Origin of the sequence: Meiothermus sp., assembly GCF_037443965.1 — a bacterium.
Classification (GTDB): Bacteria; Deinococcota; Deinococci; order Deinococcales; family Thermaceae; genus Meiothermus.
In genome coordinates this window covers 1-54,805 of record NZ_JBBINI010000019.1, presented here as the reverse complement: position 1 = coordinate 54,805, position 54,805 = coordinate 1, and the positions used below count along the sequence as shown (strand labels likewise).

Here is a 54,805-nt window from a genome sequence, read left to right as displayed (position 1 = left end):
CGCTTTTGGCCTGCTCCTTACACAAACCCAGGTTCTAAGCTCAAAGCCCTCTTCCCTATCCCTTCTTTCCAGTTCCAATAGCTTGGATCGCTGTAAGCGCGATCGTATACACGATGTCATCCACCAGCGCACCCCGCGACAGATCGTTGACGGGCTTGCGCAAGCCTTGCAGCATGGGGCCAATGCTCAGCACTCTTGCGCTGCGCTGAACAGCTTTGTAGGTGGTGTTACCGGTGTTGAGGTCGGGAAAGATATAGACGGTAGCCCGACCGGCGACAGGGCTGCCAGGGGCTTTTTGTTGTCCTACGCTCTCAACGCTGGCCGCATCGTATTGGAGTGGGCCATCAATCAGCAGATCGGGGCGTTTTTCTTTGGCAATTTGGGTGGCCAACGCCACCTTCTCCACATCGGTTCCCTGGCCCGAAGTGCCGGTGGAGTAGGAAATCATGGCCACCCTGGGGGTGATTCCAAAGGCCATAGCCGACTCTGCCGACTGGATAGCGATGTCGGCGAGTTCTTCTGGTGTAGGGTCGGGGTTGATGGCGCAATCGCCATAGACCAGCACCTGCTCGGGCATCAACATGAAAAACACGCTGCTGACCAGCTTGACCCCTGGCGCCGTCTTGATGAGTTGCAAGGCTGGACGTACGGTATTGGCCGTGGTGTGAATAGCCCCGGAAACCAGCCCATCCACTTCATCCAGCGCCAGCATCATAGTTCCCAGCACCACATTATCTTCCAGCTCCTGCTCGGCCAGTTCTGTGGTGAGGCCCTTGTGCTTGCGCAGCTCCACCATCGGCTCGATGTAGCGTGCCCGCACCGAGGCCGGGTCTACGATCTCGATGCTGCGTGGGAGTAGGATGCCCTGCGCTTCGGCGACCGCCTGCACCGACTTGGGTTGTGCCAACAAGATGCACTGGGCAATTCCCTTTTCGTGGCAGATGGCAGCGGCCCTGACGGTTCGTGGTTCGTCGCCTTCTGGCAACACGATGCGCTTTTGGGCGGCCTTGGCCCGCCGGATAAGTTCGTAGCGGAAGGCGGAGGGGGTCATACGCCGCTCCTCAGGCTGGTGAATGCGGTTTAGCAGGGGCGTGAGCTCGAGTTTGTCGGCCACGTATTCCAGCATCCACTCGAAGCGCTCGAGGTCGTCGAGGGGGGTTTGGTTGTCCATCTGGCTGAGCCTGCCTGCGGTGGTATAAGTGTCCGACTCCACCATCAATACCGGCAGGCTCGAGGCCAGGGCCGTACGGCACAGGCGGGCAATGGACTCGTCTGGACGGGCATTCCAGGTTAGCAGCAGCCCAGCCAGTGGAATACCGCTCAGGTGGGCCAGGCTGACCGCCATTATCACATCGTCGCGGTCACCGGAAGCGATGACGAGGGTACCGGGGCGCAGCAAATCCACAATGTGAGGCACGCTGCGGGCCGAGATAATACTATTCACCACACGTCTATGGGCGATTTCGCCCTCGTTCAGAACCGTGGCCCCTAGATACTGGGCCACATCCAGGGTGCGCGGGGCGGCTAGCTCCGGGTCGAGTGGAATGACCCCCAACTGAGCCATGCGGGCCTCGGCAAGTATTTTTTTGCGGGTTCGCAGTTTGGAGGTATAGGTCTGCTCGGAGGGCGGGGCATAGTTGAGCACGTAGCCTGCAACCCCTTGTGCCTGCGAAAGCGCAAAGTAGGGCAAGGCCAGTTCCAACCCATCGGCTACCTCTTTGGGAGTGGAGCCTTGCAACGTGGTGACGAGCAGCGTGGTAGCGCCTATGTTGCAGGCCATATCGCCATTGAGCTGCATGGCATATGGGTTGGAACGCCCCAGCGAAAGCCCTTCGATCACCACCACATCTGCTCCCTCGGCGGCTTGCTGGTAGACCTGCATCACTTCCTCAAGCAGATCATCGGTCTGGTTTTCGCTCAGGAGGGCTTCGGCTTTTACCAGCGCAATGGGGTCAGGTGCGGCAATTCGGCAAACTTCTCGGGCAAAATGCACGCTACGGTCAGGGGTCGAATGGTCTTGCGCCACCGGTTTGCAAAACCCTACCTGAAGACCTGCACGCTGCAAGGCCCGTACCACCCCCAGGGCCGTGGTGGTGAGGCCTACCGAAGGCCGGGTAGGGGCCACAAAAATCGCTTTCATGACAGCACTTCCTGCACTTCCAAAGCAATCATAAGCTCCTCGTTGGTCCTAACTACCAATGCAGGGGGACTTCCCGGTTGGGTGATTAAACCGCTGTTGCCTCGGATCATGACCCGGTTCAGATCGGCGTCCAACGCAAACCCCAACCAGGTCAGATAGCCCAAGGTTTTAGCCCGCACCAGAGTGCTGTTCTCACCGATACCACCAGTAAAGATGAGGGCATCCAGACGGCCCAGTGGTACGTACATGGCCGCCACATACTTGGCCAGTCGGTAGCAGAAGACCTCGATGGCCAACTGGGCTCCAGGATGGCCCCCGGCGGCAGCCTGTTCCAGCTCGCGCATATCGTTAGATAGGCTCGACAACCCCAGCAATCCGCTTTTCTTATTGAGTAGATCGGTTACTTCGGAAAGGCTCAAATTTAGGTTTTCGGCCAGAAAGGCATGGATTCCAGGGTCGAGGTCACCCGAGCGGGTTCCCATCACCAGCCCTTCCAGCGGGGTAAGTCCCATGCTGGTATCCAGGCTCCGCCCCCCCTTGACCGCTGCAATCGAGCAGCCATTCCCCAGGTGGGCACTCACAAAACAGGTGTTTTGTAGAGGGAGGTCCAGCATTTGTGCAGCTTCCTGGGTCACGTAGGCATGGCTGGTTCCGTGAAAGCCATAGCGCCGTACGCCATGCTGGGTGTACCAATTCTCAGGTACAGCATAGCGGTAAGCTCTGGGGGGCATGGACTGGTGAAACGAGGTATCGAAAACCGCTACCTGCGGTAGACCTGGAAAAGCCTCCAGTGCAGCCCGAATCCCCAGTAAGTTGGCGGGGTTGTGCAGCGGAGCCAGCGGCACACAAGCCTCGATTTGGGCTAGCACCTCTTCGTCAATACGGGTGGGCTGCTGGAAGCGCTCCCCCCCATGCACCACCCGGTGACCAATCTGCGCGACCTGTTCGCGCAAGCCCAGTTTATTGAGGATTTGCAAAATACCACCCATCGCCACTCTGTGGCCCTGGCCCGAGAGTTCCAGCTCTTCGGTGTGACCAGATTGGTTGACTGTTAGCCTGGGTTGGGCCTCGAACAGCCGTTCGGCCAGCCCAGAAAGCGCCTTGTGTTTGTCCTGAAGATTCAGTACAGCAAACTTGATGGAAGAACTGCCACAATTCAACACCAGGGTCAGGCTCACGGCTCTATGCTACCGTTTGAAGGTGGGGTAAAAGTCATCCAAACCGTGCCCTCGATGCCCTGGCCGGGCTCGAGTACCCGCACCCCTGTATCGCTCCAGCCCTGGCTCAACAGGTTGAAGCCATCGGTGGCGTGGGTGACGGGCTCGAGGGCCACGCTGCCGTCGGGCGCGGTGAAGACCACTAGGTGCGAGAAGATGGGGTCGGCCTCGAGCGCCATCTGCCAGCCCGAACCCGGCCAGTCCAGTTGCAGCCGCCCTTTCCAGCCAGCAAAAACATGGTCTAGCTGGGTAGCCCCCAGCGGCCTGGCACGCGAAAAATCGAACTCCGGCGGAATGGCCTGGGCGGGCCGGGTGGGGAGGCGGCTCGCATCGGTCAGGTAGACGCCCTGGGCCTCGAAGGACAGCCGGGCCTCGTCCGAAAGACCCAGACGACGCATAAAGTATGGGTGATGCCCAAACCCCGCTGGCATGGGCTCAGTTCCCACATTCACCAGCGTGGTTGAGATTTCCAGGCTTTCCCCCTGCAGCCGGTAGGCTACCTCCACCCTGAAGGGGAACGGGAAGTTCAGGTCTTGGAGGCCCGAAGCGTCGAAAGTGCAGTGCAGGTTGTGCCCGTCGAGGCGCTGTGCGCTCCAGGGTCGCCCATGCACCTCGCCGTGGATGGTCTGCCGGCCATCCACCCAGTTCGGGCGAAGTTGGTAGGTTTTGCCGGCAAAGCGAAAGCGCCCCTCCCGGATGCGGTTGGAGTAGGGGGCCAGGACGTAGCTCGAGGTCTCGGGGGAGCAGTTTTGCGCCAGGGCGGCGGGCGAGGTGGGGCGCAGAATGGGCAGCCAGAAACCCGCCTGGTGGAGCTCGAGGCCCACCACACTGGCCCCCAGCCCGGGGGCAACCGTAAGACGTAGACGCTCGTTTTGCAGGATCTCTAGTCTCATCGGCCCTAGTCTGACGGTTGGAAGCGGGAAATCCAAGCCCCACTAAAGGGCTTGTATCTGCCCGACCAGGGCCTCGAGGTACTGGAAAAACAGCGGGCCGTAGTGGGCCAGCTCGTCGCCCCCCGTAACCACCAGCGGGTACTTCCAGCCCCGCTCGGCCAGGAGGCGCTGGGCTTTTTCCAGGGGCCTCGAGCGGTGGGGTTTGGGCTCGTAGACGAACAGCTCCGGCCCCCGGCGCACCACCTCGGCCAGGTCGGGCGGGAAGTAGCTCTGGGGGTGCTCGGCGAAGATGTTCTGCAACCCTAGGTGCCGCAGCGCCTCATCCACGTAGCTGCCCCGGCCTGCCGTGATGGGGCCGCCCAGGTCGAACTCGAGGTAGACCCGCCGGGGGGGCAGCGCCTTGTGCAGGGCCTGGTAGCGCTCGGCCAGCCGGGCGCAAAGCTGGGTGGCCGCCTCGCTTACACCCAGCAGCGCCCCCAAGACCGCAAGGCTCTCCAGAATGCCATAGGGGCTTTGGGGCAGGGGTACCGGGAAGATGGGCAGTCCCCGCCGGTGCAGCTCAAGGAGCAATTCCCGCTGTACGCCGGTGCTGATGAGCAGCAGGTCGGGTTGCAGGTTTTCCAGCAGCTCCCAGCGCACCCGGGTGTAGCTCGAGACCACCGGTAGTGAGAGCGTGGCGGCGGGCCGGTAGCAGAAGGCGCTGCGCCCCACCACCCGCCCGCCCAGGCCCAGGGCAAAGAGACTCTCGGTCACGTTGGGGGCCAGCGATACGATGCGCTGGGCATTATCGGGCAGCTCGAGCGGCCCCAGCCAGTCGTGGGTGAGCTTCACCCGGCCACCTCCCGGTACCAGGCCTCCACCCGCTTCTGCAGGGTGTCCAGGTCGGCGTCGTTCCAGATCACCCAGGTGGCGCGGCGCACCTTTTCTTCCTGGGGTACCTGGCTCTGGTCGCGGGCCTCGAACTCGGCCTCGCTGAGGCCGCTGCGGGCCCTCACGCGCGCCTTGCGCAAAGCGGTGGGGGCGGCCACCACCAGCACCCCGGCAAAATCCGCTTCGCGCCCAGCCTCGAAGAGCAGGGGGATATCGTGCACCACCAGGCCATGCCCAGCCTGCCGGGCCTTTTCAGTTTCTTCCTGCATCCGCTGGCGCACATAGGGGTGGATGAGGGCCTCGAGCCGCCGACGGGCCGCAGGGTCGCTAAACACCAGCCGCCCCAGCGCAGCCCGGTCGAGCTCGCCCTCGAGGCAGGCCTCGGGGAAGGCCTGGCAGATTTCCGCCTTGAGAACCCGCGCCGCTTCGCGCGCGTATTCGTCGGCATCCAACACCGGCATGCCCAGCGCCCGCAAACGCTGGGCCACCGTGCTCTTGCCGCTGCCGATGCTGCCGGTAAGGCCAATAAGCCGCATCAGGGCCTAGCATACCGCGCTCTTCATGTAACGCCCCGTGGTGACTTCTTCACCGGCCAGGCCAACAAGGGTTGTCAAACTGGGGCTATGCGATGGGTTCTGGCTTCCTTGTTGACCGTACTGGCAGCCTGCACTGCTGGCTCTGAGGTCTCGTATACCCCGGAGGACCATCTGTCCTCCTTGAACGCCGTCAACCAGGCCCGCGCCCAGGCCCGCACCTGCAACTCCACCCCTTACGCTGCGGCCCCTGCACTAAGCTGGAATGGTTTGCTGGGAGAAGTGGCCCGCCAGCGGGCCGAGTACCTCCAGCAGAGCGGTGTGTTGAGCCATTACGAGGGCTCGAGCACCACCTACGCGGTTGCCATCCGCGGCCAACAGAACGGCTACCACTATGTGGAAATCCGCGAGAACCTGGCCGAGGGCTACGAACAGGCTACCGAAGCGGTAGCAGCCTGGCTGGCGAGCACCCAGGGTCACTGCGACACCCTGATGGCCCCCCACCTGCGCGAGATGGGCATGGTCAAGCGGGGGGACTACTGGGTGCTGGTGATGGCCCAGCCTCGTTAGGTGCTCGAGGCGGACTTGCCCTGCTTCCAGTGAGGTATTTAGCGGCGGCGGCGCTTTTTCTTGACGGACTTCTCCGCCTGGCCGGATGGAGCTTGCTCTTGGTCGCCACCCCACGAACCAAAGTAGATTTTCTGCGCCTTGACCTTGACCGGCTTCTGGAAACCCCCACGCTCGTCGGGGGGGCCCACCACCCGCCTCGAGCGGGCCCGGGCGTGCGGGGCCGGGCTTTTGGGTTCGGTTGCCACCACTTTGCGCGCCGGTTTGCTGGGCGTTGCAGTCTGGGGTTCGGCGGCTTTTCCGCGCTTACCCCTACGGCGCTTTTTTCTCTTGGACTGCTCGGCTTCGGGTTGGTTTTCGGTCTGATAAAACTTTTCGGTCGGCACCAGGTCAATCTGCCGGGCCGAAGGGTTGGCTCCTTCTATCTTTACTTCCATCTCGTCTCCTAGGCGAATGCGGCGCTTGGTGCGCAGGCCTTCCAAGGCCAGCAGTTCTTCGATGTGCTGGTAATGGTCGTCCTCGAGGGCCCCCAGCCGGATCATGCCCTCCACCCCGTTGTCCAGGCTCACGAACACCCCAAACCCGGTGACGCCCGAGACCGTGCCCCGGAAGGTTTCGCCTTGGTGCTTCTCTGCCCACAGGCACTGGTAGTACTTGGTCAGCTCGCGCTCGGCACTCTCGGCGGCCCGCTCCCGTTCCGAGGCATGCTCGGCAATTTTGGGGAAGCGCTGGGCCCAGTCTTCCTTGCGGGCCTGAGTTATCCGACGCTTGAGTAGCGCGCGCAGAACCCGGTGCACCACCAGGTCGGGGTAGCGCCGGATGGGGCTGGTGAAGTGCAGGTAGTGTTCGGCGGCCAGGCCGAAGTGCCCCAGGTTCTCGGCAGCATAGCGGGCCAGGCGCAAGGAGCGCAGCAGCAGGGTCGAGACCACCGCCTCCTCGGGGCGGCCCTCGGCTTTCTTCAGGATAGCCTGCAAGGCTTTGGGGGAGAGCTCACCGCCCGGCAGGCTATAACCCAGCCGGCCCAGCGCAGCCACCAGCTTGTTGTAGGCCTCCTCGCTGGGGTCTTCGTGGACGCGGAAAAGGGTGGGGATCTGTCGCTCGGCCAGGTGTTTGGCAACCACCCGGTTGGCCAGCAGCATCAGCTCTTCGATCAGGCTGCGGGCCCTGGGTTCTTTCTGGGGTATCAGGTGCAGGTTGCCATCTTCGTCCACCTCCACCTTGACCTCGGTGAAGCGAAAATCCAGCGCGCCCTGTTCCAGGCGGCGGGCTTTGAGGGTCTGGGTGAGGGTGAGGAGTTGCTGTAGGTCGTTCTGGAGCTCGAGGCTCCAGTCGGGCAGGACAGGGGCCGGGGCCTTTTCCGGGGCCTCGAGCGCCTCGGCGAAAGCCTCCACCTCGGTATAGGTCAGCCGGGCCACGCTGCGGATCACCCCCTCGGCGAAGCGGTAGTCCTTGACCCGGCCCTTGGGGGTCAGCTCCACCAGAACCGAGAGCACCAGCCGATCCTCGTGGGGCTTGAGCGAGCAGATGCCGTTGGAAAGCTGTTCGGGCAGCATGGGCAGCACCAGCCCTGGCAGGTAGACGCTGGTGGCGCGGGCATAGGCCTCGTGGTCGAGAGGGGAGAACTCCCGCACGTAATGCGAGACGTCGGCGATATGAATGCCCACGCGGTAGTTGCCGTTGGGGAGCAGCTCGAGGTGGATGGCGTCGTCGAAGTCCTTGGCGTCGGCCCCGTCAATGGTAAAAACCCGCAAGGCCCGGAAGTCCTCGCGGCGCGCAACTTCTTTGGGATCCAGATGGGCTACTTTTTCGGCCTCGGCCAGGGCTTCGGGCGGAAAAACGCTTCTCAGCTCGTACTTGGCGATGATGGCCTCGGTCTCGACCTCGGGGCTATCCCCCTGGCCTAAGTAGCCCGCAAACTCCCCATAGGGTTCCTGCGGCTTGCGCCCGCTGGGGAAGGTGACCCGCACCACCAGCCGCGCCCCGCTTTCCAGGCCCTCGAGGCCCTCCGGCTGGAGCTTGAGCGCGGGTAGCCGGGCATCGTCGGGCTTGAGCCAGGCAAACCCCTGCTTGAAGTACAGCCGCCCCACCACCTGATGGTGCGCCCGCTCGAGCACCTCCACCACCACCCCCCAGGGCTTGCCGTCGCGGCCCGGTGGGCGCGGCTCAGCCCGTACCAGGTCGCCGTGCCAGGCCCCGCCCAGGTGGCCTTTGGGGATGTACAGGTCGGGCAGGTCGGGGTGGGTGGGGATGACAAAAGCGAAACCCGCTGCATGGGCTTGCAGGCGGCCCTCGAGGCCCTTTTTCCCCAGCCCCTCGGGGAGCTGGTAGAGCTTGCGCCGTGGCTCGATCACCTTCCCCTCGGCCACCAGCAAGTCCAGGGCTTCTTTGGCCTCGTCCTTGTCGAGCCGCAGGCCCCGCACCAGCTCGCGCAGGCTAAAGCGCTTTTTGGGGTGCTTTTTGAGGTGCTCGTAGATCCGTTGCTCTAGCATGGTGTTTTCAGGACGAGGCGCTCCTCGCACCATCATAGAGCACCCGCGCGGGGTATTCGGCTACAGCACACCCTCGAAAGCCAACTGGGTGGCTTTCAAAGCCCCCTCCAGGGCCTCGAGGCACTCGTCAATGTGGGTCTTCTCCACAATCAGGGGGGGCTCCAGCCGCACCACCTTGGGGTTGTTGAGGCCAAAAGCGGTCAGCACCCCGCGCGTCGCCAGCTCGGCCACCACCACCGCCCCGATATCGGCGTCCGTGAACTCGAGGCCCACCAGCAGGCCCCGGCCCCGCACCTCCTGGATAAACTCGGGGTAGGCCCGTTGCAGGCTTGTGAGCTGCCCTATCAAGTAGCGGCCCATCTCGAGGGCCCGGGCCGGCATATCCTCTTCCAGTGTGACTTCGATGGCTGCCAGCGCCGCGGCGGCGGCCAGCGGGTTGCCCCCAAAGGTGGTGGAGTGAATCAGGGGCTCGGTTTTGTAGATGCCCAGGATTTCCGGGCGGCAGATGGTGGCCGAGATGGGCATCACCCCACCCCCCAAGGCCTTGGCACTCACCAGGATGTCGGGCTCTACCCCCTCCCAGTCCACCGCCCAGAGCCTGCCGGTGCGGCCCAGGCCGGTCTGCACCTCGTCGGCAATCATCAGCACGCCCTTCTCGCGGGTGATGCGCCGCACCTCCCGCAGATACCCCTCGGGCGGCACCCTGATGCCCCCCTCGCCCTGGATGGGCTCCACGATCACCGCGGCGGTGTCGGGGCCAATCGCCGCTTCAATGGCCTGGGCATCGCCATAGGGCACCACCGTCACGCCGGGCACCAGGGGCCGCGCTGGCAGCTGGTAGTGCTCGCGCGGGGTAACCGATAGGGCCCCCATGGTTTTCCCGTGATAACCCCCCTGGGTGGTGATAAAGCCGGGTTTGCCCGTGTAGAAGCGGGCAAATTTGAGCGCCGCCTCCACCCCCTCGGTGCCCGAGTTACCAAAATAGACCATCGAAAGGTCGCCGGGGGTGATCTCGGCCAGGCGGGCGGCCAGCCTGGTGGTGGGCTCGGAAACCATCACCCGCACCGACATGGGCATCTTGTCGAGCTGGGCCTTGACCGCAGCCACCACTTTGGGATGCCGGTGGCCCAGGGATAGGGTTCCGTAGAGGCCTAAAAAGTCCAGGTAGCGCTTGCCTTCGGTGTCCCAGACGTACACCCCTTCGGCGTGGGACTCCACCTTGTCCAGCCCGGTGAAGCGCAGCAGCCCGGCCAGACCGGGGTTGATGTGACGCTCGAACTGTTCGAAAAGGGTCATGGTCGGCCCTAAGTTTATCACGCCGGTGGACGCTGCTTGTTTGCTGTTAGCGTGGTTTGTTAGCGATGCAATACCGATCTCACTAAACCTTCAGGCACGCTTTTTACCTCTGGGTTTCTTGGTGGGCTTGGATGATTTGTCCTCCTCGTCCGGCAGCACCGCCGAGCCTCCAAGCAGCCGTCGCTTGCGCAGGATGGCCTCTTAGACGAGCTGCTCGTCCTCGGTGAGTTCAAACTCGAGGCCCCGCCGCTCGATAATGTGGTTGGCGGGAAGGTAGTTCTAGGGGCCTCTGATGTGCTCGGGCAAGCGTCCGTGCTTTTTCAGGTAATGGGCTGCCCCAGCAGGGTGTAGGCCACTTTGCTGATCCCTGCTTCCCGCACCTGAGCCATACTTCCAGGGTAGGGCCGGCCTATACTCAGTCCGACACCAGACGCTTATGGAGCGTTTCTGCAATTGCAGCGGGAATCCGCACCGCCTTGCCCCTGGGGTCCTGGCAGAGGTGGCGGGTGAAGCCCTCAGCCAGCAGGGTTTGGCCCTTCCAGACCCGGTAGCGGTACTGCAACGTGCGCGAGGTGGCCTCGCTGAGCCAGGTCTCGACCTCGACTGTACCGCCGAACCGGGCCGGACTGCGGTATGTTAGACCAATTTCCACCACCGCGAAAGCCAGACCCTGGGCTTCAATCTGGGTGTAGGGAAGCCCAATCTGGTTGAGCCACTCCACCCGTGCGGCCTCGAGCCAGACCACATAGCTGCTGTGGTGCACCACCCCCATGGCATCGGTCTCGGCGTAGCGGACGGTAATGGGCAGGCGTACCTTCATACTAGCTGGCACTTCCCAGGCGCTCGACCAGTGCCACCAGTTCCGCCGAAACCGGCTCGATGAGTTCGGCGGGGCCTTCCACCATCACCCGCACCAGCGGCTCGGTACCGGAAGGCCGCACGTTGACCCGCCCCTGGCCCGATAGCTTTTGTTCGGCCTCCTGGATGGCCTGGTGCAGCTCGGGCTGCTGCATGACCTTTTGCTTATCAGCGACCCGCACATTCTTCAGAATCTGCGGGTACATGGGCAGGGCCTCGTACCACTCGGAAAGGTCGCGCCCGGACTCGCGCATGGCTGCTAGGGTCAGGATGGCCGTGAGCATACCGTCGCCGGTGGGGGCGTGGTCGAGGAAGAGCACATGGCCGCTCTGCTCCCCGCCCAGGGTCAGGGCCGAGGCCTTGAGTTTCTCGTAGACGTAGCGGTCGCCCACGGCGGTGCGGTAGAAGCTGATGCCAGCCTCGCGCAGCTTGACCTCGAGGCCCATGTTGCTCATCAGGGTGCCCACCACCCCCGGCTCGCGCCGCACCAGGGCGTTTAGGTAGAGCACGTGGTCGCCGTGGAACTCGCGCCCCTGCCGGTCTACCAGGATGGCCCGGTCGCCGTCGCCGTCGAAGGCCACCCCCAGGTCAAAGCCCATCTCCACCACCTGCTGGCGCAAAAACTCGGGGTGGGTCGAACCGCACCCTTTGTTGATGTTGCGCCCATCGGGGGTGTTGAACATCACGAACACCTCGGCCCCCAGCCGCTGAAAAAGCCGGTGGGCCAGGCGGTAGGTAGCCCCGTTGGCGGTATCGAGGGCCACCTTGAGCCCTTCCAGACTGCCACCTTTGGAAGACAGGAAGTCCAGGTACATCCGCTCGGCCTCGCGGAAGTCGGAAACCGTGCCGATGCCATCGGTTTTGAACTCGCGCTCCAGCAGGCCCTCGATCTCGCTTTCTGCCTGGTCGGGCAGCTTGTCACCGGCAGCGCTAAAAAACTTGATGCCGTTGTCCTGGTAGGGGTTGTGGCTGGCGGAGATCATCACGCCGGCGGTGGCCTCCAGGGCCTTGGTCAGGTAGGCCACCCCAGGGGTGGGCAGCACCCCCAGGTGCTCGACCCGTACGCCCTGGGACATCAGGCCCGCGGCCAGGGCGGCCTCGAGCATATCGCAGGACTGACGGGTGTCCTTGCCCAGCAAAATTACCGGCCGCTTGACTGTGCTTTTGAAGAACGCCCCCGCGGCCTGGCCCAGCTTGAGCACAAACCCAGGCGTCAGCGGTGGCTCCCCGGCCACGCCCCGCACCCCGTCGGTTCCAAAGTATTTACGTTCCATCTTGCACAGTTTATACCTACTCCGAAAGGTATCCGGTTCCCTTGTGGAAAGTCGCCCCATCTGTCACTTTGAGGCCATGAAAAAGCTCGTGGCCCTGTTTCTCCTGGGGGGCTTTTCGCTGGCACAGCCTGCAGCGGGCACCTCGCCCTTTGTGGATGTGCCCCCTTGCCACTGGGCCAGGGCCGCCCTCGAGGCCATCGCCCGCCCCGACCCCAACCTGCGCCCCCAGCCTTCGGCCCTGCTGGCCGAAAACGCCCTGCGCCAGGTGTTCGAAGGCTTGAAATGCAACGATCCACTCTGGAGCCAGCGCTTCCTGCAGAACCCTTCGGTGGCGTTCGGCCGCAGCGGGGTTCGGCTGGATGGATTTAGCCTCGAGAACCTGCAAACCCGCCTATCGGGCAACCAGGCTACCCTGCGCTTCAGCCTGCTGGCCGTGCTGGACGGCAGTCCGGTGCGGCGTAGCGGCGAGGCCCAGTTGGTGTTTGGCGAGCAGGGCTGGCAGGTGGTGTACGCCAGCCTGGCCGCCCTCAACCTGCCAGTATTTCCTCGCTAACCAGGCCCACCGACCGGGCCAGCCAGGCCCGAAACCCGGCCAGCCCCCGCTGGAACATCCGGGCCCGTTTCTCGGACTTTTTGCCCCGTCCGCCTTCGGCGGGCACCAGCCCCCAGTTGGCGTTCATGGGCTGGAAGTTGTCGGGGTTGGCGCTGGCCAGGTACCGCACCAGGCCACCCAGCATCGTCGCTTCGGGTGGAACCAGGGCTTCCTGGCCCTGGGCCAGCCGGGCCACATTGAGGCCGGCCAGAAAACCGGTGGCTGCGGACTCGAGGTAACCCTCCACCCCGCATAGCACCCCGCTCACCAGCAGGTTGGGGTATGCCCGGAACCGCAGGGTGGGCTCGATCAGCCGGGGGGCGCACAGGTAGGTGTTGCGGTGCATCACCCCATAGCGCACGATCTCGGCGTTTTCCAGACCCGGTATGCTCTGCACCACCAGCTTCTGGTCGCCCCACTTCAACCCGGTCTGGAAGCCCACCAGGCTCCACATCTGGCCGCGCCGATCCTCGGCCCGCAACTGCACCACCGCGTAGGGCTCCTGACCGGTTCGGGGGTCGGGCAGGCCCACCGGTTTCATGGGGCCAAAGCGCGGGGTGTCGAAGCCGCGACGGGCAATTTCCTCGATGGGCATACAACCCTCGAAGAACTCGAGCTTCTCCCATTCGTGGGGGGTGTGCTTGCGGGCCTGGCTCAGCACCTCGTAAAACCGGCGGTACTGTGCCTCGTTCAGAGGGCAGTTTAAGTAGTCGGCGCTCTGGCCGTACCGCCCGGCCCGGTAGACCACCTCCATGTTAATGCTTTCGCCCAGCACCACCGGCGCGGCGGCGTCGTAGAACCCCAGGAATTCGTCGCCTAGCAGTCCACGCAGGTGCTCCGAGAGGCCGTCGGAGGTGAGGGGGCCGGTCGCCAGCACGGTAATGCCGTCCGGAGGGATCCTCGTTAACTCTTCCCGCACCACCTCGATGTTGGGGTGGGCCTCGAGCCGCCGGGTAATCTCCTGCGAAAATCCCTCCCGCTCCACCGCCAGCGCCCCGCCCGCCGGCACCCGGTTCCGGTCGGCGGCCTGCATCACCAGCGAGCCAGTGGCCCGCAACTCAGCCTGCAACAATCCTTTGGCGTTGGTCTCGCCCTCACCCCCCAGGCTATTGGAGCAGACCAGCTCGGCAAAGTGTCCGGTCTGATGGGCGGGGGTCATGCGCTGGGGCCGCATCTCATACAGCCGAACCTGCGCCCCCAGCCGGGCCGCTGTGAACGCTGCCTCCGCACCCGACAGGCCAGCTCCAATCACATGCACCTTGGTCTTCATCATCCCTGTAGTGTAATCCAGGCTTCACCACCCGTACACCTTTCTATGGCACCATACACTTACGCCAACTTGTATTCGTTCTCTTTCCACCGTGTGCGTAATCCGCCAAGGGAGGTAGCCATGCGTTTTAGGGAGGAGTTGGTGCTCAACATCCGGGCCCCACGCGAGGCGGTTTGGGCGGCTTTCCAGGACTTCTCGAACTGGTCGGTCTGGGCCAAGGCCATCAAGGAGGTAAGCCGCGAGGGCTCGGCCTGGCGCTTCCGGGCGCGGGGGCAGCCACCGGTGGATCTGGTCTGGGTGGCCGAGGCCACCCAGCGCCGCCCCCCCGAGTACCTCGAATTCCGTAGTGTGCCGGGGGTGCCGCACAACCTGGAAATTTCGGGCTGGTTGCGCTTGAGCGAAACCGTGGACGGGGGCACCCACCTCGAGCTCCTCTTCGAGGGCCAACCCCACTACGACAGCCCCCTGTTGGACAAGGCCGCCGAGTGGTACGCCACACTCTTTGGTGAACCCAACAAACTGCTCAAGGTAACCTTTGAACAGTTCAAGGAGCACCTCGAAAAAGCGCAGCATTCGCCGAAGCTTTCAGCTTCCACAGCTTGATACTATTTCAGTAGTATCGCTCACTTTGACAAGCCTAAACGATACTAGCGAAATGCTTTTCTACTCCCTACGGTCGGCTTGAATCCTTCACCTCCGACTGCGGCGGGCGGCGAAGGATTCAAGCGGAAACGGTATGGCACACGCCACGAACCCCAAAGGTGGGTTGTAGGAGGCCGGGGCGCTTACCTGGTTGCTTTTTGCGGCGTGCCGTAAGATAGGCGTATGGACAGAAGAATACGGGTGCTCATTGCCAAACCCGGCCTGGACGGCCACGATCGTGGGGCCAAGGTGGTGGCCAGGGCCTTGCGCGATGCCGGCATGGAGGTCATCTACACCGGCCTGCGACAAACCCCGGAGATGATCGTCTCGGCGGCCCTGCAAGAAGACGTGGACGCCATTGGCCTGTCGGTGCTGTCGGGGGCGCATATGCACTACTTTGGCGAGGTGCGCCGCCTGCTCAAGGAGCAGGGCGCCGACGACATTTTGCTCTTTGGTGGGGGCATCATCCCCGACGAGGATGTGCCCCATCTCAAAGCGATGGGTGTGGCCGCGGTGTTTGGTCCCGGTACCAGCACCCAGGACATTGTGGAATTCCTACGCCAGGCCACCCCGCAACGCTGGGCAGCCCAGGGCTGAGCTGCTTGGGAGATAGATCATGACAACCCCCCGAAAAACCTCCAAGGCCAGCGGCAAAAAAACCACCTCCAAGGTCAAGCCGCAGGTAAAGCCCACCGCATGGGTCAGGGTGCCCGAGGAAAGCGAAGTGTCCGAGGATGTCCGGGTTTTGTTTGGCAAGTTCAAGGAAAAAACCGGTTTCATCCCCAACGTGGCCCGCAACTTTGCCCTCACCCCTGAACACTTTCTGCGCTGGTTTCGCTACTACGACTTTTTGATGCGCAACGAAGACCAGAGCCACCTGACCCGCAAAGAACGCGAGATGATTGCGGTGGTGGTCTCTTCAGCCAATGAGTGCGAGTACTGCTTAGCCTCGCACTCGGCCTACCTGCGCGAGATTACCGGTGACCCGGTTTTACCAGATGTGCTCGCGGCCAACTACCGAAGGGCCCACCTGACCCCTCGAGAGCACGCGCTGCTGGAGTTCGCCCACCAGATCACCGTGGACTCTGCGGTGATGAGCTCCGCCGATGTGCAGATGCTACGCGCTACTGGGCTTTCCGACGAGGCCATTTTCGAAGCGGCCCAGGTTGCGGCCATGTTCAACTTCACCAACCGTATCGCCAACGCGATGGGTTGGGTGCCCAACGAGGAGTACTACTACCAGTATCGGGACAAAAAGTAGACTGATGCTATGGAAGGCTTGAAGCCGTTTGGACTGTGGGGACTAATTGCAGTTTTGGTGGGGGCCCTGATTTACCTCGCCCAGTGGCAAGGCTGGATTCCCAGCGCTTTCCCTTTCTGGGCATTGGGCATGGTGCTTGTTTTGGCCCTGGGATTCGCCAACCTGCTGGCTCGAGGGCCGAGGTAGTACACTCGTCCATGGCTATTTTTCAGGTTTGTAAACCAATCCCTTCCCTGCCGGGTTGGGCGGGATTGTCTTCTCGATGAAGACTGTCTACCCCGGTCATAGGGGTAAGTCAGGCTTCAAAAAGCCGCTCCGATGAACCAGCAAGTCCAGCCCCGTTGTGACGCCGTTGTTAACTGTGCTTTACAGGGCTACGCGAACGTCGGTTCGAAGTTATCCATCAAGCTGAAAAAGCTGAGCCGAAGGATAAAAACCTCTCATACCGTTTCCGCTTGAATCCTTCACCGCCCGCCGCAGTCAGAGGTGAAGGATTCAAGCCGACCGAAGTGAGTAGAAAAGCATTTCGGTAGTATCGTTTAGGCTTGCCGAAGTGAACGATACTGCCGAAATGCGTATCAGACGTGAATCGGCTTGTCCCAGGCGGCCAGAGCCGCTTCCTTGAGGGTTTCGGCCAGCGTGGGGTGGGCGTGGGAAGCCCGGGCCAGATCCTCTGCCGAGGCGTGGAAGGCCATCGCCACGGCAGCCTCAGCAATCAGGTCGCCGGCGCGGGGGCCGATGATGTGTACCCCCAGAATGCGGTCGGTTTCGGCATGGGACAGAATCTTCACAAAGCCATCGGTATCGTTCATGGCCCTGGCCCGGCCGTTGGCCGAGAAGGGAAACGAGCCTTTTTTATATGCAACACCCGCCGCCTTTAGCTCTTCCTCGGTTTTTCCCACCGAGGCGATCTCGGGATGGGTGTAAACCACATTGGGAATCGAGTTATAGTCCACGTGGCCATAGCCTGTCACCATGTACTCGACCGCCGCGTAGCCTTCTTCCTCGGCCTTGTGGGCCAGCATGGGACCCGCAATTACATCCCCAATGGCAAAAATGCTGGGCACAGCCGTCTGGTAGTGGGCATTGACCGGAATGCGGCCTCGCTCATCGGTGCTGAGGCCCACGTTCTCGAGGCCCAGTCCATCGGTGTTGGGAACCCGCCCAGTGGCCAGCAGCACCCGGTCGGCCACCAGGGGCTCACCCCCCTCGTACTCCACAACCCCTTTGCCGTCTTTGGCGTAAGCCGCCGTCACCCGCACGCCGGTACGAATGTCCAGGCCCTGCTTCTTGAAGATTTTCTCAGCGGCTCTGGCAATCTCGCCGTCCATACCCCCCAGGATGGTGGGCAGGTATTCCAGCACCGTGACCTTGGAACCCAGACGGTTCCAGACCGAACCGAGCTCGAGGCCAATGACCCCACCGCCAATCACCACCAACGACTCGGGTACTTTGGGATAGGCGATGGCCTGATCCGAGGTCGCCACCACGTCGTAATCGAGCGTGACCCCTTTGAGCATGGCCACCTTAGATCCGGTGGCAATCAGAATGCGCTCGGCCTCGAGTTCCTCGGTGCCCTCGGGCCCCTCCACCACTACCTTGTTGGGCGAAACGATCCTTCCGTGCCCCAGGTAGCGCTTGACCTTGTTCTTCTTGAATAGGTACTCCACGCCGCTGGTGTTGGCTTTGACCACCTTGTCTTTGTGGGCCATTAGCGCGGGCAGATCGAGCTCGGCCTGTCCGATCTTTACCCCAATAATCTGGTTGAGTTCGGCTGCGTGAATCTTCTCGCTGGCTTCCAGCAAGGCCTTAGAGGGGATGCACCCCACCCGCAGGCAAGTACCACCCAGCGCGGGTTCTTTCTCGATACAGGCCACATCCAGCCCCAATTGCGCAGCCCTGATGGCGGCGACATACCCCCCAGGCCCGGCTCCAATCACAATCAGTTGATGTTTGGTCATACGTCCTCGAGCAATTTGCTGCATCACCTAGACTTCCAGGGCTAGCCGCACCGGGTTCTCGATGAGTTCCTTGACGCGTTTGAGGAAGGTCACCGCCTCGCGGCCATCTACAATCCGGTGATCGTAGGAGAGGGCCAGGTTCATCATGGGTCGTATCACCACCGCCCCGTTTCGGGCCACCGGCCGCTCGACGATGGCGTGCATACCCAGGATGCCCACCTGCGGCGGGTTGAGGATGGGGGTGGAGTTGAGCGAGCCGTAGATGCCGCCGTTGGTGATGGTGAAAGTACCCCCCATCAGCTCTTCGGGCTTGATCTTCTTGGAGCGTACCCGCTCACCAAAATCTGCAATAGCGGCCTCGATCTGGGCCATGCTCAATAGGTCGGTGTTGCGCACCACCGGCACCACCAAACCCTCCCCGCCCCCTACCGCGATGCCGATATCGTAGTAGCGGTGATAGACGATCTCGTTACCGCGAATTTCGGCGTTGAGCTGGGGAATTTCTTGCAGGGCCTGGGTCACCGCCTTGACGAAGAAGCTCATGAAGCCCAGCTTGAGTCCGTATTTCTTCTGAAAGCTCTCGCCATACTCTTTGCGCAGATCCATAACCATACCCATGTCCGCCTCGTTGAAGGTGGTGAGCATGGCGGTGTTCTGTTTGGCGGAGAGCAGGCGCTCTGCAATGCGGCGGCGCAGGGGGGTCATGGGTACTACTTCATCGCGGCGCTCACCCCGCACCAGGTTCGCCGGCGGGCTAGGAGGCTGAGGTACGGGAGGGGTTGGGGTGCTAGGGGCAGCGGGGGCCGGCGCAGAAACTGCACGCTGCACATCTTCCTTTAGCACACGCCCCCCAGGGCCGGTTCCCGCCAGGGTTGCAGCCTGAACGCCGGTCTGGGCCGCGAGGCGTTCAGCCGCCGGCATGACCTTGGCTTCGGGAGCGGCAGGTGCAGGCGCGGAAGCAGGGGCGGGCTGGGTGGCGGGGGTGGTTGCCGCAACCCCCGCACCCTCCTCGAGCAGCGCCACTACATCCCCAACCTTGGCCTGTCCACTGGGGATCAGAATCTTGGCTATCCGCCCCCCCACCGGCGAGGGCAATTCCAGGGTCGCTTTGTCGGTAACAAGTTCGACCAGGGGCTCATCTACCCCCACCACATCGCCTTCTTTCTTGAGCCACTGGCCAATTTCAACTTCGGTGATGGATTCTCCCACTGCAGGAATTTTGAGTTCCAAGGCCATGTTGCCTCCCATAAAGGTGCGGTAGCACCTTTGCCTGTACAACTTTACTTCAAGTGAGGGCCTGGTTGGGTTCGGGGCTTCGCAGACGGCCTTGGAAGCCTGTTACCCTGCACAAGGCCCCATCGCCTACAAACCGAGGGCTGCCGACACAATCGCCCGCTGCTCCTTATCGTGCACCTTCTTAGATCCGACTGCAGGGCTGCTGGACTCCTCACGGGCCACCACGCTCAGGTGATGCCCGAACATCCGGTCGCCAAAGCGGGCCCGAATGAACCACCAGGCTCCCATGTTGGCGGGTTCCTCCTGCGTCCAGACCACTTCCGCCTTGGCCGAGTACAAAGCCAAAGCGGCCTCGAGCTCCTTTTGGGGGAAGGGATAAAGCTGTTCAAGGCGGATGATGGCCACATCCTCTTTGCCGGCTGCCCGACGGGCGGCCTCGAGGTCGTAGTAGACCTTGCCCGAGCAGAGCACGATGCGGCTAATTTTGGGGCTGGGGTTGCTGGAAAGCACCCGCTGAAACCGGCCATGGGCCAGCTCGTCGAGCCTCGAGACCGCGTCCGGGTTGCGCAAGAGGCTCTTGGGCGTCATGACGATCAGGGGTTTGCGCCAGGGGCGCACCACCTGGCGGCGCAGCAGGTGGAAATACTGGGCTGGGGTGGTGGGATAGACCACCTGCATATTGTCGTTGGAGCAAAGCTGGAGGAAGCGCTCGAGGCGGGCCGAGGAGTGCTCGGGGCCGCCACCTTCCATGCCGTGCGGCAACAGCAGCACAATACCCGACAAACGGCTCCACTTGGCCTCTGCCGAAGCGATGAACTGGTCAATGATCACCTGAGCGGTATTCACAAAGTCGCCGTACTGGGCCTCCCAGCCCACCAGCGCATCGGGCATGTCTAGGCTGTAACCGTATTCAAAACCCAGTACCCCTGCCTCGGAAAGGGCCGAGTTGTAGAGCTCGACTACGGCCTGCCCTTCTGCTAGATGGTTGGCAGGGATATATTTCGCACCCGAAAGGTAGTCGGTATAACCCCCGTGACGCTGGGTAAAGGTTCCACGCACCACGTCCTGACCGGATATGCGCACCCGGTAGCCCTCCACCGCCAGCGTCGCAAAGGCCAGCACTTCGGCCGAGGCCCAGTCCAGCGGTCGTTTACTGTGGCCCATCTCGCGGCGGCTCTCCACAAACTTGACCAGTTTAGGGTGCAGGTTGAAGCCCTCCGGCAGGCGGTTCAGGCCCTCCATCAGGGCCGAGAGCTTCTCCACGGGGACTCCGGTCTCGAGGTCGGGTACACCCTCCTCTGGGCCGCCCAGGTAACCCTTCCAGATCCCCCCACCCGCCGGCGGACGGGTGGGCGTGGGCTCCCGCCGGGCCCCCGAGAAAGCCGCTTCCATGGCCTCGAGGTACTCTTTGGACAGGGTCTCGCCCTCCTCACGGGTGTAAATGCCCTCGCCTTCAAGTTTGGTAAAGTAGCCCTGGTACAGCGGTTTTTTAGCTGCGATTCGCCGGTACATATCGGGCTGGGTAAAGCTGGGCTCGTCGGTCTCGTTGTGGCCTCGCTTGCGAAAGCCAATTAGGTCAATGAACACATCCCGCTTGAACTCCTTGCGGAATTCCATCGCCAGCTCCACCACCCCCACCAGCGCCTCGGGGTCTTCGGCGTTGACGTGGAAGATGGGCGACTCGAGCATCTTGGCAATTTCGGTGGAGTACCGCCCCGCGGTGTACTCGTGGGGCTCGGTGGTAAAGCCCACCTGGTTGTTGAGGATGATATGCACCGCCCCGCCCACGGTGTAAGCCTGCAGGCCGGAAATGTTCAGCGTTTCCTGCACGATGCCTTCCCCAATAAAAGCAGCATCCCCGTGAACCAGCAGCAACATGCCTTTCTCGCGCTTGTAGTCGCCAAAGCGGTCTTGCTTGGCCCGGGTGCGCCCCATGGCGACAGGCGCTACAAATTCCAGGTGCGAGGGGTTGAAGTTCAGGGAGAGGTGCACCTTGCCATTCGGGGTCGCCAGGTCGCCGGAGTAGCCCAGGTGGTACTTCACATCGCCGTGGTAGCCATCGGGAAAGTGCTCTTCGAACTCCAGAAAAATGTCCCGCATGGGCTTATTGACCACATTGGCCAACACGTTCAGACGACCCCGATGGGCCATCCCCATCACGATTTCCACCACCCCATGCTTGGCGGCATTCTCGATGGTCAGGTCGAGGAGGGGAATGAGGGATTCGGTACCCTCGAGGCTGAAGGTTTTGGCCCCCAGGTATTTCTTCTGTAGAAACTCCTCAAATAGTGTGGCCTGCATCAGGCGCTCGTAGATTTTCCTCTTTCGCTCCACGGTCGGGCGGGCAAACCCCGCCGCCAACCGAGCCTCGATCCAGTTGCGCACTGCGGGGTCGTCCAGATGGCCGTACTCGATACCTACCGTACCCCCGAAGCGGGCCTTGTACTGCTCCAGAACTGCCCGCAGGGTGGGCGCACCCAGCTCGATCGGAACCGGACGATCCAGGTCGGCCTCGCTCAGACCAAAAAAACTGGGGTCGAGTTCAGGTGGGGTTCGGCGCTCACGCTCCAGGGGATCAATCCGGGCCACCAAGTGGCCGCGTTCGCGGTAGGTACGCAAAAAGCGCACCGCCCGCAAGAAAAACGAGGCCAGTTCAGAAACCGAAGCCCCGTCCAGCGGTTCTCGCGGGGCCGCCGCGCCATTGCCGCTGGTTGGCTCAGCTTGTACGGCGTGGAAATAGCTCGACCACTCAGGGGGAATGGATGCCGGGTTTTGCTCGTACTCTTGGTACAGAGCCTCTAGAAAAGCCAGGTTCGAACTGTCTACTGCGCGTTCCATACTCACGGTTCTCTAGTCTACTAGGTTCTTCGGGGGCAAAAGGTGTCAGAACATAGTCAGAAGCCGTTGGAATCGCCATAAGAAGGCATTTTATCTTTGCAGCGATGCATCTCCTGGCTGAGCTAAAAATAGACGAAGACACCCTCGGTCTGGTCGTAGGTAAAAACGTTCAGGCGATTCCGCCAAAGCCGGAACCTAAAGGCAACGCAGTACAGAAGGCACTGCCCACTCGTGTAATACGCATTTCGGTAGTATCGTTCACTTTGACAAGCCTAAACGATACTACCGAAATGCTTTTCTACTCCCTTCGGTCGGCTTGAATCCTTCACCTCTGACTGCGTCCAACGCTGAAGGATTCAAGCGGAAGCGGTATCAGGGTACTCAAGCCAGGGTGTCCACTTGCGCAGCCGCCTCGAGGTCCAGCCGTGTCACGCCCCCCGCCGAGTGGGTCACGTAGGCTACTTTTACCCTGCCCCACATGATTTCAAGGCTATCAGGATGGTGGTTGGCTTTTTCGGCGTACAGAGCCACCTTAACCGCAAAAGCCACACATTCTGCATAGGTGTCGAAGGTAAAGGTCTTCTCTATCCGCCCCCCCACCAAGACCCACCCCGGAAGGTCTTGCAGGCCGTTCAAGATTTCGCCTTCATTTAGTTTGGTTGCCATAAAACCTTTCCTTTCTCCGTCTTGCGCTCGGCTTGCAATCTGAGGCCGAAGCCATGCCCCAGATCATTCTGGTTTGCAAGACCGCAAAAGAGTGTGCTATACTCCGCGATGGCGCTTTTTTTGGTTTGGTTCCCCGAGCCGCCCAAATAAAAGCAATTCACTATCTGCGACGGCGTTGGTAGGCGCTGGCGCACATCGGAGAAAGCAGTGTTCAAGACGTTTGTTCCTGAACCCAAAGAACCCGGTTGGGTACTGATTGATGCAGAGGGCCAGTCCATCGGACGGGTGGCCTCCAAGATCGCAGCGGTGCTGCGCGGCAAGCACAAGTCCGACTTCACCCCCAACATGGCTACCGGAGACTGCGTGGTGGTGATTAATGCCGACAAAGTGGTGCTCAAGGGTTCCAAGCCCCGCACCAAGGTATATACCCGCTACTCCGGCTACCCTGGCGGCCTCAAGCGCACTGTGGGGGCAGTCATGCTGGCCGAAAAGCCGGTTAAGGCCGTGGAGCACGCGGTCAAGGGGATGCTGCCCAAGGGCACCCTGGGCAACATTATGTTCCGCCGTCTTAAGGTCTACGCCGGAGCAAGCCATCCCCATGCGGCCCAAAAACCTGTCAAGATGGAGGTTGAATAATGGAGCAGTATTACGGCACGGGCCGTCGTAAAACCAGCGTAGCGCGGGTGTTCTTGCGCCCTGGCAGTGGCAAGGTCGAGATCAACGGCGTGGCTTTTGCCGACTATTTTGGTGGCCTGGTCAAGGCTGTATCGGCGCTCGAGCCTTTGCGCCGGGTGGATGTCAGCAACCGTTTTGATGCCTACATCACCGTAGAAGGCGGTGGCAAGGCCGGGCAGGTGGACGCTATCCAGCTCGGCATTGCCCGTGCGCTGGTCAACTATAACCCCGATTTGCGGGCCAAACTCAAACCCGCTGGGCTGCTTTCGCGCGACCCCCGCGAGGTCGAGCGCAAGAAGTACGGCAAGCACAAAGCCCGCCGGGCCCCTCAGTACAGCAAGCGCTAAGCCATCCGTATTATCAAATCCCCGCCCAGGTGGCGGGGATTGCTTATGCTTGGGCAAGAGAAAGACCTTATGCTGGAGTTATGGAGAAGACAGAGCTAAAGCGAATCGTGGATGCAAATGACTGGCTGTGGGAAAAGTGGTGGCCTACATTACTGGAGCTATCACCCGAGCAGACCCACCAGAAGGTGGGAGGTTCGTTTGACAGTGTGTTTGCCACTGCCGCCCACATGGTAGGGGCCGAGACGGTCTGGCTCGAGCGGCTACAGCACAACCCAGAAGCCACCTTCCCCCCTACCCCAGCCGAAATGCAGGGCTTGCGCGAGCACTGGCAGCAGTTGGCAGCCAGACGGCAGCAATGGCTGACCACAGCCGACCCCGAGGCAAAAATTACCTATCGCTTCACCGGCGGAACCGCCAGCAACAGCGTGGCCGAGATTGTACTGCACTTTACCAGCCACGCCCACTTCCACCGGGGCCAGTTGGCCAGCCAGCTCAGGTTGCTGGGCCTGCAACCTCCCTCGGTGCACTACATTGGGTTCTTCCGGCTCTAGCAAGTTCTTTGGTTCTCGTAGAGCAAGCCTTCATGTGCTCCGATCGTCCACAAGCAGCTCGAGCTGCACACCAGCTATTTTCCAACTGCCATCGGGCTGACGCTCCATCAGGTAGTAGGCCACAGCCTTTTTACCATCCAGGCCAACCAAATTGACCACCTGGCGAACTTGCTGCAGTGTACCCAGTGAGCGGCTTGCAGGGCCAAACTCCAGCTTTAGCGGGCGATAAATTTGCGCATACCCGGCCTTAACCATCTCGATAAAGCGCTCGGGGGTCTGGAAGACCTGACGAATGCCGGGAGCAGCAAAGGAAAAGGCCCGCACCGCATCATCTTTCCTGAAAGCCTCTATCTGGGCGCTGATGACAGCTTGGATGGCTGCCCGGTCTTGCGGAGGAACGTCTTGAAGGCGCTGGGCTTGTCCGCCTAACGAGACCAGCAAAACCACGGACATGAAAATTTTCATGCCCCAGTGTGCACCCTTAGGGTGCTGGCAATTTGTAGTAGTTCCTACTAAATTCGGTCAAAGTCCGTCAATGACAGCGCCAGTCTGGTAGTCTCGTCAAGCTGGTAGTATCCCCAGAGCCCATCGCATAGCGCCAATCGTCAATAGCCGATAGCCCCGGACACACTCGAGTCTTGGCTGCTGCCATCGGCAATAATCCAAATCTTTTGGCAAACGTAACCTCGAGTCAGCCAATCGACGACACATTCACGCTACGCTAGCCCTCTAGCGCAAAAAGTCCAGCACCGTCCGAGCAATTAGTTCGGTGCCCAGTGGTAGGGAACGCTCGTCGTCAATCCAGAAACCTGGGTGGTGATGGGCGCGGTTCTTGCCAGGGTCAGGGTCGCCGGCTCCCAACCAGAAATAGACTCCAGGACGACGGTTCAAAAACTCCGACATGTCATCCCCCCCCATCACCGGGGGCACCTCCAGCACAGCGGCTTCCCCAACCACCTGCCGAGCTACCTGGCTAAACCGCTCGACCATTACTGGATCGTTCACCACTGCAGGCGAACCCCGCAACCAGGTCACCTCGGCACTCCCTCCCATCGCAGCGGCAATCCCCTGGCTCAATTCCCCAATCCGGCGGATCAGTTTCTCTCGCAGGCCAGAGTCGAAGGTGCGAAGGGTACCCTTAAGTTCAGCCGTTTCGGGAATGATGTTATGGGCCCCTTCACCCGCCAAGACGGTAGCGATGGTAATCACCGCAGTGTGGATGGGGTCGGTCTCGCGACTGACCAGGCTTTGCAAAGCCACTATGATTTGAGAAGCCATCAACACCGTGTCCACTCCCTCATGGGGCATGGCTGCATGGGCCCCCTTTCCGCGCAGGTGGATGGTGAAAGCATCGGCTGCTGCCATGGAGGGGCCAGAACGCACACCTACCTTTCCAGCGGGCATCAGGCTGTAGAGGTGTAGCCCTACCACGGAGTCCACACCCTCCAAGACCCCGGCCTCCACCATCGGACGCGCACCCGAAACAATCTCTTCGGCAGGCTGGAAAGCAAAGCGTACTTCACCTTCAATTTGGTCCCTGAAGCGGGCCAAAACCGCCGCAACATGGGCCGCTATCGCCGCATGACCATCGTGTCCGCAAGCGTGCATGACCCCAGGGGTCTGGGAGCTGTAGTTCACTCCCGAGTCTTCCTGAATCGGTAGGGCGTCTATATCTGCCCGTACCAGCACGGTCTTGCCCGGTCGGGCTCCCTTCAGGCGGGCTACCACCCCCGTCTGGGCCACCCCTCGAGTCACTTCCAAGCCCAGCCCCTCCAAAAACGCCGCCAGCTTGGCACTGGTGCGAACTTCCTGGAATCCCAGTTCGGGATGGCGGTGAAAGTCACGGCGCATTTCGATCAGACTCGGCGTCAACTCGGCAATGGTTTCTTGGATGTTCATAGGCCCTAGTCAAACATCAGAAATCCTGGCCGTCAACTGTAGCCTTATACAGCTTTTGCCCCATCACCTTGAACTCGGTACATGATTTGCTAGACTTGGGGCAAGCTTTGCAAGACCAAACGCAAAGGAGCTACACTATGACCAGACCCTGGCTCAAACACTACGACAAAGGTGTCCCGGCGGATCTTCAGATTCCCGAGATCCCTCTTTGGAGGCTACTATCGGACACCGCCAAAAAGTACCCCGACCATGTGGCCCTGGAATTCATGGGCAGCGTAATGGGCTACCGCCAGCTCTGGGAAGCGGTGGAAAAGTTTGCCGGTGCGCTGAAGGCCCAGGGGGTTAGCCCAGGCGACCGGGTGGCCATCATGCTGCCCAACTGCCCACAGTTCGTGATTGCCTTTTATGGGACCCTGGTGGCCGGTGGGGTATGCGTGAATGTGAACCCCCTGTACACGCCCCGCGAACTGCGGCATCAACTTTCCGATGCCGGGGCCGAGACCCTGGTCATTCTGGATTTGCTCTGGCCCCGCTACGCCGAGATCGAACAGGAGGTGCCGGTTAAGCGGGTGTTCACCACCGGTATTCAGGACTATTTGCCCTTCCCCAAAAACCTGCTCTTTCCCATCAAGGCACGTCGAGAGAAGCGCTGGGTCAACCTCCCCCAGCACCCCAAGCGGCTCGACTTCAAAAAGACCCTCAAGACTGCTGCGCCCATCGCAGAGCCCTACCCGGCCCAGCCCGATGAGCTGGCCCTGCTGCAGTACACCGGTGGGACCACCGGCATCTCCAAGGGAGCCATGCTCACCCATCGCAACCTGGTCGCCAATACCTACCAGAGCATGGCCTGGGGGGGTGAAGAGGTCAAGGCGATGGAAGGCAAGGGGGTGATGCTGGGCGCGATTCCTTTTTTCCACGTCTACGGCATGACGGTCGCCATGAACTACGGTATCGCTGCGGGTTATAAAATCGTGCTGCTGCCCCGCCCCGAGGTCAAGCCCTGCATCGAGGCCATCGAAAAGCACGGGGTCACCCATTTTCCTGGCGTTCCAACGCTCTACATCGGCTTCAACAACTTCCCCAACATCGAAAAACGCAAGGTAGGCACGGTGCAGGTCTGTATCTCGGGTTCTGCCGCGCTGCCGGTTGAAGTCACCAAGAAATTCGAGCAGCTCACTGGCGGCAAGCTGGTAGAGGGATATGGCCTGACTGAAGCAGCCCCCTGCACCCACTGCAACCCCCTTACTGGAGAGCGCAAGATTGGCAGCATTGGGCTGCCCATGCCGGGCATTGATGCCAAGGTGTTGGACGAGAACCTGCGCGAAGTGCCGGTAGGTGAGGTGGGGGAACTGGCGCTACGCGGCCCCAACGTGATGCTGGGCTACTGGCAGCGACCCGAAGAAACCAACAAGACCATCAAAATTGACTGGCTGCTCACCGGTGACATGGCCACTATGGACGAAGACGGCTATTTTTACATCGTGGATCGCAAGAAGGACATGATTATTGCCGGTGGCTACAACATCTATCCCCGCGAGGTGGAAGAGGTGCTGTATGCCCATCCGGGCGTGGCCGAGGCCGCGGTGGTGGGGCTGCCAGACGAGTACCGGGGGGAGACCGTAGCGGCTTTTATCGTGCCAAAGGCGGGTCACAGCCTCACCAAAGAGGAGCTCGACAAATTCTGCCGCGACAACCTGGCAGCCTACAAGGTGCCGCGCATCTACGAGTTCCGCACTGAGTTGCCCAAGACCGCTGTGGGCAAGGTTCTGCGGCGAGAGTTGCGCGAGGCGGCCATCAAGGAGAGAACCAGGGTGGGAAGTTAGCGTCGGAACTCGAGGCCATCGTCGGCATTGAGCCGGGCAAAGGCCTCTTCATGCTTGCTGGTCGAGCAGTGTACGAAGTTTGATTAGGAAGCATCAAGCCAGCAGGATTGAGGAACAGGGCAGCACGGGCAGTTTCTAAGTGCTCCGGTAACTTAATTCCTGGGATGGATTTGGCTCCCTTAATATCTGGGAGTTGCTTTAAGTGCTTCATTTTGGGAACTTCACTGCATATCAATCTTTAACTTACCAGACCACTAAGCCGCTGTTTTGAAAACAATGACATTTACTAAGTTGCGCCGGGGTAAATTTGCCAAACCAGCGGAATCGGCAAGGCGTATCTGACGCAATTCCCCACTGATCTTTGGGGATCGGATCTCGCATTTCAACTATGGAGACACTTAGCACTTCAGACAAACGGTGGATAGCCTTATACTGCAAGGCGGGAACGCTTAACCGCTTCAGCAAAGGCTTGGGCGGCTGCATCCACCTCGGCTTGGGTGGTGAATCTTCCAATGCTGAAACGCACAGAAGCCTTGGCCTCAGCCTTGCTGCGTCCAATGGCAGTTAAGACATGGGAGGGCTCTAGGCTCCCGCTGGCACACGCCGAGCCGGAAGAAGCCGACACGCCCATCATATCCAGGTTGAGCAAAAGCCCTTCCCCATCTGCCCCTCTAGCAGTCACGTTGACGTGCTTGGGGCTTCTCAGGGTGGGATGACCATTCAACTCGACCTCGGGTAGTGCCAGGAGTTGGGTCTCCAGGCGTACCCTCAGGCTCAGCAGTTTTTGCGGCTCTTGAGGTAAAACCATGGTGGCTTTTTCGGCAGCCAGTCCCATCCCATAGACTGCAGGTAGGTTCTCGGTTCCCCCCCGGTAGCCTTGTTCTTGCTTACCGGGCATCAGGGGAAACAGCTCGATTCCCTTGCGAATATAGAGCGCACCCACGCCTTTGGGGCCGTAAAACTTGTGAGCAGCAGTTGAGATTAAGTCGGCTCCCAAGTCCTCAACCCGGCTGGGCACAGTGCCAAAAGCCTGTACCGCATCGGTATGAAAAAGCACACCCTTGGAGCTACAAAGCTCAGCGATGGCTTTTACGGGATATACCGTGCCAATCTCGTTGTTGACCGCTATTACCGAGACCAGAATGGTGTCGGGCCGCAGGGCTTCGGCCACTTGTTCTGGGTAAATCAACCCGGCAGCATCGGGTTGCAGCAGGGTGGACTCAAACCCCAGACGCTCGAGGTTTTTGAGTGCGGTTAGGACCGCCGAATGTTCAATCTGGGTACTGACAATATGGCCCCGGCCCTTAGATAGCGCCACCCCCAAAATCGCCAGTGCATCGGACTCCGTACCCCCCGCCGTTAGAATCAGTTCACGGGGCCTACACCCCAGGGCCTTGGCTATGCGCTCGCGGCCCTCTTCCAACCAGTGACGCGCCTCCCGGCCCGCTGCATGAATCGAACTGGGGTTGCCAAAAATCTCCCAAACCCGCTCCATCCCGGCTTTCACTTCGGGATCAAGTGGGGTGGTGGCAGCGTAATCGAGGTAGATCATCACAGGGTTCAGCGAGCCCGGCACCTGGCTTAGGGTAGAGGCACCCCAGAACCCGGAGCCCTGAATCCAGCGCCCTGAGGTTCGATCTGGATTAGCTTGCGAGCCTCAATTTGTTTGCGTTCCTCAATGAGATCTTTCAGCGTGGTGTACAGCAACACCCCTCGCATGGCATCGTCCACTTTTTTCCACAGGGTTTCGGTGGAGCAGTTGCCAGTTTGCCAACAGGATTGCGGGTCCTCTAGGCAGGTGACCGGCGCAAGGCTGCCTTCTAGAGCCTCCACTACCTCCAAAGCCGTAATTTTTTCCACTGGACGGCCCAGTTTGTACCCGCCTTTGGCCCCGCGCACACTCCGGATGAAACCCGAACGACGCAACTGAGCCGCGATCTGCTCTAAATAATGCTGACTGATGCCCTGAGCGTCGGCTACATCTTTGAGTGGAACCGCCATCGGCTGGCGCAGCCCGATTTCCACCAGGGCCCGCAGCCCGTATTGCGCTTTGGTTGAAACCCACATAGACAAAGTATAAACTCCCAAATCCCGTATGGAAAAGTAGGATTTACACTTTTAAGCTGACTCAAAACTTGCACCTAAGAATTCCATGCAGGAATCCTCGAGCTCCCATCACTGAGCACCGGTCATTCTGACGAAGGAGGAATCTGATACAGCACAGAAACAGGCGATTTCCTTGACCGCGCCCCAACAGATTCTTCGGCCAACTACGCCTCGTAATGACGGGTTTTTATGCCTGATGTTGCCCCGTTTGCGCGGTTTTGTATAACCGCAAGTTATAAGGCCGCTGAATCCTTCTCGCTTCAAGAACAACCGCTCCACAAAGAGCAGTAATCCTGCATTTTGCAGGATGTGCACTCACAACACAAGCTTTTTTTGACTTTTCAGGCATCTTCTATCCGTCGCTTTGCACTATCCGCGCATCGGAGAGGGGGGTAGGTAGAATCGCAAAAGGTATTGGCCTGGCTAAGGTAAGGTGATTGTTTTTCAAAGCGGTGCCCCATTTAGGTCTTCTGAACACCGCATTCAGCGTGGCTTTTGTTGCGCTGCTCGCATCAGTATCATAGATGCAGCGATTACTATCCGGGAGCGCCTAAGTCTATGTCCAAGAAAACCCCTATCAAACGCCTTTCCTCCAATTCATTGTCTAAAAAAGAGCTGGATCGTCGGCTCAAAGAGGCCACCATGCTCAAGCAGATCGTGGCCACTTCGGGGGCACCGCTGGATCCACTGACCGTACTAAACGTTATTTGTAGCGAGCTTACCGCCGTGGTGGGGGTACAGCATGCAGGGTTTGCCCGGCTTTCGGAGGATGGGCGCTACTTGACGATTGTTTCGGAATTCGGCGCAGGTCAGGCCCGCAACACCCACGACCGGATTCCCCTCGAGGGCAACGAGGTCAGCTTACAGGTTCTGCGTGAGCGCAGGCCGGTCTCGGTGCTGGATGCCCAGAACGACCCTCGCATGGGTGCGGGTCGTGAGGTGGCCAAGCGCTTTGGCGTGGTCTCGATGCTGCTGGTACCCATCCTGGCTGGCGACCGGGTGCTGGGAACTTTGGGGCTGGACAGTTATGAGCCCAGGGACTTCAGCCCAGATGAGATTGAGATCGTGATGGCGGCCTCGAGGGCCGCCGCGCCCTTGCTGGAGAATGCCCAGCTCTTCGAGCAATTGCGCAGCGAACTGGCCGAGCGAAAGCGAGCCGAGTGGGAACTCAGGCAGTCCAGAGCCCTTTACCAGGAGCTGGTCAACTCACTGGGTGGCATCGTCTGGGAGGCCGAATTCCAGAAAGACACCCTGGTCTTCACCTTCGTCAGCCGACAGGTGGAGCGGGTGTTGGGATATCCGGTAGAGCGGTTTTTGGGCCCTCGGGAAGAGAGCGTCTGGCCCAGGGTGCTATACCCCATTGACTTCGAGATGGTCTCGCAACGCCTGCGCAATCTGTCGGTTGCTTTAGAAACCACCGAGATTGAGTACCGGGCTTTTGACAAAAACGGGCATATGCACTGGTTCCAGGACCGGGTAAGCGCCTTGCAAGAACCCACTGGCAACGTCCGGCTGCGCGGGCTGATTGTGGATGTGACCGACCACAAGCGGGCGGTTCGTCTCGAGCGTGACCGCAACCTGGCCCTGGAGATGATTGCGCGGGGGGCGGAGCTCGAGGACATCCTCACCGCTACCATAGAAATGCTCAGCTCGCAGCTACCCGAAGTAGCCTGTGCGATCCAGATTGCCAAGAGCGAAAACCTCAACACCATTGCCAGCCACGGCCTGCCCGAGGTGGTACGGCATTTTCTGGAGACCAGCCCCATTGGCCCCTTTGGCCACAACGCAGCGGAGGGCGGGATATCCGAGGTCGAAAACCTCGACCTCAAAGACAACCTCCCACCCGAGATACGCCGGGCGCTGCTGGTGGCCGGGTTCCGGCATGGCCTTACCCTGCCCATCCGCACCAAGGAAGGGATTCTGGGGGCCCTGAGCGTGCTGGGACCAACCCCGTTGGAGTCCGACAGCCGCGCCATCCACGCCACCGCCGATCTGGCCGCCATCGCCGTGGACCGTCAGGCCCTAATCGAGGAGCTGGAATACCAGGCCACCCACGATGTCCTGACCAGACTACCCAACCGCCTGCTCTACCAGGAACGCCTGCTTCAGGCCATGGCTCGAGCCCAGGAAAAAGACCGACTGGTAGGGGTGATTTATATTGACCTGAACGGGTTCAAGCAGGTCAACGATACCTTTAGCCATGCCACCGGCGATGAACTGCTGCGCAGCATCGCCCGCCAGCTCAGCCTTTCGGTGCGGGCCTCCGACTCGGTAGCCCGGCTGGGCGGCGACGAGTTTGGGGTGATTCTGGCCGACCTTCCTTCGGTGGAAATGGCCGAACGCCTGGTCGAAAAAATCGCCCACGAGGTCAATACCAGTGTGCGCATTGGCAACCGCGCCCTCGAGGTCACCGCCTCGATTGGCCTGGCTATCTACCCGCGCGACGGCAGTGACCCCGATACCCTCTACCGCCATGCCGACCGAGAAATGTACAAAGCCAAGGGGCTTGAGGCCAAAAAAACTATAGGATAGCGTCAGCGCGGAGATAGAAAAGCAGAATAAACCTTTGTGGCACGTCATATGAAATCCTTTTGATTCATTCCCCTAATATCCCACTGGCCACCAGTGAAATAGGGTGTAGCCCTGGGTAAGCGCTGGCTGAGTCAGATGTTGTTGCAGTTGGAGTTCCAACCAGGGCGGCGCTGATGTTGGGCCAGTTGCATGGCTCCATTCTAGTAGAAAGAGTCTTGGAGATTTATTATCAGACTCACGCTAGAGCCTCCCCTGCGCTGTAGGGGTGGACTTTATGATGCCGCCCGGCTGATTGACGGGTTTTCAACCTTCGACTCAGCTTTTTAGCTTGTTGGATAACTTCGAACTGACGTTGGGATAAAACCGATTCTGCTGATAACTGAACCAAAAGAGACCCCCTGTCGCACCCCGGAGCCGGAACCTATCCGGCATAGCAAGTGAGGGGCGCTTGATGCGCCACCCGCGCCCAAAGTTCCTATAAGAACAAAGTCCCGGACGGCCGAACCCCGGCTAGCATGGCGGCTGCTTCCCGCCCGAGCAGTGCCCCAACCACGTTTCCGGTTCCACTGTAGCCCCCAATGGCCCAGACTGCGGGGCGCACCTCCTCGACAATAGGCAAACCGGTCTGGGTGTAGGCCACCGAGGCTGCCCAGCGGTGGGTGATAGGGGCCTGGATCCCCAGTTGAGCAAGGAGACGCTCGAGGTGCTGCTGCACCTTTTCACTGGGCGCATCCTGGGTTGTCCACTCCTCTTCGCCCCCCGCATCGCGCATACCACCCAGGGCTAGGCGTCCGTCGGGCAACTGCTGCCAGTAGTCGTAGCCCCAGCGCCGGTAGACCGGTCGGGTAAACCGTACCTCCACAGGCGCGGTTGCAAGCATCTGTAAGCGGGCGGTGCGGATTTGGCCTTCCAGTTCGGGGAACAAACGCTCGAGCTTGCCATCCACCGCCACCAGTACCTTCTGGCAGTGCACCCGCCCCCTAGGGGTTTGCACCTCCCGGCCGGAAACTCGTAGGGCCGGGCTGTATTCAAAAAGCCTTGCACCGGCTTGTAGGGCTCGTTCTGCCAGGGTTCGGCAGCGCAGCAGAGGGTTGAAGGCGGCATCGCTGGGAATCAGCAAACCCTCCCCTTCTGGCCCGCTATAGGGCTCTGCCGGGAAGCCATCGGCCCGCAAGGCGTGCAGATGGGCCTCGCAGTCTTGCAGTTCGTCCGCAGAAGCCGCGATGCGCAGGGAGCCTACCTGGCGGATGGCCTCGGGCGTCTCTTCCTTCATTCGAGCGATCTGCTCGAGGGTCGCTTGGTACACGCGACGGGCAAAATCGCGCCCCTGCTCGGCCACAGTCTGGTGGTAGAACTTGGCCAACCCGGCCAGCAAAAACCCGCCGTTGCGCCCCGCCGCGCCCCCCGCTACCGGGGCCGCATCCAGGCCCGCCACACTTCGGCCTAGCCGCAACAACTCGTGGATTGCCGCTAGCCCCGAGCCACCCAGCCCCACCACGCAAATCTCGGCCTCGAGGTCGCCTTCCAGGCTGGGCAAACCCGGCCAGTTTCCATCGTCCCAAACAGGCATGTTCACCCCATCAGCATAGCCAATTGCCCGCCGAGAGCCCACACACAAAAAAAGCTGGACTTTCAATGTCCAGCCCGTGACAGTTGGTGGAGGCGAAGGGATTTGAACCCCCGACCTTGTCCTTGCAAAGGACCTGCTCTCCCGCTGAGCTACGCCCCCGTACGGCACTTTGCGTGGCTCGCACCACGAAAGCATTAGGGAGTATAGCAGCGCCGCGGACTTCCGTAAAGAGCGGGTATCGGCTATACTCCTCATTTGGGTGTGCCGCTGGGCCCTCCGAGGTTAGGGAACGGTACTCGGAAAAAGGCCAGAAACGCACAAATGAACGCCCACTCCAACCGTCCCGCTAGGAGAAAATATGGCTGCAAACGTAAGCATCAAAGAACTGCTCGAGGCCGGTGTGCACTTCGGTCACGAGACCAAGCGCTGGAACCCCAAGATGAAGCGCTACATCTACGCCGAGCGCAATGGGATTTTCATCATTGACCTGCAAAAAAGCATGGTTGAGCTCGAGCGCACCTTCAAGTACGTGCAAGACTTGGCCATGCGGGGCGCTACCATTCTGTACGTGGGCACCAAGAAGCAAGCCCAGGAAATCATCCAGCAGGAAGCCGACCGGGCCGGTATGCCCTACGTCAACCAGCGCTGGCTGGGGGGTATGCTGACCAACTTCCGCACCATCACGGCCCAGGTCAACCGCCTCTCGGAGCTCGAGGCCCTCTTCGCCTCCGACGAGATCAAGGAGCGGGTCAAGACCGAGCAGGTGCAGCTCCAGCACGAGCTCGAGCGTCTGCAAAAGAACCTGGGAGGCTTCCGCAAGCTGCGCCGCCTGCCCGACGCCATCTTTGTGGTAGACCCCACCAAAGAAGCCATTGCGGTCAAGGAAGCCCGCAAGCTGGGCATTCCGGTCATCGCCCTGGCCGATACCGACTCCGACCCGGATGTGTGCGACTACATCGTGCCCGGCAACGACGACGCCATCCGCTCGATTCAGTTGGTGGTCAGCCGCATGACCGACCTGATTGTCGAGGCCCGTGGAGGCGGGCGCGAAATTCCCGCCGCCGAAGCCGCCAGTCCTGTAGCCGAAGCCTAAAACAGGCGGCAGGACACTAAACAGTGACTGCATAAACGAATCAAACCCAAAGACAAGGACCCACCATGACGCAACTCGAGCAAATCAAAAAACTACGCGAACAAACCGGCGCCGGCATGACCGATGTCAAGAAGGCCCTGGAAGATGCCGGCTGGGACATGGAAAAAGCCACCACCCTGCTGCGTGAGCGGGGGGCCCTCAAGGCCGCCAAGAAAGCCGACCGCGAGGCCCGCGAAGGCATCATCGGTTCGTATATTCATCACAACCAGCGGGTAGGGGTGCTGGTTGAGCTGAACTCCGAGACCGATTTTGTAGCCCGCAACGAAGAGTTCCAGCGCCTGGCCAAGGATATCGCCATGCACATCGCCATGGCCAACCCCCGCTATGTCAGTATCGAAGAGGTTTCGCAAGAAGACCTCGAGAAAGAAAAGGCCATCTACATCCAGCAGCTCCTCAACGAGGGCAAGCCGCAAAACATCGCCGAAAAGGCCGCCGAAGGCCGCATGAAAAAGTTCTACGAAGAGATGGTGCTTTTAGAGCAGCCCTTCGTCAAGGACGACAAAGTCAAGGTAGGCGAGCTCATCAAGGCCGCCGTTGCCAAGATTGGCGAGAACATTCAGGTCAAGCGTTTTAGCCGATTTGAAGTAGGAGCCTAGGCTATGAAGGGCAAGGGTCGAGAGTCGAGAGGCTTTCGACCCTTTATCTATTGGGGCAGGAGCCGGCTTGGGCCCGTAATAAAGGCGGCATACAACCACAAAGGCAACACATCGTCGCAGGGGGGGCCAGATGAAATATAAGCGGGTTTTGCTCAAACTTTCGGGTGAATTTCTGAGCGGAAATGGGTTTGGGATCCAGCCCGAAGCCACCAAAGCGCTGGCCCAGGAGGTGGCCAAGGCCCATCAACTGGGTGTGCAGGTGGCAATTGTGGTGGGAGGCGGAAATTTCTGGCGTGGAGCAAGGCAGGGGGTAGGCATGGATCGGGCCAGCGCAGATTACATCGGCATGTTGGCCACCATCATGAACGCCCTAGCGTTGCAGGATGCGCTCGAGTTTATCGGAGTACCCACCCGCGTCCAAACCTCCCTGACCATCCAGCAGGTGGCCGAGCCGTACATCCGCCGCCGGGCCATCCGACACCTGGAAAAGGGCCGGGTGGTAATTTTTGGGGGCGGCACCGGCAACCCCTATGTCACCACCGACACCGCCGCCGCCCTGCGCGGCCTGGAAATGAACGTAGATGCTGTGCTGATGGCCAAAAACAAGGTAGACGGGGTTTACAGTGATGACCCCCGCAAGAATCCCGCTGCCATTAAGTTCGACGAGCTAACCTACCACCAAGCCCTCGTAGAGGGATTGCAGGTAATGGATGCCACCGCCATGGCCTTGTGTCAAGAGCAGAATATGCCCATCGTGGTTTTTGATATGTTCACGGAGGGTAATCTGGAAAAGATTATCAAAGGCGAGCAGGTGGGCACCCTGGTGCATAGCTAGGTATAAAAACCAATGGTCATCTACCAACGACTAAAGCCCGTTGCCCTAGCAAGATTTGGGCAATTTAGGGGTAAGCTACCTGAGGACTAAGGAGGCGATCATGCTCAAAGACCTCTACACCGAAACCAAGCAGCACATGCAGAAATCGCTGGAAGCCCTCGAGCACCATCTGGCCACCATGCGCACTGGGCGAGCCAATCCGGCCATTCTCGCCAACATCAAAGTCGAGTATTACGGCTCGGCCATGCCGCTCAACCAGGTAGGCACGGTATCCTCGCCCGATCCGCGCACCCTGGTGGTGCAGTCTTGGGATCCCAGCATGCTCAAAGAGATCGAGAAGGCCATCCGCGACTCCGACCTGGGCCTCAACCCCACCAACAAGGGCGACGCTTTGTACATCAACATTCCAGTTCTGACCGAGGAGCGCCGCAAAGACCTGGTCAAATCGGTCAAACACTACGCCGAAGAAGCCAAAATTGCCGTGCGCAACCACCGGCGCGAAGCCCTCGACAAAGCCAAGAAACTGGAAAAGGAAAAGCATCTCTCCGAGGACGACATCAAGCGCGCCGAGGTTGAAATCCAGAAGATTACCGACGAATACATTCACAAGATTGACGATATTCTGCACAAGAAGGAGCAGGAAATCCTGGGTGGCTAGGAGCCTTTGAACCCCCTTGACCATACCAGGCCTTGCTTTGGCATTTTCAAAAGTGCTCAAACCTCTGCTGATAGGCTGTAACCGTGCAGCACCCGGAACACAAGTCCGACCCCTCATTACCTACCCGTATAACCTCGTCGCTTATCGGGGTGATGGTGCTTTTCGCAGTGATCTGGGAGGGGCGGATTTTTCTTTTTCTGGCGCTGGTTTTTATTCTTGTATTAGGCTCGCTCGAGCTGCGCTACATGCTGCGCAACAAGGGCATTGAGCTCAACATGGCCTTTTTAATCGGGGGGGGGCTGGTGATGCTCCTGTTCAGCTTGCCCCAACTCCACAACGCCTACCCAGGTGTACCCTGGCGGGAAATTGCCCTGGGTTTGGTGCTGATTGGCGCGTTCAGTTCGGAGCTGATCGTGGGTGCCAACATCCAGCGGTTCGCCTACAGTCTGATGGCTTTTCTGTACCTGCCCTGGACGCTGGGATTCTTCCTGCTTCTGCGCCACTCGCCCGACGGCAACGTGGGGTTATGGATTCTGGCCCTGCCGCTCATCACCAGTTTTGCCAACGACATCGGGGGCTATTTTGTGGGGCGCTACCTGGGAAAACGTAAACTGGCCCCTACCATCAGCCCCGGCAAAACCGTGGAGGGCTCGATTGGCGGGATCGCCACCAGCTTACTGCTGCTTTTTCTTTTTACCACCATCGTGCGCTCGGCCTATCCCGAGAGCCCTTTTGCCCTGTTCAGGCCGGTAGAGCTGTTTGTGGTCAACCTGGTGCTCTCGTTTGCCGCCCAGCTCGGCGACCTGACCGAGTCCATGCTCAAGCGCTACTGTGGGGTCAAAGACTCCGGCTACTTCCTACCCGGCCATGGGGGGCTCCTGGATCGGCTGGACTCGCACCTGTTCACGGTTCCGCTCACCTACTACCTCCTCACCATTTTTATTTGAGGCCAAATCGCCTCGGGTTACAGACCTCGCCCGCCAAACCGGTACACTGGCAAGAAGATGAACGATAACCCCAAACGCATTGTGGTGCTGGGCTCTACCGGCTCCATCGGCACCCAGACCCTGGATGTCTGCCGCTGGCGGGGCTACCGGGTGGTGGGGCTGGTGGCTGGGAAAAACCTGGAGCTGCTGTCCCAGCAGATTGCCGAGTTTCGGCCCGAGGTGGTGGCTGCCGACCCGGCCATTCAACCCGAGCTCAAAGCCCGCTTTCCCGGTTTGCGCACCGCCGACGCCCTCGAGGTGGCCGCCTGGCCGGCCGAGGTGGTGGTGGGGGCCATACCGGGCCTGGCCGGTCTGCCGGGGGTACGGGTGGCGGTGCAACAAGGCCGCCGTCTGGCCCTGGCCAACAAGGAGAGCATGGTGGCCGCAGGGCCGCTCTTGTGGCAGGAGGCTGAGCGCAGCAAAGCCGAAATTATCCCGGTGGACTCGGAGCACTCGGCTTTGTTCCAGAGTCTTTTGGGCGAGCCATTGGACGACGTGGCCGAGCTGATTCTCACAGCTTCTGGCGGGCCTTTTTTACGCGAGCCCGCCGACCTTTCCAGCGTCACCCCCCAGATGGCCCTCCAGCACCCCCGCTGGAAGATGGGGCCCAAGGTGACCATTGACTCCTCCACGCTTTTCAACAAGGGCCTCGAGGTGCTGGAAGCCGTGCAGTTGTTCAAAGTGCCCATCGAAAAGGTCAAGGTGCAGATTCACCCCCAGTCGTATGTGCATTCGATGGTGCGCTTCCAGGACGGCAACCTCAAGGCCCAGCTCGGCCCCACCGATATGCGGCTGGCCATCCAGTACGCCCTCACCCACCCCCAAAGGCCCCCCACCCCCCTGCGCGAGGCCCCCATCCCCGAGCGGCTGGAGTTTTACCCGCCGGATACCGCCCGCTTCCCGGCCCTGGCCCTGGCTTACGAGGCCGGTCGGATGAGCGGGCTGGCCCCGGTGGTGCTCAACGCGGCAGACGAAATCGCAGTAGAGGCCTTTTTAAAGGGGCAGATCGGCTACCTCGAGATCCCCAAGGTGTTGGAAAAAGTGTTGCAGCAGACTCCAGGGGGCGCGCTAACCTGGGACAATATCCACCAGGCTGACCTCGAGGCCCGCCGGTGGGCCCGGGAATACCTGAAGATAAAGGTCTAGCATAATTGCGGAGCAAAGCATGAGCATCCTCTGGTTTTTACTGATCATCTCCATCAGCATCTTCGTACACGAGCTGGGCCACTACCTGGCCGCCCGTGTGCAGGGGGTGGGGGTCAAGAACTTTGGAGTGGGTTTTGGCCCTACCCTTCTCAAGTTTGAGCGCTGGGGCACCACCTGGCGGCTCAATGCCATCCCGCTGGGCGGCTACGCTGAAATAGAGGGCATGATGCCCGGCGACACCCACGGTTACGCGCGGCTTTCGGGGCTGGGCAAGTTCTTTATTCTAGTGGCTGGCGTGGTCATGAACCTGCTTTTGGCCTGGGGGGTGCTGGCCGCACTCTCCTCTATTCAGGGCATCCCCCAGACCCGCGCCGAGGTCACCGAGGTGCTGCCCGGCAGCCTGGCCGAGCAAGCCGGTTTTAAGGTGGGCGACCGCATCCTCAGTTTGAACGGGGAGAAGCTCACCGCCTACGACCAGGTCACCCGTTTCCGCCAGAGCACCGGCGAAAAAGTGTTCGTGGTGCTGCGCGATGGTGCCGAGGTGACCATACGATTCAACTGGGACAACACCCAGGCCCGGCTGGGCATCGTCTACCGGCCCGAGGTGGAGGGCTACACCCGCATCAACTTCATCCAGGGGTTTGCTCGAGCCGTCGGCGAAACGGTGGTGGCGGTACCGCGCTTCGTGCAGGAGTTTGTGGGCAGCATCGCCCGCATCCTCTCGGGCCAGCAGGCCCAAGGGGTGGCGGGGCCGGTGGGCATCGTCAACATCACCGGGCAGGCCGCGCAGCAGGGCCTTGCTACGTTGGTGGGGCTGCTGGCCGCCATCAACCTCTCGCTGGCGGTGTTCAACCTGCTGCCCATCCCAGGGCTAGACGGCGGGCGCATCCTGGTGCTCATCGCCAACGCTTTGAGCGGGGGCCGCATCAAACCCGAGACCGAGGCCCGGCTCTCGTACGGAGGGTTCATTTTTTTAATTCTCCTGATTGTGCTGGTCACCATCAACGATATCCGCAACCTCAGCGGCGGCTAGATTGCCATCGCACGATAGAATAATCCCTGATGGACACCACGGTGCTCATACCGGCTTACAACGAGGCAGGCCACATCGGGGCCGTGGTGGCCGCTGCGCAGGAGGCCGGTTTTCCGGTGCTGGTGGTGGACGACGGTTCCACGGACGCAACCGCCCAGGCCGCCGAAGCCGCCGGGGCCAGGGTGCTGCGCTTGCCCGAGAACCGCGGCAAAAGCGAGGCCCTGGCCTTCGGTCTGGCCCACGTGCAAACCCCCTATGTGCTGCTGCTGGACGCCGATCTGGTGGGGCTAAAAGCTCAACACCTGCTGAAGCTGCTCGAGCCGGTGCGAAGCGGCCAACTGGACATGGCCATTGGGGTCTTCAAGTCCGGGGGCCTGATGACCGACTTCGGCAACCGCGCCACCCCTTTTTTGTCGGGGCAGCGGGCCTGCACCACCCAGTGGCTCCGCAGCGTGCCCAACCTGACCGAGCGGCGCTGGCCCGAGCCCGCCATCACCGACCACCTAGCCCGCACCCAGGCCCGCTGGGCCTACGTTGAACTCCACGGGGCCGGCCAGGTCATGAAAGAGCAAAAACGCGGTTTCTGGAAGGGGCTGGGCATGCGCCTCAAGATGTACGCCGAGCTGCTAAAGTACCGTTTTGGGCGAAAGACCAGAGCTTGAACTGCCCTGACCAAAGACCCCTAGCGTTGAGACCGCAGGGGGTGGCTATGCGAATCGAAGTGGCCGTGATGATGCAGGTGCACGTACCCGACGACACCGACCTCGAGGATCTGAGCCTAGAGATTGACGAGGAGGGCCTGCGCTTCGTGAGCAAGGGTCAGGTGGTGGCCGAGGCCAGACAGATCGAGGACTACTACATTGACGATATCGAGTCGGAAGAAGACGATTGGGACGACGAGGATGAAGACAAAGAGGATGGGCAATAACATGGATAAATACCCTTGTAATTGCCTACTTATTCAAGGTATTATTATGCAAATCAATAGCTTCTAGCTTTGGCGGGCCTTGCAGCCATAATCGCATCAAGCCTGGCTAAGGGCGATATGGAGACACATGATGCAACGAATCGCTGTTTCTGGTAAGGGCGGCAGTGGCAAGACCACCATCTCGGGAACATTGGCGCGGCTGGCGGGACGGCGGCTGGGCCACGTGCTGGCAGTAGACGGCGACCCCAACCCCAACCTCGGGCGGGCGATGGGAGTGCAGCACGACGGGGTGTGGCCCCTGCTGCCCACCAACCTGATGAAGGTCGAGGAGATTGACGGCAAGCGGGTCTCGAAGCTAGCGCTTCCCGTCCAGCAAATCCTCACCGAGCACACCGTGGCCGGGCCGGACGGGGTGCAACTGCTGGCCCTGGGCGAGGTGGACGAGCCCAGCAAGGGCTGTCTGTGCAGCCGCCACGGGATGGTGCGCGAGATCGTGGGCGCGGCAGTGGAGGAGGCAGACCAGGCGGTGATTTTGGACATGGAGGCTTCGCTCGAACACATGCGCCGGGGCACCGTGCGCCACGTGGACAAGCTGCTGGTGGTGACCGAGCCGTATTACCGTGCTTTGGAGTCGGCAGGGCGGCTAGTCAAGCTTGCCAGGGAGATGGGCCTCAAGGAAATCTACGGCGTTGCCAACAAGGTTCGCACCCCTGCCGAGGAAGAAGTGGTGCTCAACTACTTCAAGACCCTGGACATCCCGGTAATCGCGGTAGTGCCCTTCGACGACACCGTGACCGCCGCCGACCTCGAGGGCAAACCCGTTCTTGATTACAATCCCCAGGCCCCTTCGATCCGGGCGGTTTCGGGGATGCTGGATAGGCTGATGGCCTAGGGAGGGGAGCATGGTCAAGGAACCCACCACCAACGGCTCGAGCGGCAACGGACTTACCCCGCTCTCGGGCATCACCGACGTGCTAACTGGGCTGTCCAAGAATTACAAGGAAGTTCATGCCTTTTGGATTGCTGGGATGAGCTGCGACGGCTGCACCATCGGGGTCTCGGGGGCCACCAAGCCCTCGGTCGAAGACCTCTTAACTGGGCGCTTGCCGGGTCTGCCCAAGATCATCCTGCACCATCCCGTTTTGGCGGTGACGGTTGGGCACGGTTTTATGGATGCCTTCTACAAAGCCTGGAAAGGCGAACTCAACGCGCCTTATGTGGTGATTATGGAAGGCTCCGCGCCCGATGAAACGCTGAACAACAGTACGGGCGGCTACTGGTCGGGGTTGGGGGCCGAGACCCCCGACGGCGATGTGTGGAATTCCCAGCCCGTACCCTCGATGGAGTGGATTCGGCGGCTGGCCCCCGGTGCAGCCGCCACTATAGCGGTGGGGACTTGTGCCACTTGGGGTGGGATTCCTGCCGCTGCGGGCAACCTGACCAACTCGATGGGGCTGATGGACTACCTGGGCAAGGACTACCGCAGCGTGCTGGGCCTGCCGGTCATCAACATCCCCGGCTGCTCGCCGCTGGGTGACAACATCACCGAGACCATCGCCACCGTCTTGATGTTCCTACAAGGCATGGGGCCGCTGCCGGAGTTCGACGAGTTGGGGCGGCCCGCCTGGCTGTTCCGCGAGACCGTCCACCGGGGCTGTACCAGGGCGGGCTACTACGAGGAAGGCACCTTCGCCAAGGAGTATGGCGACCGCGAGTGCCTGGTGGAAGTCGGCTGCTGGGGGCCAGTGGTGCAGTGCAACATCGTCTCCCGTGGGGCCATCAACAACACCGGCGGCTGCATGAAGGCCGGGGGCATCTGCATCGGCTGCACCATGCCGGGCTTCCCCGACAAGTTCGCTCCCTTTTACACCGAGCCGCCAGGAGCCAAGTTCTCCGGCACGATCTCGCGCGGTACGGGCACCTTCGTTTCCACCCTGCGCCGCCTCTCACAGCGCCAAGCCAACATGACCGAGCGCTGGAAGAAGACCGGCGTACCCTCGGGCTGGGGTGAGGTCGCGCCGCAGAGCCCGGTGGACAAGATTTACAGCTTCTTCTACGAGAAAGTCCAATACTGGGGCTCGCAAAAGCCCGGTAGCCGAAAGGTCTGATGATGATCTGGTTCGTGCTGGCAATGCTGATCGTGGCGGTGGTGGCGGTCTTGCTGATCTGGATTCTGACCGAGGCCACCGGGATTCGTACCGCCGCCGTCCGCGCCCTAAACGCGGCAGGCGCGGTGGAGAACAACACCAAAATTCTCTGGAAAATCCCCGAACTCAACCAGCTTTTAGATACCGGTTACGGCGTGGTGGCCTCGATTGCCGACAAAGCCCACCAAGCCGCCGACGCGGTTGACCCCCCAAGGAGAAACGCATGACTACCTGGCTGGTTCTCTTGGCGATTGGGCTAGTAGTGGTGGGTGTGGTGGCTTATTTGCTCAACGCCATCCTCAAAGAAGCCCAAACCATCGAGAAAGGTGCAAGCGCGATTTGGGACGGCGGCAAGCGGGTGGCCAACAATACCGTACACGTGCCCGACCTGATCCGCACCAACCACTACGTTGGGAAAATCCTGGCTGGGGTGCCGGGACTGCACGGCGACCTCGAGCGCGTCCGCAAACACGCCGAGACCTGCCCCGGCTGCCCGCGGTGCGTGGTAGGGGGCAAACTGTGAACACCTTTTTAGCCCTACTAACCCTCTTGGTCTTCGCATTGTTCGCGGGCGTTCTGGTCTACTTCCTGACCCGTATCGCCCAGACCCTCGAGGCCATCGGCTCCCGCGAGCCTTCCACCATCGGGCGGCGCAGCGCCTACCCCAGCTACCTGGCTCGGATTGCGCTGGGCGTGAGCGCCATCGAAAAAGAACTCTCGGCCCTCGGCCCCGAGGCCACCAAGCTCAACGAGGGCTTGGGCAAGCTGGCGGGCGGATTGGAAGCCCTCAAGACCTCGGTGGGCGGCACCATCAAGGCCGTCGAGAAGCAGAGAGGTGCTTGATGGAAGGTGCTTATCTGGTCTGGGGGATTGGGCTGGTAATCGCCTACTTAGCGGTGCCGCTCCTGCTGTGGCTTCTACTACGAATTTGGCGGGCAGCCTGGAAGATTGAGCATTATGCCAGGGTCACCCGGCAGTCTACGCAGAAAATTGTGCAGCACTTGGAGAACATCCCCGCCCTCGATACCACCGAGGCCGGGTTGCAGGGCGCGAACACCATCGGCAAAGATGTGGCCGCCGGGGCCGAAGCCCTGACCGCCCTGCTGGCCCGCCGCGCAGGGGGTAAGCCATGAGCCTTCACGCCATCCTGACTATCATTTGGGTTGCGGCGGTGGTGCTGGTGCTGGCCGTCGCGATAATCAGCACGGGGATTGCGCTACGCCGTGCACGGCTGCACCTCGAGGGCGTAGCCGACGACCTGGAAAAAGTCGCCCAGCAAGCCCAGCCCCTCGAGCCCAAGCTGGCCTCGATCTTCGGAGAGTTGCAGGGCCTGGCAGGATCGCTGATTCGGGTGGACGCGGGGCTGGGGAAGATTCTCGAGGTCATTGGCGGTCTGGTGCGCAAGTAGGAGGAAGTCACATGTGCTTTCAATATCTCCCCATCGAATTCGATGCTTCGGGTAAGGCCCGACTCAAAGACGACGTGCGCGACCCCTACGGCTACCAGGTCGCCGACCTGGGGGCCAACGAGGACAAGCTCAAGGAACTGCTGGCCCGCAACGGCTTTATCAAGTCGGTGGACTACGACCCGGTGACCCGCGTGGCCGGGGCGCTGGCCTTCCACAGCGTGGTGGACTTGGAAAACCGTACGGTGCTTTCCGCCAACAGCATGGCGACCATCTTCCGGGGCTACGAGGTGATCCTCAAGGGGCGCGACCCCCGCGACGCAATCTTTATCTCCTCGAGGGCCTGCGGCGTTTGCGGCGGCGTCCACGCCACGGTGAGCGCCGAGGCCCTCGAGATGGCCTTCGACATCCGTCCGCCCAAGTTGGGCATCTTGCTGCGGAACCTGCTGCTGGGCCTCGAGTACCTCTACGACCATCCGCTGCACCTCTTCCTGCTGGCCGGGCCTGACTACTCCGAAGCGCTGGTGCGGGCCACCAACCCCGGCCTGTGGGACAAAGCCCGCAAGACCCTCGCGCCCAGGACCGAGCAGCACGGCTACGGCACTATGGCCGAACTGCTCACCGACATGAACCCGCTCACCGGCAGCCTCTACCTCGAGGCCCTGCACATGACCCGCGTGGCGAGAGAAGCCTACGTGGTGATCGGCGGCAAGTACCCCCACCCCGAAACGGTGGTGCCCGGCGGCATCAGCGCCACGGTCAGCCTCCAGATGATGAACGAGGTCTACCAGCGCCTTCAACCGTTCTTCGACTACTCCAAAAAGGTGGTGGCGATCTGGGAGGACATCACCCAGTTCTTCTACGAGGCCGACCCCAAATACAAGCAGTGCGGCACCCGCCCCGCCAACCTGATGGATACAGGTGTATGGGACGACCCCGAGACCTACGATGCCAGCTACAAAAACATCGAGACCTGGGGAGACCGCCGCTGGTCGGTGCCGGGGGTGATCATCGGTGGCCAGCAGGTGACCACCAGCCTGCAAAACCTGAATATTGGCCTCGAGGAGTTTATCGAGCGCTCGTATTACCACGACGCCGCCGGGAACCGCTTCCCCCACGACCCCCTGGGCGCGCCGCTCTCCCCCAACCACCCCTGGAACCGCGAGACCAAGCCCCGCCCCGGCCCCCAGAACTGGAAAGACCGCTACTCCTGGAGCACCACCCCGCGCTGGGACAGACAGAGCTGCGAGGCCGGAGCCTATGCCCGCGTCTGGAACGCCGCCGCCGCCAACAAGCTGCCCTACCGTCGCTTCATAGACCCCACCGGGCATAGCCTGAAGATTCTGGTTCCCGAGGGCAAGCGGCCCGAGCAGGTGCTCGAGTGGCACATCCCGCAGGTCTGGAACGCCTTCGAGCGCAACCTGGCCCGTGCTTACTGCATCCCCTTTAGCGCGATGGCCGCGATGGACAACTGGCTGATGGCGATGGAATGCCTTAAGCGGGGCGACACCGATGTAGCTACGCCCTTCGAGATTCCCCGCAGAGGCACGCACATCGGCGCGGGCTTCTGGGGCGCAGGCCGGGGCTTCCTGACCCACCACATCGTGGCCGACAACGGGGCCATCACCAACTACCAGATTTGCACCCCCTCTACGGTGAATGCGGCCCCCAGGGATCCCTGGGGCCACCCCAGCCCCTACGAGGAATCGGTGATGAAAACCCCGATCTTGGAGGAGTTCGACAAGCCCGACAACTACACCGGCATAGACATCCTCCGGGCCATCCGCAGCTTCGACCCCTGCATGCCCTGCACCACCCACATCATGGTGGACAAGCACGATTTGGTGATTACGAGGGAAGTAAATACGTGTGGGTGTGGGGTTTAGCGATTTTGAAGCTAGGAGGCTTATGGAGACCTTTCACTACTCCATAAGCCCATTTATCAATGCTGTAACTACTGGAGAGATTGAGGTATACAACGAATTTAGTTTACAGCTTGAAATGGGTCTGTTTCTTCGTAATAAATTGCAAGGTTACAGAGTTCAATTCGAGCGCAACGTCTACTTCTTTACCCACAGCAGATCAGCCTTCACAAAAAAAGAGATTGACATATCCGTTTTTTCTAAAGACGGGAATGAGCTTAAGTTAGCTATCGAGTTGAAGTACCCACGAAACGGACAATATCCTGAGCAGATGTTCAGTTTTTGCAAAGATGTGGCGTTTATCGAAGAGCTACAAAGAACTGGATTTCAACGGACTGCGCTATTGATTTTTGCCGAAGACCCCTTGTTCTATCAAGGCTCGCTCGAGGGTATTTACGGCTTTTTTCGCGCTGCTAAACCACTGCACGGCCGAATTCAAAAGCTGACTGGGGCAAAGGACTCAGAAGTGACTATTAATGGTACATACACTGTGATGTGGAGACCAGTCATCGGCGCTCTGAAGTACACTCTTATTGAGGTTGGTGATGTCAGATAAAACCAATCTCGAGCCCAAAACTCTCATCGCTGGAGTGGGGCACCGCTTCTGGCGCGACCGCTCGGCGGGGCCGGAGTTCTGCGACCGGTTGGGGCGACTCGAGTGGCCCCCCCACGTCACCGTGGCCGACTACAGCTTCGGGGCAATACCAATGATGTACCAGCTTCAGGACGACCAGTACACACGGGCGCTGTTTGTGGCCTCGGAGGCCAGGGGCCGCGAGCCGGGGACGCTGCGGCTCTACCGCGCCGACCCCGAACTACCCAAAACGGTGGATGTTTTCCAGGAGTACATGAACGAGGCAGGCTCGGGGGTGATTGCCATCGAATTGCTGCTGGTGATCGCCAAACAGTTCAATGCCTTGCCCGCCGAGACCTGGGTGCTCGAGATCGAACCCGTCGAACCCAATGGCCCGGAGGGTCTCACACCCGAAGTACAGGCCTTGTACCCTAAAGTAGAGGCAATAGCGCGGGCCTTTGTGATGGGCGAGTTACCGCCCGAACTGGTGGAACAACACGCTGAGTTCGGGCTGCAACGCCCCTTCACCCCGCGCAAGGTGGAGGTGCGCCCATGATGTTGAGAAGTTCTGATCGGCGAGCGGAGGTGTGCTCATGACGCTCGAGGAACTCCGGCTGCGCGACGAAATTTTGCAGGTGCTGTACTGGCTCAAGGGCGAGAACCTGGGCGAGACCGCCACCGCCCAGCAGGTCTCGGTGCTGGTGGGCTCGAGCCCCGAGCTGATCGGGAAAGTCTTCGAGATGATGCAGCTCGAGGGCCTCCTGTTGGGCGCGGGCGAGGCCACCGTGCAGCTCACCGAGTTGGGCCACAAGGAAGGCGGGCGGCGCTTCAACGATGCCTTCGCCGATCTGACCCGCTCCGCCCACGGAGCTTGCGGCCCCGACTGCGAGGACTGCATGATCAACGGCCCCGAGAACTGCCAACACCACAACCGCAAGCCGGAATGGATGTGAGCGCAGGATGTCGGTAGAAGTCTCGCTGGACGAACTGGTGGCCGAGCTGAATGCGCGGATACAGAACCTCGAGGCCCTGCCCTTCCCGCAGGTGCGCGAGGAGGTCTTCGCAGTGCTGCAAATTACCGACTACATCCACCGGGCGGGGGTGGAGCGGCTGGGCGAGCGACTGGCGCGGGCTGGGCTGCTCGAGGAAGTGCTGCAAGACCCGGCCGTAAACCTGCTCTTCACCCTCTACAACCAGAACCCCCACGACCAGGCCTCGCTGGCGGAACAAGCCCTCGAGCTGGTGCGCCCCTACATGCAGTCGCACGGCGGCGAGGTGGAGGTGCTGGCAGTCGAAGACGGCGTGGTTCACGTGCGGCTGCAAGGCTCCTGCAAGACCTGCGCGGCTTCGGCGGCGACGCTCAAGAATGGCATTGAGGTCGCCCTGCGCAGTGGGTTACCCGGTTTCAAGGGCCTGGTCGTCCACGAGCCCGAACCCGATGAACCTATCCCTGGCCTGATCGAGTTGCCGATGGCGGGTATGGGTGCGCCTGCTCCGACTACCGTACAAGCCCCCGTATTTACGCAAGTTGCGGAGTTCTCGAGCCTCTCCGAGACCCACGTCACCCCGGTTTTTGCCGGTGAAAAAGAGGTAATCCTGGTGCGACTGGGGGGGGAGGTCAACGCCTTCGACTGCACCTGCCCCGGCTGCCGAATGCCTCTGAACGATGCCAAGCTTTCTGGCAACGTGCTGGTATGTACCTGGCAGAACTGCGCCTACGATGCCCGCAACGGGCGGCGGGTAGACGGCGTTGAAGGCGCGTCGTTGCGGATTTACCCGGTGAGCGTGCAGGGCAACCGGGTGCTGCTGGCGACCGACTTGCAGGCGTGGGAGCTGTTCTCGAGATGATTCTGGTGGCGGGCTTCGGCAACCTTTTGCACCGCGACGATGCCTTTGGGGTGCGGCTCCTGGAGCGGTTGCGTGATAATCCAGAACTACCCCCCGAGGTCAAGCTGTTGGACGCGGGCATCGGTGGGATGCACTTCGTGCAGGAGCTATTCAGCGGCTACCGGGCAGTGGTGATTTTGGACGCGCTGGAGGGCCAAACGCCCGGTCAAGTCCGTGTTTTGCAGGCCAGCGTGACCGACCCCCGCACCCTGCCGCCTCGAGTCGAGCGCGACATGCTGGCCGACCTGCACTATGCCGAGCCGGGCCGGGCCATGGCGATGGCCAAGGCGCTGGATAAACTCCCGCCCAAGGCCTACATCGTCGGCTGCGTGCCCGCCGTGATTGACTTAGGGCTTGGGATGTCGCCGGAGGTCGAGAACGCGCTGCCCATTGCCGAGACAAAGCTGATAAAGTTACTGAAAAACCTGCTGAAAGCTGAGGAGGTGGGGAGATGATTTCTGTACTCGAGCAGGGCGTGGGGGCCACGGCAGAAGAGAAGATCAAAACCATTGCACCGCTGGTCGAATACTTCGAGACCGAGATGGGCTTGGGAGCGGGCCGCTTGATGCTGGCGACCAACTTCCTGCGCGATGCGCGGGAGATGCAGCCGAATCTGAGCCTCGAGGCCAGGGCCGCCCTCGAGCAGGCCGAAGCCCTGGTGGTCAGCGTGATGATTCGCTTCCTCAACGCTGACGAGCCCGAGGAATCCGACGACGCGGGGGGCTGCGGCTGTGGAGATGGTTGCGACTGTGCCGAGGGCGCGAAGAAGCAGGCCCAGGTCTGGCTCGACCGGGCCAAGAATCGGTCGTAAGTCGTGTAGGTAGAGGGGAGAAAGCAAGAAGCAGAAAGCCCTGAGTCTTCCCGTTTCTTTTTTCTTTCCACTTTTCTCTTTCCTCGCCTTTTATCCCATAAGGAACCCCATGACCCCTTTCGCCCGCGCCCTACAACGTTCGCGCAAAGAACACGGCTGGAGCCAGGAAGCCTTAGCGCTCAAACTGGACATTACCCAGGCCACGGTCTCGTTCTGGGAGAGCGGGGTGGAGTACCCCAGCTTTAAGCATTTGGCTGCTCTAATCGCGCTGATCCCGGAAGTATTGCCCTATGCCCACCAAGAGGAACTCGAGCTGATCCGCCGATTGATGCGGGCCGAGCGGCTGGCTTTTGGCGGGGGCTGTACTTGTCAGGGGTGTAGCTGCAACTGAAGGTATAGAACCTCTCAGCTATACAACGCGATGTCGGCAGGGGGGCTTTATTTTCATGGCTTTATAAGTTAGCTTATATACAATCAAAAAGGTTCCAGAAATGAGACCCAGGCCCACCGCCGAACGAGTCGAGGGAGCACCTCGAGAACCCACCTTGCGAAAGTTGATCTTCTTCGTCAGTGTGGGCCTCGAGCAGCCCCAGTACGCCGCCAGAGCCTTTCGCTTCGCCCATACCGCTTCCCAAGAGGGTCTGCCCGCCGAAGTGCGACTGACCGGTGAGGCAGTCTTGCTGTTGCGGGATGATGTATACCCGACCATCGAATACCCCAAGCTTAAGCAGCACATGCAGGCTGTGTTGGATGTGCCCGAGATCCTGGTAAGCCTGTGCCCGGTCTCGGCGGAGCGGCTGGGGTTGGGGCTGGATCAAGTGGTTCATCCCAAGATTTTCTTCAAACCCCTCGCAAAGGTGTTGCGCGAGGTTTCTGAAGGGCAGGCGGAGCTGATCTACATCGGCTGAGGAGGCAGAATGAGGCGAATTTTTGCAGCAGGGCTGGTTCTACTAAGTTTGGGTTTGGCGCAAAAAACCTTGGTGGCCGCCACCAACAACGAGCCGCCCCACCTCAACCCGGCCATTACCACGGCGGGCAACGTCAACACCGTGGCGGGCTCGATTTACAACGGCTTGGTGGGGCTGGATGCCAACGCCAATCCTGTGCCCGAACTGGCCGAGCGCTGGGAGGTGCGCGACAACGGCAAGACCTACGTGTTTTTCCTGCGCCAAGGGGTGCGCTGGCACGACGGACAGCCCTTTACCTCGGCGGACGTAAAGTTCACCTTCGAAGAGGTGTTGCTCAAGTTCCACGCACGCACCAGGGCTGGTCTAGAGGGCACCCTCACCCGCATCGAAACCCCCAATGCCAGCACGGTGATCTTCCGCTTTGCTAATCCCTATGCTCCTCTGCTGCGCCGCCTAGACAATATCGAGGCTCCCATCATCCCGCGCCACATCTACCAGGGTAGCGACCCTCTGAACAACCCCGTCAACCAGCGCCCAATCGGGACGGGGCCGTTCAAGTTTGGCGAGTGGCAGCGCGGGCAGCAGGTAATTCTGCTCAAGAACGAGAACTACTGGCGGCAGGGCTTCCCCCGCCTCGACCGGGTAGTCTATCGGTTTATTCCCAATAGCTCAGCAGCGGCGGCGGCCCTCGAGCGCAGCGAGATAGACTACCTCTGGGGCGTGGGCGGTGCAGACGTAGCTCGGCTGCGGCAGGTACAGACGGTACGTCTGGAACGCAATCCGGCTGGCGCGGGCGGCTCGTATTGCATAAACACACTGGTTCCCAACCTGCGCAACCAGTATCTTAAGAATCCCAGGGTGCGCCAAGCCTTCTACCACGCGATTAACCGCGAATTCATCCTCGAGCGGGTCAACTTCGGCCAGGGCCGGGTGGCCAGGGGGCCGATTGCCTCGACCCTGCCCTTCTTCGACCCCAACATCCCCAACTACCCTTTCGACCTGAACCGGGCCAATCAACTCCTCGACGAGGCCGGATTCCCGCGCCGGGCGGGCGGGGTGCGCTTCCAGATTAAGTTCACCTTCGCAGCCACCAATTTTGGCTCGCTGGGCGACGTGCTCAAAGACCAGTTGCGGCAAGCCGGGATTGACCTGGTATTGGAACCTCTCGACTTCAACGCCGCCGTGGACAAGGTCTACGTGAAGAAAGACTTCGATCTGGGCGTGGCCTCGCTGTGCGGTGGCCCCGATCCCGACATCGGCGTCAAGCGCCTGCTCACCTCTAAGAACATCGGCCCCATTGCATTTAGCAACGGCTCGCTGTACGTGAACCCGCTGGTAGATGCATTGCTGGATCGGGCTGTCCAGACCATGGACAACGACCGCCGCATCGCCATTTATCGGCAATTGCAACAGGTTGTAGCCCGCGATCTTCCCTATTTCTGGCTGGTCGAGACCGAGGGTTACCGGGGCTACCGAAGCACGGTGCAGGACATCCAAATATGGCGCAGCAATGCCTTCGAGAATGCGACGGTGGGCGGAAACTAAGGGCTTTCTGCGGGGCCAATCTTTCATGGTTGGCCTCAGCTACGCCGGGGTCGCTGACATGAATGTGCCTTGGGGTCGTAGGGACGAGCGGTGGCTCATCCCTTCATATTCGGCAATGCGACGATGCTCCGGGACACAGGGTCTCTTCTAGTGCTGACACTTTGAGGTTTGCGCTACAAGACAGCTCCCTTGCTTGAGTTTAGATGTTCACCTACGCCGCCCGCCGACTCCTGATCGCTATTCCGCTGCTTCTGGGAATTGCGGCGCTGAACTTTTTGCTGGTTAGCATCGCTCCCGGCGACCCGGTGATCTATCTGCTGGCCGACAGCTCCGATCCTGGCCTGGTGCAGACCCTGCGCGAGCGCTACGGCCTCGAGCAACCCCTCTGGGAGCGCTTTGGGGCCTACCTTTCCTCGCTGCTTCAGGGCAACCTGGGGCAGTCCATCACCCAGGGACGGCCCGTGCTGGAAGCAATTCTGGAGCGGATTCCCGCCACCCTGACTCTGGCGGGGACTTCAGTGCTGATTGCCGCCGGGCTGGGCATACCGCTGGGGCTGTGGCTTGCCAAACTGAGTTTGACCAACCCCAGGCTCGAGCGCAGCGCCTTCCTTAGCATTTTGCTGGGCACCGGGCTGCCGCCCTTTCTGCTGGGGCAACTGATGATTTTGCTGTTCGCGCTGTACCTCGGATTGCTCCCCACCAACGGGATGTACTCGGTGCGCGGAACACCCGAGGGACTGCCGCGCCTGTGGGACTTGTTGACGCACCTCATTTTGCCTGCTTTGACGCTGGGACTTCAGCCACTGGCGACGATTGCCCGGATCACCCGCGCTCAAGCTTTAGAGGTGATGGGCCAGGACTTCGTGACCACCGCCAGGGCCAAGGGCTTGAACGAGCGCGTGGTGCAGAACAAGCACGTCCTCCGCAACGCCCTGCCTGCGCCGGTGACGCTGCTGGCGCTCTCGAGCGGCCACTGGGTGGGCGGGGCAGTGATTACCGAAACGGTGTTTGCCTGGCCTGGGCTGGGGCGGTTGGCAGTGGAGTCTACGCTAGCGCGGGACTACCCGCTGGTGATCGGGGTGATTCTGATAGGTGCGGTCGGAGTAATTCTGGCCAACCTGATTGCCGATGTGGTGGTGGCAGGGCTCGATCCGAGGGTGCGGTATGGGTAGGGGGCAGAGAGCAGAGAGCCAAGGGCAGAGGGCTGGAAACCTTCTAGGGGGCGAGATGGTTTTTGTGCTGATCGTTCTCGGGGCTCTCTTAATCGCTGGCCTGCTTCCTGGGCTGCTAGCGCAGCAGGACCCTTGGCGCACCGGTGGGCCAGCTTTGGCCGCGCCCGGTGGAGAGTACCTGCTGGGCACCGATCAACTGGGGCGGGATGTGTGGAGTCGGTTGGTGCATGGGGCCAGAACTTCGCTGTTGGTGGGTGGGCTGGCAACCCTGATTGCGCTGTTGCTCGGCGGGCTGTTCGGGCTGCTTGCAGGTACGCTGGGCGGCTGGGTAGACGAGTTGCTTATGCGGCTGGCAGAGCTGGTGGACACCGTTCCAGGGCTGCTGCTGGCCCTGCTGGTGATTACCTTGATTGGGGCCGGGATCTGGCAGGTGGCGCTGGTGATTGGGCTGACCGGGTGGACGGGGTTGGCCAGGGTGCTCCGCAGCCGGATGGTCTCGATCCGCGAGGAGGAGTTCGTGGTGGGGGCACGGGCCTTGGGGATGAGCGAGGCCAGGGTCGCACTTAAGCATATGCTCCCGCTGGCCTGGCCCGCGCTACTGGCGCTGCTGCCCTTCCGGCTCGAGGGGGCCATTTTGCTCGAGGCCAGCCTCTCCTTCCTGGGGTTAGGCGATGTGAGTCGGCCTAGTTGGGGTGGCATGTTGCAGGATGCCCAGCCTTACCTAAGGCAGGCTTGGTGGCTGGTAGCAGCTCCGGGTGCAGCGCTGTCCCTGACCTTGTTCGCGCTGAGTTTACTCTCCGACCATTTGCAGCGGCTGGGCAATCCCAAACTGCGTCTACAGGGCAAAACTTCTTGAAAAAGACATTCCTTCGTGTGCTACTTGACCTACCCCAGGGGATGTAAAAAAGAGGGGGTGCTATGGAAACCCACAGAGAGCACCCCCTGTACTATCTTGACGCAGAAACCCTCCTGGTGGCTACCTACGTCTGGGTG

The 54,805-nt window shown here is 60.9% G+C and carries 58 protein-coding genes and 1 tRNA gene; 39 read left to right on the top strand and 20 right to left on the bottom strand.

Features of this window, described 5'->3' with window-relative positions; translation table 11 throughout:
- Window positions 1-55: 55 nt before the first annotated feature.
- From pta to coaE, 5 genes are read right to left on the bottom strand one after another with little or no spacing between them, the layout of a single operon-like run.
- Window positions 56-2,140 carry a phosphate acetyltransferase gene (gene pta / locus WKI89_RS11190; RefSeq protein ID WP_337869655.1) on the bottom strand — a complete coding sequence of 695 codons (2,085 nt, stop codon included), beginning with the start codon at window positions 2,138-2,140 and terminating at the stop codon, window positions 56-58.
- Complete coding sequence (locus tag WKI89_RS11185; RefSeq protein ID WP_337869654.1) at window positions 2,137-3,318, bottom strand: acetate kinase; 1,182 nt, start codon at window positions 3,316-3,318, stop codon at window positions 2,137-2,139. The genes pta and WKI89_RS11185 overlap by 4 nt, the downstream gene beginning before the upstream one ends.
- Window positions 3,315-4,250 (bottom strand): aldose 1-epimerase, encoded by a 936-nt coding sequence (locus WKI89_RS11180; protein ID WP_337869653.1) that lies wholly within the window; start codon window positions 4,248-4,250, stop codon window positions 3,315-3,317. Before WKI89_RS11180 ends, WKI89_RS11185 begins: the two co-directional genes overlap by 4 nt.
- Before the next feature lie 42 nt (window positions 4,251-4,292).
- Window positions 4,293-5,081, bottom strand: coding sequence for a helical backbone metal receptor (locus WKI89_RS11175; protein WP_337869652.1), 789 nt, complete (start codon window positions 5,079-5,081; stop codon window positions 4,293-4,295).
- Window positions 5,078-5,656, bottom strand: coding sequence for a dephospho-CoA kinase (coaE, locus tag WKI89_RS11170; RefSeq protein WP_337869651.1), 579 nt, complete (start codon window positions 5,654-5,656; stop codon window positions 5,078-5,080). The genes WKI89_RS11175 and coaE overlap by 4 nt, the downstream gene beginning before the upstream one ends.
- An 87-nt stretch (window positions 5,657-5,743) precedes the next feature.
- On the opposite strand from coaE, the gene WKI89_RS11165 reads away from it, so the two are divergent.
- Window positions 5,744-6,223, top strand: coding sequence for a CAP domain-containing protein (locus WKI89_RS11165; protein WP_337869649.1), 480 nt, complete (start codon window positions 5,744-5,746; stop codon window positions 6,221-6,223).
- 38 nt (window positions 6,224-6,261) lie between these two features.
- On the opposite strand, the gene rnr is transcribed toward WKI89_RS11165, so the two are convergent.
- From rnr to glmM, 4 genes are all read right to left on the bottom strand, one after another.
- Window positions 6,262-8,709 carry a ribonuclease R gene (gene rnr, locus WKI89_RS11160; protein WP_337869648.1) on the bottom strand — a complete coding sequence of 816 codons (2,448 nt, stop codon included), beginning with the start codon at window positions 8,707-8,709 and terminating at the stop codon, window positions 6,262-6,264.
- A 60-nt stretch (window positions 8,710-8,769) separates the two neighbouring features.
- Complete coding sequence (locus WKI89_RS11155) at window positions 8,770-10,005, bottom strand: aspartate aminotransferase family protein (protein WP_337869646.1); 1,236 nt, start codon at window positions 10,003-10,005, stop codon at window positions 8,770-8,772.
- Window positions 10,006-10,420: 415 nt separating this feature from the next.
- Window positions 10,421-10,825, bottom strand: coding sequence for a thioesterase family protein (locus tag WKI89_RS11150; protein ID WP_337869644.1), 405 nt, complete (start codon window positions 10,823-10,825; stop codon window positions 10,421-10,423).
- Between the two features lies 1 nt (window position 10,826).
- Window positions 10,827-12,137, bottom strand: coding sequence for a phosphoglucosamine mutase (gene glmM, locus WKI89_RS11145; RefSeq protein WP_337869642.1), 1,311 nt, complete (start codon window positions 12,135-12,137; stop codon window positions 10,827-10,829).
- A gap of 76 nt (window positions 12,138-12,213) precedes the next feature.
- On the opposite strand from glmM, the gene WKI89_RS11140 reads away from it, so the two are divergent.
- Window positions 12,214-12,690 carry a hypothetical protein gene (locus WKI89_RS11140; protein WP_337869641.1) on the top strand — a complete coding sequence of 159 codons (477 nt, stop codon included), beginning with the start codon at window positions 12,214-12,216 and terminating at the stop codon, window positions 12,688-12,690.
- Here the strand turns inward: WKI89_RS11140 and trmFO are convergent.
- The gene (gene trmFO / locus WKI89_RS11135) at window positions 12,665-13,999 is read right to left on the bottom strand and encodes a methylenetetrahydrofolate--tRNA-(uracil(54)-C(5))-methyltransferase (FADH(2)-oxidizing) TrmFO (RefSeq protein WP_337869693.1); all 1,335 of its coding nucleotides are present in this window, start codon (window positions 13,997-13,999) and stop codon (window positions 12,665-12,667) included. The two genes, WKI89_RS11140 and trmFO, sit on opposite strands and share 26 nt — an antisense overlap.
- A 120-nt stretch (window positions 14,000-14,119) precedes the next feature.
- On the opposite strand from trmFO, the gene WKI89_RS11130 reads away from it, so the two are divergent.
- The 4 genes from WKI89_RS11130 to WKI89_RS11115 all read left to right on the top strand — a co-directional run bounded on the left by WKI89_RS11130 (window position 14,120) and on the right by WKI89_RS11115 (window position 16,088).
- Entirely contained in the window at window positions 14,120-14,602 is a 483-nt protein-coding gene (locus tag WKI89_RS11130; protein ID WP_337869639.1) for an SRPBCC family protein, read from the top strand.
- Window positions 14,603-14,824: 222 nt separating this feature from the next.
- The gene (locus tag WKI89_RS11125; RefSeq protein ID WP_013013838.1) at window positions 14,825-15,238 is read left to right on the top strand and encodes a cobalamin B12-binding domain-containing protein; all 414 of its coding nucleotides are present in this window, start codon (window positions 14,825-14,827) and stop codon (window positions 15,236-15,238) included.
- 19 nt (window positions 15,239-15,257) lie between these two features.
- Complete coding sequence (locus WKI89_RS11120; protein ID WP_337869634.1) at window positions 15,258-15,902, top strand: peroxidase-related enzyme; 645 nt, start codon at window positions 15,258-15,260, stop codon at window positions 15,900-15,902.
- Window positions 15,903-15,911: 9 nt separating this feature from the next.
- Entirely contained in the window at window positions 15,912-16,088 is a 177-nt protein-coding gene (locus WKI89_RS11115) for a hypothetical protein (RefSeq protein WP_337869632.1), read from the top strand.
- Window positions 16,089-16,480: 392 nt separating this feature from the next.
- Here the strand turns inward: WKI89_RS11115 and lpdA are convergent, their stop codons facing one another.
- From lpdA to WKI89_RS11095, 4 genes are all read right to left on the bottom strand, one after another.
- Window positions 16,481-17,863 (bottom strand): dihydrolipoyl dehydrogenase, encoded by a 1,383-nt coding sequence (gene lpdA, locus WKI89_RS11110; protein WP_337869630.1) that lies wholly within the window; start codon window positions 17,861-17,863, stop codon window positions 16,481-16,483.
- Between the two features lie 27 nt (window positions 17,864-17,890).
- Entirely contained in the window at window positions 17,891-19,099 is a 1,209-nt protein-coding gene (odhB, locus tag WKI89_RS11105) for a 2-oxoglutarate dehydrogenase complex dihydrolipoyllysine-residue succinyltransferase (protein WP_337869628.1), read from the bottom strand.
- A 126-nt stretch (window positions 19,100-19,225) separates the two neighbouring features.
- Window positions 19,226-21,937 carry a 2-oxoglutarate dehydrogenase E1 component gene (locus tag WKI89_RS11100; protein WP_337869691.1) on the bottom strand — a complete coding sequence of 904 codons (2,712 nt, stop codon included), beginning with the start codon at window positions 21,935-21,937 and terminating at the stop codon, window positions 19,226-19,228.
- A 381-nt stretch (window positions 21,938-22,318) separates the two neighbouring features.
- On the bottom strand, window positions 22,319-22,603 hold the full coding sequence (locus WKI89_RS11095) for a 4a-hydroxytetrahydrobiopterin dehydratase (protein ID WP_337869627.1): 285 nt from the start codon (window positions 22,601-22,603) through the stop codon (window positions 22,319-22,321).
- 207 nt (window positions 22,604-22,810) lie between these two features.
- Between WKI89_RS11095 and rplM the strand changes: the two genes are divergently transcribed.
- From rplM to WKI89_RS11080, 3 genes are all read left to right on the top strand, one after another.
- Complete coding sequence (gene rplM, locus WKI89_RS11090) at window positions 22,811-23,239, top strand: 50S ribosomal protein L13 (RefSeq protein ID WP_337869626.1); 429 nt, start codon at window positions 22,811-22,813, stop codon at window positions 23,237-23,239.
- Entirely contained in the window at window positions 23,239-23,625 is a 387-nt protein-coding gene (gene rpsI / locus WKI89_RS11085) for a 30S ribosomal protein S9 (protein ID WP_337869623.1), read from the top strand. Before rplM ends, rpsI begins: the two co-directional genes overlap by 1 nt.
- Window positions 23,626-23,705: 80 nt before the next feature.
- Complete coding sequence (locus WKI89_RS11080; RefSeq protein ID WP_337869622.1) at window positions 23,706-24,176, top strand: DinB family protein; 471 nt, start codon at window positions 23,706-23,708, stop codon at window positions 24,174-24,176.
- Between the two features lie 30 nt (window positions 24,177-24,206).
- Here WKI89_RS11080 and WKI89_RS11075 read toward each other — a convergent pair whose 3' ends face one another.
- Both WKI89_RS11075 and WKI89_RS11070 read right to left on the bottom strand, forming a co-directional pair.
- Window positions 24,207-24,641, bottom strand: coding sequence for a DUF4864 domain-containing protein (locus tag WKI89_RS11075; protein WP_337869621.1), 435 nt, complete (start codon window positions 24,639-24,641; stop codon window positions 24,207-24,209).
- Window positions 24,642-24,905: 264 nt separating this feature from the next.
- A complete protein-coding gene (locus WKI89_RS11070; protein WP_337869619.1) occupies window positions 24,906-26,075 on the bottom strand; it encodes an amidohydrolase in 1,170 nt (389 codons plus the stop codon).
- Window positions 26,076-26,212: 137 nt separating this feature from the next.
- Between WKI89_RS11070 and WKI89_RS11065 the strand changes: the two genes are divergently transcribed.
- On the top strand, window positions 26,213-27,898 hold the full coding sequence (locus WKI89_RS11065) for a long-chain fatty acid--CoA ligase (RefSeq protein ID WP_337869618.1): 1,686 nt from the start codon (window positions 26,213-26,215) through the stop codon (window positions 27,896-27,898).
- Between the two features lie 427 nt (window positions 27,899-28,325).
- Here the strand turns inward: WKI89_RS11065 and WKI89_RS11060 are convergent, their stop codons facing one another.
- Both WKI89_RS11060 and WKI89_RS11055 read right to left on the bottom strand, forming a co-directional pair.
- On the bottom strand, window positions 28,326-29,450 hold the full coding sequence (locus WKI89_RS11060; RefSeq protein ID WP_337869689.1) for a cysteine desulfurase family protein: 1,125 nt from the start codon (window positions 29,448-29,450) through the stop codon (window positions 28,326-28,328).
- 29 nt (window positions 29,451-29,479) lie between these two features.
- Window positions 29,480-29,965 (bottom strand): Rrf2 family transcriptional regulator, encoded by a 486-nt coding sequence (locus WKI89_RS11055; protein WP_337869616.1) that lies wholly within the window; start codon window positions 29,963-29,965, stop codon window positions 29,480-29,482.
- Between the two features lie 597 nt (window positions 29,966-30,562).
- On the opposite strand from WKI89_RS11055, the gene WKI89_RS11050 reads away from it, so the two are divergent.
- Window positions 30,563-32,536, top strand: a complete 1,974-nt coding sequence (locus WKI89_RS11050; RefSeq protein ID WP_337869614.1) for a diguanylate cyclase — start codon at window positions 30,563-30,565, stop codon at window positions 32,534-32,536.
- A 475-nt stretch (window positions 32,537-33,011) separates the two neighbouring features.
- Here the strand turns inward: WKI89_RS11050 and WKI89_RS11045 are convergent, their stop codons facing one another.
- Both WKI89_RS11045 and WKI89_RS11040 read right to left on the bottom strand, forming a co-directional pair.
- The gene (locus WKI89_RS11045; protein WP_337869612.1) at window positions 33,012-34,106 is read right to left on the bottom strand and encodes an FAD-binding oxidoreductase; all 1,095 of its coding nucleotides are present in this window, start codon (window positions 34,104-34,106) and stop codon (window positions 33,012-33,014) included.
- Between the two features lie 84 nt (window positions 34,107-34,190).
- Window positions 34,191-34,265: transfer RNA gene (locus tag WKI89_RS11040), tRNA-Ala, on the bottom strand.
- 199 nt (window positions 34,266-34,464) lie between these two features.
- On the opposite strand from WKI89_RS11040, the gene rpsB reads away from it, so the two are divergent.
- The 28 genes from rpsB to WKI89_RS10900 all read left to right on the top strand — a co-directional run bounded on the left by rpsB (window position 34,465) and on the right by WKI89_RS10900 (window position 54,668).
- Complete coding sequence (rpsB, locus tag WKI89_RS11035) at window positions 34,465-35,199, top strand: 30S ribosomal protein S2 (RefSeq protein WP_337869610.1); 735 nt, start codon at window positions 34,465-34,467, stop codon at window positions 35,197-35,199.
- Window positions 35,200-35,264: 65 nt separating this feature from the next.
- Window positions 35,265-35,855, top strand: a complete 591-nt coding sequence (gene tsf / locus WKI89_RS11030) for a translation elongation factor Ts (RefSeq protein WP_337869608.1) — start codon at window positions 35,265-35,267, stop codon at window positions 35,853-35,855.
- Between the two features lie 130 nt (window positions 35,856-35,985).
- A complete protein-coding gene (gene pyrH / locus WKI89_RS11025; protein WP_337869606.1) occupies window positions 35,986-36,690 on the top strand; it encodes a UMP kinase in 705 nt (234 codons plus the stop codon).
- A gap of 97 nt (window positions 36,691-36,787) precedes the next feature.
- The gene (gene frr, locus WKI89_RS11020; protein ID WP_337869688.1) at window positions 36,788-37,348 is read left to right on the top strand and encodes a ribosome recycling factor; all 561 of its coding nucleotides are present in this window, start codon (window positions 36,788-36,790) and stop codon (window positions 37,346-37,348) included.
- Between the two features lie 83 nt (window positions 37,349-37,431).
- Window positions 37,432-38,295 (top strand): phosphatidate cytidylyltransferase, encoded by an 864-nt coding sequence (locus tag WKI89_RS11015; RefSeq protein WP_337869604.1) that lies wholly within the window; start codon window positions 37,432-37,434, stop codon window positions 38,293-38,295.
- A 57-nt stretch (window positions 38,296-38,352) separates the two neighbouring features.
- Window positions 38,353-39,480, top strand: a complete 1,128-nt coding sequence (dxr, locus tag WKI89_RS11010) for a 1-deoxy-D-xylulose-5-phosphate reductoisomerase (RefSeq protein ID WP_337869603.1) — start codon at window positions 38,353-38,355, stop codon at window positions 39,478-39,480.
- A 19-nt stretch (window positions 39,481-39,499) separates the two neighbouring features.
- A complete protein-coding gene (locus WKI89_RS11005; RefSeq protein ID WP_337869602.1) occupies window positions 39,500-40,513 on the top strand; it encodes a M50 family metallopeptidase in 1,014 nt (337 codons plus the stop codon).
- Window positions 40,514-40,542: 29 nt separating this feature from the next.
- Window positions 40,543-41,175, top strand: coding sequence for a glycosyltransferase family 2 protein (locus tag WKI89_RS11000; RefSeq protein ID WP_337869600.1), 633 nt, complete (start codon window positions 40,543-40,545; stop codon window positions 41,173-41,175).
- A gap of 47 nt (window positions 41,176-41,222) precedes the next feature.
- On the top strand, window positions 41,223-41,441 hold the full coding sequence (locus WKI89_RS10995) for a hypothetical protein (RefSeq protein WP_337869598.1): 219 nt from the start codon (window positions 41,223-41,225) through the stop codon (window positions 41,439-41,441).
- A gap of 127 nt (window positions 41,442-41,568) precedes the next feature.
- Window positions 41,569-42,333 (top strand): AAA family ATPase, encoded by a 765-nt coding sequence (locus WKI89_RS10990; RefSeq protein WP_337869597.1) that lies wholly within the window; start codon window positions 41,569-41,571, stop codon window positions 42,331-42,333.
- Window positions 42,334-42,343: 10 nt separating this feature from the next.
- The gene (locus WKI89_RS10985; RefSeq protein WP_337869596.1) at window positions 42,344-43,549 is read left to right on the top strand and encodes a hypothetical protein; all 1,206 of its coding nucleotides are present in this window, start codon (window positions 42,344-42,346) and stop codon (window positions 43,547-43,549) included.
- Window positions 43,549-43,815 carry a hypothetical protein gene (locus tag WKI89_RS10980; protein WP_337869594.1) on the top strand — a complete coding sequence of 89 codons (267 nt, stop codon included), beginning with the start codon at window positions 43,549-43,551 and terminating at the stop codon, window positions 43,813-43,815. Before WKI89_RS10985 ends, WKI89_RS10980 begins: the two co-directional genes overlap by 1 nt.
- Window positions 43,812-44,111: a hypothetical protein gene (locus WKI89_RS10975; RefSeq protein WP_337869592.1), complete on the top strand. Its 300-nt coding sequence runs from the start codon at window positions 43,812-43,814 to the stop codon at window positions 44,109-44,111. The genes WKI89_RS10980 and WKI89_RS10975 overlap by 4 nt, the downstream gene beginning before the upstream one ends.
- Complete coding sequence (locus tag WKI89_RS10970) at window positions 44,108-44,431, top strand: hypothetical protein (RefSeq protein WP_337869590.1); 324 nt, start codon at window positions 44,108-44,110, stop codon at window positions 44,429-44,431. Before WKI89_RS10975 ends, WKI89_RS10970 begins: the two co-directional genes overlap by 4 nt.
- A complete protein-coding gene (locus WKI89_RS10965; RefSeq protein ID WP_337869587.1) occupies window positions 44,431-44,721 on the top strand; it encodes a hypothetical protein in 291 nt (96 codons plus the stop codon). The genes WKI89_RS10970 and WKI89_RS10965 overlap by 1 nt, the downstream gene beginning before the upstream one ends.
- On the top strand, window positions 44,718-44,996 hold the full coding sequence (locus WKI89_RS10960; protein WP_337869586.1) for a hypothetical protein: 279 nt from the start codon (window positions 44,718-44,720) through the stop codon (window positions 44,994-44,996). The genes WKI89_RS10965 and WKI89_RS10960 overlap by 4 nt, the downstream gene beginning before the upstream one ends.
- An 11-nt stretch (window positions 44,997-45,007) precedes the next feature.
- Window positions 45,008-46,879, top strand: a complete 1,872-nt coding sequence (locus tag WKI89_RS10955) for a nickel-dependent hydrogenase large subunit (RefSeq protein WP_337869584.1) — start codon at window positions 45,008-45,010, stop codon at window positions 46,877-46,879.
- A 22-nt stretch (window positions 46,880-46,901) separates the two neighbouring features.
- Window positions 46,902-47,471, top strand: a complete 570-nt coding sequence (locus WKI89_RS10950) for a hypothetical protein (protein ID WP_337869582.1) — start codon at window positions 46,902-46,904, stop codon at window positions 47,469-47,471.
- A complete protein-coding gene (locus tag WKI89_RS10945) occupies window positions 47,461-48,045 on the top strand; it encodes a hypothetical protein (protein WP_337869581.1) in 585 nt (194 codons plus the stop codon). Before WKI89_RS10950 ends, WKI89_RS10945 begins: the two co-directional genes overlap by 11 nt.
- A 37-nt stretch (window positions 48,046-48,082) precedes the next feature.
- Entirely contained in the window at window positions 48,083-48,442 is a 360-nt protein-coding gene (locus WKI89_RS10940; RefSeq protein ID WP_337869579.1) for a hypothetical protein, read from the top strand.
- A 7-nt stretch (window positions 48,443-48,449) separates the two neighbouring features.
- A complete protein-coding gene (locus WKI89_RS10935) occupies window positions 48,450-49,337 on the top strand; it encodes a NifU family protein (protein ID WP_337869577.1) in 888 nt (295 codons plus the stop codon).
- Window positions 49,316-49,831 carry a hydrogenase maturation protease gene (locus tag WKI89_RS10930; RefSeq protein ID WP_337869574.1) on the top strand — a complete coding sequence of 172 codons (516 nt, stop codon included), beginning with the start codon at window positions 49,316-49,318 and terminating at the stop codon, window positions 49,829-49,831. The genes WKI89_RS10935 and WKI89_RS10930 overlap by 22 nt, the downstream gene beginning before the upstream one ends.
- A complete protein-coding gene (locus tag WKI89_RS10925; protein ID WP_337869573.1) occupies window positions 49,828-50,187 on the top strand; it encodes a hypothetical protein in 360 nt (119 codons plus the stop codon). Before WKI89_RS10930 ends, WKI89_RS10925 begins: the two co-directional genes overlap by 4 nt.
- A 109-nt stretch (window positions 50,188-50,296) precedes the next feature.
- Entirely contained in the window at window positions 50,297-50,578 is a 282-nt protein-coding gene (locus WKI89_RS10920) for a helix-turn-helix transcriptional regulator (protein WP_337869572.1), read from the top strand.
- A gap of 154 nt (window positions 50,579-50,732) precedes the next feature.
- Complete coding sequence (locus WKI89_RS10915) at window positions 50,733-51,095, top strand: DsrE family protein (RefSeq protein WP_337869570.1); 363 nt, start codon at window positions 50,733-50,735, stop codon at window positions 51,093-51,095.
- A 9-nt stretch (window positions 51,096-51,104) separates the two neighbouring features.
- Window positions 51,105-52,640, top strand: a complete 1,536-nt coding sequence (locus tag WKI89_RS10910; protein ID WP_337869568.1) for an ABC transporter substrate-binding protein — start codon at window positions 51,105-51,107, stop codon at window positions 52,638-52,640.
- Window positions 52,641-52,843: 203 nt separating this feature from the next.
- Window positions 52,844-53,812 (top strand): ABC transporter permease, encoded by a 969-nt coding sequence (locus WKI89_RS10905; protein WP_337869566.1) that lies wholly within the window; start codon window positions 52,844-52,846, stop codon window positions 53,810-53,812.
- A gap of 64 nt (window positions 53,813-53,876) precedes the next feature.
- Complete coding sequence (locus tag WKI89_RS10900; protein WP_337869565.1) at window positions 53,877-54,668, top strand: ABC transporter permease; 792 nt, start codon at window positions 53,877-53,879, stop codon at window positions 54,666-54,668.
- Window positions 54,669-54,805 lie beyond the last annotated feature (137 nt).

What these genes read in the sequence shown, in the direction of transcription:
- pta (WP_337869655.1), bottom strand. Translation starts at nt 2,140, where the DNA reads ATGAAAGCGATTTTTGTGGCCCCTACCCGGCCTTCGGTAGGCCTCACC.
- WKI89_RS11180 (WP_337869653.1), bottom strand. Translation starts at nt 4,250, where the DNA reads ATGAGACTAGAGATCCTGCAAAACGAGCGTCTACGTCTTACGGTTGCC.
- coaE (WP_337869651.1), bottom strand. Translation starts at nt 5,656, where the DNA reads ATGCGGCTTATTGGCCTTACCGGCAGCATCGGCAGCGGCAAGAGCACG.
- WKI89_RS11165 (WP_337869649.1), top strand. Translation starts at nt 5,744, where the DNA reads ATGCGATGGGTTCTGGCTTCCTTGTTGACCGTACTGGCAGCCTGCACT.
- rnr (WP_337869648.1), bottom strand. Translation starts at nt 8,709, where the DNA reads ATGCTAGAGCAACGGATCTACGAGCACCTCAAAAAGCACCCCAAAAAG.
- WKI89_RS11155 (WP_337869646.1), bottom strand. Translation starts at nt 10,005, where the DNA reads ATGACCCTTTTCGAACAGTTCGAGCGTCACATCAACCCCGGTCTGGCC.
- WKI89_RS11150 (WP_337869644.1), bottom strand. Translation starts at nt 10,825, where the DNA reads ATGAAGGTACGCCTGCCCATTACCGTCCGCTACGCCGAGACCGATGCC.
- glmM (WP_337869642.1), bottom strand. Translation starts at nt 12,137, where the DNA reads ATGGAACGTAAATACTTTGGAACCGACGGGGTGCGGGGCGTGGCCGGG.
- WKI89_RS11140 (WP_337869641.1), top strand. Translation starts at nt 12,214, where the DNA reads ATGAAAAAGCTCGTGGCCCTGTTTCTCCTGGGGGGCTTTTCGCTGGCA.
- trmFO (WP_337869693.1), bottom strand. Translation starts at nt 13,999, where the DNA reads ATGAAGACCAAGGTGCATGTGATTGGAGCTGGCCTGTCGGGTGCGGAG.
- WKI89_RS11130 (WP_337869639.1), top strand. Translation starts at nt 14,120, where the DNA reads ATGCGTTTTAGGGAGGAGTTGGTGCTCAACATCCGGGCCCCACGCGAG.
- WKI89_RS11125 (WP_013013838.1), top strand. Translation starts at nt 14,825, where the DNA reads ATGGACAGAAGAATACGGGTGCTCATTGCCAAACCCGGCCTGGACGGC.
- WKI89_RS11120 (WP_337869634.1), top strand. Translation starts at nt 15,258, where the DNA reads ATGACAACCCCCCGAAAAACCTCCAAGGCCAGCGGCAAAAAAACCACC.
- WKI89_RS11115 (WP_337869632.1), top strand. Translation starts at nt 15,912, where the DNA reads ATGGAAGGCTTGAAGCCGTTTGGACTGTGGGGACTAATTGCAGTTTTG.
- lpdA (WP_337869630.1), bottom strand. Translation starts at nt 17,863, where the DNA reads ATGACCAAACATCAACTGATTGTGATTGGAGCCGGGCCTGGGGGGTAT.
- odhB (WP_337869628.1), bottom strand. Translation starts at nt 19,099, where the DNA reads ATGGCCTTGGAACTCAAAATTCCTGCAGTGGGAGAATCCATCACCGAA.
- WKI89_RS11100 (WP_337869691.1), bottom strand. Translation starts at nt 21,937, where the DNA reads ATGGAACGCGCAGTAGACAGTTCGAACCTGGCTTTTCTAGAGGCTCTG.
- WKI89_RS11095 (WP_337869627.1), bottom strand. Translation starts at nt 22,603, where the DNA reads ATGGCAACCAAACTAAATGAAGGCGAAATCTTGAACGGCCTGCAAGAC.
- rpsI (WP_337869623.1), top strand. Translation starts at nt 23,239, where the DNA reads ATGGAGCAGTATTACGGCACGGGCCGTCGTAAAACCAGCGTAGCGCGG.
- WKI89_RS11080 (WP_337869622.1), top strand. Translation starts at nt 23,706, where the DNA reads ATGGAGAAGACAGAGCTAAAGCGAATCGTGGATGCAAATGACTGGCTG.
- WKI89_RS11075 (WP_337869621.1), bottom strand. Translation starts at nt 24,641, where the DNA reads ATGAAAATTTTCATGTCCGTGGTTTTGCTGGTCTCGTTAGGCGGACAA.
- WKI89_RS11070 (WP_337869619.1), bottom strand. Translation starts at nt 26,075, where the DNA reads ATGAACATCCAAGAAACCATTGCCGAGTTGACGCCGAGTCTGATCGAA.
- WKI89_RS11065 (WP_337869618.1), top strand. Translation starts at nt 26,213, where the DNA reads ATGACCAGACCCTGGCTCAAACACTACGACAAAGGTGTCCCGGCGGAT.
- WKI89_RS11060 (WP_337869689.1), bottom strand. Translation starts at nt 29,450, where the DNA reads ATGATCTACCTCGATTACGCTGCCACCACCCCACTTGATCCCGAAGTG.
- WKI89_RS11055 (WP_337869616.1), bottom strand. Translation starts at nt 29,965, where the DNA reads ATGTGGGTTTCAACCAAAGCGCAATACGGGCTGCGGGCCCTGGTGGAA.
- WKI89_RS11050 (WP_337869614.1), top strand. Translation starts at nt 30,563, where the DNA reads ATGTCCAAGAAAACCCCTATCAAACGCCTTTCCTCCAATTCATTGTCT.
- WKI89_RS11045 (WP_337869612.1), bottom strand. Translation starts at nt 34,106, where the DNA reads ATGCCTGTTTGGGACGATGGAAACTGGCCGGGTTTGCCCAGCCTGGAA.
- rpsB (WP_337869610.1), top strand. Translation starts at nt 34,465, where the DNA reads ATGGCTGCAAACGTAAGCATCAAAGAACTGCTCGAGGCCGGTGTGCAC.
- tsf (WP_337869608.1), top strand. Translation starts at nt 35,265, where the DNA reads ATGACGCAACTCGAGCAAATCAAAAAACTACGCGAACAAACCGGCGCC.
- pyrH (WP_337869606.1), top strand. Translation starts at nt 35,986, where the DNA reads ATGAAATATAAGCGGGTTTTGCTCAAACTTTCGGGTGAATTTCTGAGC.
- dxr (WP_337869603.1), top strand. Translation starts at nt 38,353, where the DNA reads ATGAACGATAACCCCAAACGCATTGTGGTGCTGGGCTCTACCGGCTCC.
- WKI89_RS11005 (WP_337869602.1), top strand. Translation starts at nt 39,500, where the DNA reads ATGAGCATCCTCTGGTTTTTACTGATCATCTCCATCAGCATCTTCGTA.
- WKI89_RS11000 (WP_337869600.1), top strand. Translation starts at nt 40,543, where the DNA reads ATGGACACCACGGTGCTCATACCGGCTTACAACGAGGCAGGCCACATC.
- WKI89_RS10995 (WP_337869598.1), top strand. Translation starts at nt 41,223, where the DNA reads ATGCGAATCGAAGTGGCCGTGATGATGCAGGTGCACGTACCCGACGAC.
- WKI89_RS10990 (WP_337869597.1), top strand. Translation starts at nt 41,569, where the DNA reads ATGATGCAACGAATCGCTGTTTCTGGTAAGGGCGGCAGTGGCAAGACC.
- WKI89_RS10985 (WP_337869596.1), top strand. Translation starts at nt 42,344, where the DNA reads ATGGTCAAGGAACCCACCACCAACGGCTCGAGCGGCAACGGACTTACC.
- WKI89_RS10980 (WP_337869594.1), top strand. Translation starts at nt 43,549, where the DNA reads ATGATGATCTGGTTCGTGCTGGCAATGCTGATCGTGGCGGTGGTGGCG.
- WKI89_RS10975 (WP_337869592.1), top strand. Translation starts at nt 43,812, where the DNA reads ATGACTACCTGGCTGGTTCTCTTGGCGATTGGGCTAGTAGTGGTGGGT.
- WKI89_RS10965 (WP_337869587.1), top strand. Translation starts at nt 44,431, where the DNA reads ATGGAAGGTGCTTATCTGGTCTGGGGGATTGGGCTGGTAATCGCCTAC.
- WKI89_RS10960 (WP_337869586.1), top strand. Translation starts at nt 44,718, where the DNA reads ATGAGCCTTCACGCCATCCTGACTATCATTTGGGTTGCGGCGGTGGTG.
- WKI89_RS10955 (WP_337869584.1), top strand. Translation starts at nt 45,008, where the DNA reads ATGTGCTTTCAATATCTCCCCATCGAATTCGATGCTTCGGGTAAGGCC.
- WKI89_RS10950 (WP_337869582.1), top strand. Translation starts at nt 46,902, where the DNA reads ATGGAGACCTTTCACTACTCCATAAGCCCATTTATCAATGCTGTAACT.
- WKI89_RS10945 (WP_337869581.1), top strand. Translation starts at nt 47,461, where the DNA reads ATGTCAGATAAAACCAATCTCGAGCCCAAAACTCTCATCGCTGGAGTG.
- WKI89_RS10940 (WP_337869579.1), top strand. Translation starts at nt 48,083, where the DNA reads ATGACGCTCGAGGAACTCCGGCTGCGCGACGAAATTTTGCAGGTGCTG.
- WKI89_RS10935 (WP_337869577.1), top strand. Translation starts at nt 48,450, where the DNA reads ATGTCGGTAGAAGTCTCGCTGGACGAACTGGTGGCCGAGCTGAATGCG.
- WKI89_RS10925 (WP_337869573.1), top strand. Translation starts at nt 49,828, where the DNA reads ATGATTTCTGTACTCGAGCAGGGCGTGGGGGCCACGGCAGAAGAGAAG.
- WKI89_RS10920 (WP_337869572.1), top strand. Translation starts at nt 50,297, where the DNA reads ATGACCCCTTTCGCCCGCGCCCTACAACGTTCGCGCAAAGAACACGGC.
- WKI89_RS10910 (WP_337869568.1), top strand. Translation starts at nt 51,105, where the DNA reads ATGAGGCGAATTTTTGCAGCAGGGCTGGTTCTACTAAGTTTGGGTTTG.
- WKI89_RS10905 (WP_337869566.1), top strand. Translation starts at nt 52,844, where the DNA reads ATGTTCACCTACGCCGCCCGCCGACTCCTGATCGCTATTCCGCTGCTT.